Annotated in this window: 39 protein-coding genes and 3 tRNA genes; 23 read left to right on the forward strand and 19 right to left on the reverse strand. The window is 75.7% G+C overall.

Going from position 1 to position 46091, the window contains the following annotated elements; genetic code table 11:
* Positions 1-289: 289 nt before the first annotated feature.
* Both ACI79D_RS21480 and ACI79D_RS21485 read left to right on the forward strand, forming a co-directional pair.
* Positions 290-463, forward strand: a complete 174-nt coding sequence (locus ACI79D_RS21480; RefSeq protein ID WP_456920535.1) for a hypothetical protein — start codon at positions 290-292, stop codon at positions 461-463.
* Positions 460-1200, forward strand: a complete 741-nt coding sequence (locus tag ACI79D_RS21485; protein ID WP_456920536.1) for a hypothetical protein — start codon at positions 460-462, stop codon at positions 1198-1200. Before ACI79D_RS21480 ends, ACI79D_RS21485 begins: the two co-directional genes overlap by 4 nt.
* Here the strand turns inward: ACI79D_RS21485 and ACI79D_RS21490 are convergent.
* The 5 genes from ACI79D_RS21490 to ACI79D_RS21510 form a co-directional block, all read right to left on the reverse strand.
* The gene (locus ACI79D_RS21490) at positions 1185-1625 is read right to left on the reverse strand and encodes a VOC family protein (protein WP_456920537.1); all 441 of its coding nucleotides are present in this window, start codon (positions 1623-1625) and stop codon (positions 1185-1187) included. The genes ACI79D_RS21485 and ACI79D_RS21490 overlap by 16 nt on opposite strands.
* Positions 1622-2446 (reverse strand): helix-turn-helix transcriptional regulator, encoded by an 825-nt coding sequence (locus ACI79D_RS21495; RefSeq protein WP_456920538.1) that lies wholly within the window; start codon positions 2444-2446, stop codon positions 1622-1624. Before ACI79D_RS21495 ends, ACI79D_RS21490 begins: the two co-directional genes overlap by 4 nt.
* A gap of 93 nt (positions 2447-2539) precedes the next feature.
* The gene (locus ACI79D_RS21500; RefSeq protein WP_456920539.1) at positions 2540-3190 is read right to left on the reverse strand and encodes a hypothetical protein; all 651 of its coding nucleotides are present in this window, start codon (positions 3188-3190) and stop codon (positions 2540-2542) included.
* Between the two features lie 51 nt (positions 3191-3241).
* On the reverse strand, positions 3242-3808 hold the full coding sequence (locus ACI79D_RS21505) for a hypothetical protein (RefSeq protein WP_456920540.1): 567 nt from the start codon (positions 3806-3808) through the stop codon (positions 3242-3244).
* A gap of 245 nt (positions 3809-4053) precedes the next feature.
* Positions 4054-4126, reverse strand: a tRNA-Lys gene (locus ACI79D_RS21510).
* 194 nt (positions 4127-4320) lie between these two features.
* Between ACI79D_RS21510 and ACI79D_RS21515 the strand changes: the two genes are divergently transcribed.
* The 4 genes from ACI79D_RS21515 (at position 4321) to ACI79D_RS21530 (ending at position 7495) form a co-directional block, all read left to right on the forward strand.
* Positions 4321-5505 (forward strand): L,D-transpeptidase, encoded by a 1185-nt coding sequence (locus tag ACI79D_RS21515; RefSeq protein WP_456920541.1) that lies wholly within the window; start codon positions 4321-4323, stop codon positions 5503-5505.
* 81 nt (positions 5506-5586) lie between these two features.
* On the forward strand, positions 5587-6060 hold the full coding sequence (locus ACI79D_RS21520) for a hypothetical protein (protein WP_456920542.1): 474 nt from the start codon (positions 5587-5589) through the stop codon (positions 6058-6060).
* A 74-nt stretch (positions 6061-6134) separates the two neighbouring features.
* Positions 6135-7217 carry a WD40/YVTN/BNR-like repeat-containing protein gene (locus ACI79D_RS21525; RefSeq protein ID WP_456920543.1) on the forward strand — a complete coding sequence of 361 codons (1083 nt, stop codon included), beginning with the start codon at positions 6135-6137 and terminating at the stop codon, positions 7215-7217.
* Entirely contained in the window at positions 7217-7495 is a 279-nt protein-coding gene (locus ACI79D_RS21530; protein ID WP_456920544.1) for a MoaD/ThiS family protein, read from the forward strand. The genes ACI79D_RS21525 and ACI79D_RS21530 overlap by 1 nt, the downstream gene beginning before the upstream one ends.
* A 34-nt stretch (positions 7496-7529) precedes the next feature.
* Here ACI79D_RS21530 and ACI79D_RS21535 read toward each other — a convergent pair whose 3' ends face one another.
* Together ACI79D_RS21535 and ACI79D_RS21540 are read right to left on the reverse strand one after the other, a co-directional pair.
* Positions 7530-7775, reverse strand: coding sequence for a hypothetical protein (locus ACI79D_RS21535; protein WP_456920545.1), 246 nt, complete (start codon positions 7773-7775; stop codon positions 7530-7532).
* A gap of 100 nt (positions 7776-7875) precedes the next feature.
* Entirely contained in the window at positions 7876-10962 is a 3087-nt protein-coding gene (locus tag ACI79D_RS21540; protein WP_456920546.1) for an Ig-like domain-containing protein, read from the reverse strand.
* A 521-nt stretch (positions 10963-11483) separates the two neighbouring features.
* Between ACI79D_RS21540 and ACI79D_RS21545 the strand changes: the two genes are divergently transcribed.
* The gene (locus ACI79D_RS21545; RefSeq protein ID WP_456920547.1) at positions 11484-12842 is read left to right on the forward strand and encodes a sensor histidine kinase; all 1359 of its coding nucleotides are present in this window, start codon (positions 11484-11486) and stop codon (positions 12840-12842) included.
* A 59-nt stretch (positions 12843-12901) separates the two neighbouring features.
* On the opposite strand, the gene ACI79D_RS21550 is transcribed toward ACI79D_RS21545, so the two are convergent.
* Both ACI79D_RS21550 and orn read right to left on the reverse strand, forming a co-directional pair.
* Positions 12902-12977 (reverse strand) — tRNA-His (locus ACI79D_RS21550).
* 63 nt (positions 12978-13040) lie between these two features.
* Complete coding sequence (orn, locus tag ACI79D_RS21555) at positions 13041-13730, reverse strand: oligoribonuclease (protein ID WP_456920548.1); 690 nt, start codon at positions 13728-13730, stop codon at positions 13041-13043.
* A gap of 150 nt (positions 13731-13880) precedes the next feature.
* Here orn and ACI79D_RS21560 point away from each other — a divergent pair, with 150 nt between their 5' ends.
* Positions 13881-15110, forward strand: a complete 1230-nt coding sequence (locus ACI79D_RS21560; RefSeq protein ID WP_456920549.1) for a hypothetical protein — start codon at positions 13881-13883, stop codon at positions 15108-15110.
* 140 nt (positions 15111-15250) lie between these two features.
* Entirely contained in the window at positions 15251-17086 is a 1836-nt protein-coding gene (locus ACI79D_RS21565) for a hypothetical protein (protein WP_456920551.1), read from the forward strand.
* Between the two features lie 80 nt (positions 17087-17166).
* Here the strand turns inward: ACI79D_RS21565 and ACI79D_RS21570 are convergent, their stop codons facing one another.
* Entirely contained in the window at positions 17167-17760 is a 594-nt protein-coding gene (locus tag ACI79D_RS21570; protein ID WP_456920552.1) for an SACE_7040 family transcriptional regulator, read from the reverse strand.
* Between the two features lie 135 nt (positions 17761-17895).
* Here ACI79D_RS21570 and ACI79D_RS21575 point away from each other — a divergent pair, with 135 nt between their 5' ends.
* The 5 genes from ACI79D_RS21575 (at position 17896) to ACI79D_RS21595 (ending at position 25491) form a co-directional block, all read left to right on the forward strand.
* Positions 17896-19509 carry a carboxyl transferase domain-containing protein gene (locus tag ACI79D_RS21575; protein WP_456920553.1) on the forward strand — a complete coding sequence of 538 codons (1614 nt, stop codon included), beginning with the start codon at positions 17896-17898 and terminating at the stop codon, positions 19507-19509.
* A 49-nt stretch (positions 19510-19558) separates the two neighbouring features.
* Positions 19559-21553: an ATP-binding protein gene (locus tag ACI79D_RS21580; RefSeq protein WP_456920554.1), complete on the forward strand. Its 1995-nt coding sequence runs from the start codon at positions 19559-19561 to the stop codon at positions 21551-21553.
* Positions 21550-22713 carry an acyl-CoA dehydrogenase family protein gene (locus ACI79D_RS21585; RefSeq protein ID WP_456920555.1) on the forward strand — a complete coding sequence of 388 codons (1164 nt, stop codon included), beginning with the start codon at positions 21550-21552 and terminating at the stop codon, positions 22711-22713. Before ACI79D_RS21580 ends, ACI79D_RS21585 begins: the two co-directional genes overlap by 4 nt.
* A 227-nt stretch (positions 22714-22940) precedes the next feature.
* Positions 22941-24872: a hypothetical protein gene (locus ACI79D_RS21590; RefSeq protein ID WP_456920556.1), complete on the forward strand. Its 1932-nt coding sequence runs from the start codon at positions 22941-22943 to the stop codon at positions 24870-24872.
* Positions 24873-24876: 4 nt separating this feature from the next.
* Positions 24877-25491 carry a GNAT family N-acetyltransferase gene (locus tag ACI79D_RS21595; protein ID WP_456920557.1) on the forward strand — a complete coding sequence of 205 codons (615 nt, stop codon included), beginning with the start codon at positions 24877-24879 and terminating at the stop codon, positions 25489-25491.
* 41 nt (positions 25492-25532) lie between these two features.
* Here the strand turns inward: ACI79D_RS21595 and ACI79D_RS21600 are convergent, their stop codons facing one another.
* Both ACI79D_RS21600 and ACI79D_RS21605 read right to left on the reverse strand, forming a co-directional pair.
* Entirely contained in the window at positions 25533-26558 is a 1026-nt protein-coding gene (locus tag ACI79D_RS21600) for an NADPH:quinone reductase (protein WP_456920558.1), read from the reverse strand.
* 40 nt (positions 26559-26598) lie between these two features.
* Entirely contained in the window at positions 26599-27246 is a 648-nt protein-coding gene (locus ACI79D_RS21605) for a haloacid dehalogenase-like hydrolase (RefSeq protein WP_456920559.1), read from the reverse strand.
* A 109-nt stretch (positions 27247-27355) separates the two neighbouring features.
* Between ACI79D_RS21605 and ACI79D_RS21610 the strand changes: the two genes are divergently transcribed.
* Positions 27356-28252 (forward strand): ATP-grasp fold amidoligase family protein, encoded by an 897-nt coding sequence (locus tag ACI79D_RS21610; protein WP_456920560.1) that lies wholly within the window; start codon positions 27356-27358, stop codon positions 28250-28252.
* Between the two features lie 80 nt (positions 28253-28332).
* Positions 28333-30183 (forward strand): putative bifunctional diguanylate cyclase/phosphodiesterase, encoded by a 1851-nt coding sequence (locus tag ACI79D_RS21615; protein ID WP_456920561.1) that lies wholly within the window; start codon positions 28333-28335, stop codon positions 30181-30183.
* 73 nt (positions 30184-30256) lie between these two features.
* On the opposite strand, the gene ACI79D_RS21620 is transcribed toward ACI79D_RS21615, so the two are convergent.
* Together ACI79D_RS21620 and ACI79D_RS21625 are read right to left on the reverse strand one after the other, a co-directional pair.
* The gene (locus ACI79D_RS21620) at positions 30257-32860 is read right to left on the reverse strand and encodes a bifunctional FO biosynthesis protein CofGH (protein WP_456920562.1); all 2604 of its coding nucleotides are present in this window, start codon (positions 32858-32860) and stop codon (positions 30257-30259) included.
* A gap of 118 nt (positions 32861-32978) precedes the next feature.
* Complete coding sequence (locus tag ACI79D_RS21625) at positions 32979-33491, reverse strand: flavin reductase family protein (RefSeq protein ID WP_456920563.1); 513 nt, start codon at positions 33489-33491, stop codon at positions 32979-32981.
* Between the two features lie 106 nt (positions 33492-33597).
* Here ACI79D_RS21625 and ACI79D_RS21630 point away from each other — a divergent pair, with 106 nt between their 5' ends.
* Positions 33598-35022 carry a dihydrolipoyl dehydrogenase family protein gene (locus tag ACI79D_RS21630; RefSeq protein WP_456920564.1) on the forward strand — a complete coding sequence of 475 codons (1425 nt, stop codon included), beginning with the start codon at positions 33598-33600 and terminating at the stop codon, positions 35020-35022.
* A 124-nt stretch (positions 35023-35146) separates the two neighbouring features.
* Here ACI79D_RS21630 and ACI79D_RS21635 read toward each other — a convergent pair whose 3' ends face one another.
* Together ACI79D_RS21635 and ACI79D_RS21640 are read right to left on the reverse strand one after the other, a co-directional pair.
* Positions 35147-35674 carry an NUDIX domain-containing protein gene (locus ACI79D_RS21635; RefSeq protein WP_456920565.1) on the reverse strand — a complete coding sequence of 176 codons (528 nt, stop codon included), beginning with the start codon at positions 35672-35674 and terminating at the stop codon, positions 35147-35149.
* Between the two features lie 61 nt (positions 35675-35735).
* On the reverse strand, positions 35736-36521 hold the full coding sequence (locus ACI79D_RS21640; RefSeq protein WP_456920566.1) for a transglutaminase-like domain-containing protein: 786 nt from the start codon (positions 36519-36521) through the stop codon (positions 35736-35738).
* A gap of 99 nt (positions 36522-36620) precedes the next feature.
* On the opposite strand from ACI79D_RS21640, the gene ACI79D_RS21645 reads away from it, so the two are divergent.
* Positions 36621-37415, forward strand: coding sequence for an SGNH/GDSL hydrolase family protein (locus tag ACI79D_RS21645; RefSeq protein ID WP_456920567.1), 795 nt, complete (start codon positions 36621-36623; stop codon positions 37413-37415).
* A 10-nt stretch (positions 37416-37425) separates the two neighbouring features.
* Here ACI79D_RS21645 and ACI79D_RS21650 read toward each other — a convergent pair whose 3' ends face one another.
* Positions 37426-39381 (reverse strand): putative bifunctional diguanylate cyclase/phosphodiesterase, encoded by a 1956-nt coding sequence (locus ACI79D_RS21650; protein WP_456920568.1) that lies wholly within the window; start codon positions 39379-39381, stop codon positions 37426-37428.
* Between the two features lie 197 nt (positions 39382-39578).
* On the opposite strand from ACI79D_RS21650, the gene ACI79D_RS21655 reads away from it, so the two are divergent.
* Positions 39579-40625, forward strand: a complete 1047-nt coding sequence (locus ACI79D_RS21655; protein WP_456920569.1) for an LLM class flavin-dependent oxidoreductase — start codon at positions 39579-39581, stop codon at positions 40623-40625.
* Positions 40626-40675: 50 nt separating this feature from the next.
* Here ACI79D_RS21655 and ACI79D_RS21660 read toward each other — a convergent pair whose 3' ends face one another.
* The gene (locus ACI79D_RS21660) at positions 40676-41380 is read right to left on the reverse strand and encodes a L,D-transpeptidase family protein (RefSeq protein WP_456920570.1); all 705 of its coding nucleotides are present in this window, start codon (positions 41378-41380) and stop codon (positions 40676-40678) included.
* A gap of 439 nt (positions 41381-41819) precedes the next feature.
* Here ACI79D_RS21660 and ACI79D_RS21665 point away from each other — a divergent pair, with 439 nt between their 5' ends.
* Both ACI79D_RS21665 and ACI79D_RS21670 read left to right on the forward strand, forming a co-directional pair.
* On the forward strand, positions 41820-42401 hold the full coding sequence (locus ACI79D_RS21665) for a hypothetical protein (protein WP_456920571.1): 582 nt from the start codon (positions 41820-41822) through the stop codon (positions 42399-42401).
* Positions 42402-42716: 315 nt separating this feature from the next.
* Positions 42717-44210 carry a N,N-dimethylformamidase beta subunit family domain-containing protein gene (locus tag ACI79D_RS21670; RefSeq protein ID WP_456920572.1) on the forward strand — a complete coding sequence of 498 codons (1494 nt, stop codon included), beginning with the start codon at positions 42717-42719 and terminating at the stop codon, positions 44208-44210.
* An 18-nt stretch (positions 44211-44228) separates the two neighbouring features.
* On the opposite strand, the gene ACI79D_RS21675 is transcribed toward ACI79D_RS21670, so the two are convergent.
* Positions 44229-44301: transfer RNA gene (locus ACI79D_RS21675), tRNA-Arg, on the reverse strand.
* A 132-nt stretch (positions 44302-44433) separates the two neighbouring features.
* Here ACI79D_RS21675 and ACI79D_RS21680 point away from each other — a divergent pair.
* Complete coding sequence (locus ACI79D_RS21680) at positions 44434-45240, forward strand: class I SAM-dependent methyltransferase (protein WP_456920573.1); 807 nt, start codon at positions 44434-44436, stop codon at positions 45238-45240.
* Positions 45241-45424: 184 nt separating this feature from the next.
* Positions 45425-45946 (forward strand): single-stranded DNA-binding protein, encoded by a 522-nt coding sequence (locus ACI79D_RS21685; protein ID WP_456920574.1) that lies wholly within the window; start codon positions 45425-45427, stop codon positions 45944-45946.
* The last annotated feature ends 145 nt before the right edge of the window (positions 45947-46091 follow it).

Consider the following 46091-nt stretch of genomic DNA (forward strand, 5'->3'; position numbering starts at 1 on the left):
CGGGCGGGGTCTGCTGGGTCTTCTGGGGGGCTGGGGGGGAGCGCCCGGGGGGCGCGCGCCCCCCCCCCCCCCCCCCCCCCCCCCCCCCCCCCCCCCCCCCCCCCCCGGCCCGCTCCCCGACTGAGGACCGGACCGGCGCCGCGGCGCGCGGGAGGGGGCGCCGCACCTCCGTGGGCGGCCACGCCCGAGGGGCCCCTCCGGAGCGCCGGGCGGTGCTTCACTGGGCGGAGCCGACGCGTCGGCCGTGAGCACCGGGTCGAGGCGGAGCCGCACGGACGAGGAGCCGCAGATGGACACGTCGACCGCACCCCGCTCCGACCGCGTCGCCGCACGGCCCGTGCGGCGGTGCGTGGCCGGGGACATCGGCAGGGAGCGCCGCGAGATCGAGGTCGAGCCGCTGACCGAGCCCACGCCGGCCGAGCCGGTGACCGAGCCCGTGCCGGCCGCCCCCGCTCCGGCGTGACCGCCCCGGCCGAGCCCCCCGGCGACCCGCCCCCGCTGGTCGCCGGGGAGCTGCGGGGCTACCGCCGGTTCCGGCTGGCCGAGGACGGCCTCCGTCCTCCGGTGCACGTGGCCGACGGGCCGTGGAGCGGGCAGGTGCACTCCGCCCGGTGCGCCGTGGACGAGGCGCACGCGCCGCCCGCGTGGGGCTGCGGCTGCGGCCTCTACGGCTGGTACCACCCGAGCCACACCGGCCTGGGCGTCGGCTGGGGGGACGTGACGGCGGTGATCGCCGCCCGCGGCCGCATCGTCCTCGGCGACACCGGCTTCCGGGCCGCCGCGGCGCGCGTCGAGGCGGTCACGCTCCCGCGCCGCACCCGGCTGCGCCCGTCCCGTCGGCGCCGGTGCGAGCGGGTCCTGGCCGAGCGGTACCCCCGGGCCGCGGTCTACCGGTCCCGGCGGAGCATGCTGCGCCGGCACCCGCCGGAGGACCTCTCCGCCCTGGGCATCACCGTCCGTCCCAGCCGGGCACCGCGCTACCGCTGGGCCGCCGTGGTCGTGTGGCTGGCCGGCGTCCTGGCGCTGTGCTCGGTGGCCGTGGTGCCCCGGAGGGCCCTGGCCGCGATGGGCCCGGCCGAGTGGCTGGCGGCCCTGGCCGGGTTCGTCCTGTGGCAGACCACCCTGGTCTGGCTGGTGTTCCGGGGCTCACCACCGCCGGCGACCCGGGACGCCGGCCCGGCCGGTCAGGCGCCGCGGTAGGTGCCCAGCGTCCACAGGTTGCCGTCGGCGTCGCGGACGTCGAACTGGTGGGACCCGTAGTCGGTGTCGTGCAGCGCGTGCAGCACCTGCACGCCGGGAATGTCGCGCACCCGCGCCCAGACGGCGTCGACGGTGGCGGGGTCGGCGGCGACGACGTAGACGCCCTGCGGGCCGAGCGCGCCCCAGTCCCCGGGCTTGCCGCGGCTGCCGAACATGACGCCGCCGCCGTCGGGCCAGCGGGCCTCGGCGTGCTCGACGGTCCCGTCCTCGCTGCGGTAGCAGGCGGTGACGACGAAGCCGAGCCCCTCGGTGAGGAAGCGCATCCCGGCGTCGACGTCGGTGAAGCCGACGCTGGGCCAGACGGTCGGGGTGGGCTGGTCGACGCCGGCGGGTGAGGCGGGAGCGGGAGAGGTCTCGGTGGTCATGCGGGAGAGGCTGCCCCGCCCTCGGCCGCGGTGTCTTGGACGAATGGGAGCTCCTCACGCAGCCAGGTGCCCACACTGCAGCCGGCCAGCGCCCGCCACTCCCGGGCCAGGTGCGGCTGGTCGGCGAAGCCGCACCGCGCGGCGATCTCGGCCAGCGGCGGGCGGCCGGGAGCGAGCAGGAGCCGCCGGGCGGCCTCGAACCGGGCGATCCGGGCGACCTGCTTGGGGGTCAGGCCGGTCGCGACCCGGAACCGCTCGGTCAGGTGCCGTCGGCTCCACCCGACGTGCCCGGCGAGGTCCTCGACCCGGCAGCGGCCGGCGCTGCCGTGCACCAGCCGCCAGGCCTCCCGCACCTCCGGCGGCACCGGGTCGGGGCGCCCGCCGAGCCGGCCCAGCAGCGCGGCGTCGAGCCGGGTGAACCGCTCCGCCCACCCGGGGGCCCCGGCGAGCTGCTCCACCAGCCGGTCGGCGGCGGGGCCGAGGACGTCGGCCAGGTCGACCGCGCGCTCACCGAGTTCACCGGCGGGCAGGCCGAGCAGGGCCGAGGCGCCCAGCGGGGTGAGTGCGTACTGCACGCCGTCCTGCGGCCGGCCGGCGTCGATCAGCGCGGGCCGGGTGTGCAGGCCCCCGGCGACGGCGTGGGCGGCGACCGGGCCGCCGAGACCGGTGAGCCGCAGCGGCGCGGCCAATTCCACGACGAGCGTCAGATGGCGGGAGGGCAGGCCGCGGTGCACCCCGGTCGGGTTGGCCGGCACCCGGTAGCCGTGCGCCCCGGCGACGAACGGCCGCAGCGGCGACGGCACGCGGTGCACGACGAGCACGGCCTGCAGACCTCCTCCTCCCGGGGGCGCCATCCTGCCCGCCGTCGCTCCCGAGCGGGTGCTCCGCGGGAGCGCCGTCCCCGGCCGGGGCGGTCAGCCCGGGACCTCCTCCGCCCGGGGCGCCGACGGCGCCGGCCGCTCGGCGGCGGGGCCGGCGGTGGGCGCGCGCTCCAGCCCGAGGTCGTCCAGCGCCAGCTCGTAGCACTCGTGCAGCAGCCGGAGCCGGTCGACGATGCGGTCGGCGCTGCTCTCGCTCGAGTCGGGAGGCGGGTCGTCCACCAGGTCCCAGAAGAGGGACGCGCAGCACTCCCCGTCGCCGTAGAGCAACCGGGTCGCCGGCGTCGGCGCCACGCCCAGGGCGGCCATGAAACGTGCGGACGCCCTGCGGCGCAGCTGTGCGGTCAGGTCGCGGTGGCGGGCCAACCGCCGGAGGTGCAGCCGCCACGCCCCCCGGCCCGAGGACCGGACCGGGCGCTCGACGCGGAGGCCGATCGCCCGGCCGAGCAGCGGGACGAGCCGGTGGCGGTCGGCGTCCGGGAGCCGGTCGTTGGCGATGCGCAGGACCAGGGCCAGGTCCGCGTCGACGCAGCGCGGCTCGTCGGTGAACTCCTCGCCGGCCAGGAGCGCCGTGTACTCCATGAAGCAGGCGCCCTGCGACGGGTCCCGGTGCCTGCCGCGCTGCAGGACGGGCATCGCGAGCGGCGGCATCAGCAGCGGCGAGGTCGCGTGGTGCTGTCTCCGCATGGTCCGGGCCTCCCATCGGTGGGGGTTCGAGCGGTGGTCCGGGTGCGGCGCCTATCCCGGGACCCTGCTGCGCCGCTCGGCCAGCCGCCGCTGGACCGACCAGCCCAGCGCGCCGAGCAGGAGCCACGCCGCGGCGCTGACGACCGCCTCGGTCGGGGTGTCGGGCACGCGGAGGAATCCCAGCGTGTCCGGCCACAGCCGGGCCACCCCGCTGAGCGCGAGGCCGGCGCCGCCCAGCGCGCAGGCGGCGATGACGGCGGTCTCGTGGAAGCGCTGCGTGGCCAGGCCGGTGAGCACGGCGACCGCTCCCGTGAACAGGACGGCCAGGACCACGCTGCCGTCGTCGCCCTGCAGCAGCCCGAACAGCTTCGCCCCGATGACCCCGCCGGCGACCGCGCCCACGACGAACAACGCAGCCCGGAACACGACGGTCGCCAGCACCCAGGCCACCACGGCGGCACAGAGGGCGACGACGGCAGCGACGCCGGCCGAGCTCCCGAGCGCTTCCGCGAGCAGCCAGCCGAGCGCGAAGCCGGACGCCAGCACCGCCAGGTGGATCGACAGCCGCCCGGCGAAGCACAGCAGCAGGCCGACGAGGACCACGCCGACGCCGGTCACGCCGCACGCTCCGCGCAGCGCGACGCCGGCGGGCGGTGGGCCGCCGGCTGCGGCAGCAGGTCCGGCCGGCGCGCGGTGCTCCCCATGACGGGACCTCCAGCTCGGGGCGGTCTGGGAGGGATCGTCCGGTCCGCGGGCCGGTCGTGCGTCATCCCCGAGGGGTGAGTCGGGTGGCGGGCGCGGGCCGGCCGGGCCGCAGACGACGAAGCGGCCCCGTCCCGGAGGACGAGGCCGCTGTCGTGGAGTGCGCCATCAGGGACTCGAACCCCGAACCCGCTGATTAAGAGTCAGCTGCTCTGCCAATTGAGCTAATGGCGCGTGCCGTCCGGCTGGGCCGGCAACGAGAGAGAACGATACCAGCGCCCTCCCAGGCGCCGTCGGGGTGGTCGGGTGGGCCGGTCCTGCGGCCCCGTCGGCCGCCGTCCGGTCCTGTTCCGGTTCCAGGATGGACACTGGTGCGCCGATACAGGGAGACGGGGCAGGACGGCTCCCGACGAGGTGGAGGGGAACGCATGCGACGGACGGCCGCGCTGGTCACGGTGGGGGCACTGGCCCTGCTGACCGGCTGCCAGGGCAGCGACGACAGCGGGCAGGCCAGCGCCGCGACCACCGCGACCACCGCGACGGCCGCGCCGGCCACCGTCGAGGTGTCCCCGGCCGACGGCACGGCGGACGTCTCGCCGACCGCCCCGGTGGAGATCTCCGTCACGGACGGCGAGCTCACCGACGTCACCGTCGTCGACGGGGCCGGCGCGCCGGTGACCGGGTCGGTCGGGGACTCGCCGGACGACCCGGCGACCGACGTCTGGACGCCGGACGCCCCGCTGGCCTACGCCACCAACTACACGCTGACCGCGACGGCCGAGAACGCCGACGACCAGCCGGCGGAGGCCTCGGCCACGTTCACCACCGTGGACCCGGCGACGGTCACGACACCCTCCATCGGGCCGCTGGACGGGCAGACCGTCGGCGTCGGCATGCCGATCCGCGTCTACTTCGACGAGCCGGTGACCGACAAGGCCGCCGTCGAGAGCCACCTGGAGGTCACCAGCTCGACGCCCACCGACGGCGTCTGGAACTGGTTCAGCGACACCGAGGTGCACTTCCGGCCGTCCCAGTACTGGCCGGAGAACACCGACGTCACCCTGGAGGCCGACCTCTACGGCGTCGACTTCGGCGGAGGCGTGTGGGGCGAGAAGGACCGCACGGTCTCCTTCCGGATCGGCGAGCGGCACGTCTCGATCGCCGACGCGTCCACCCACACGATGGAGGTCTACGACGGCGACCAGCTGGTGCAGACCTGGCCGATCAGCGCCGGCAGCCCGGACAACCCGAGCTACAACGGGGCGCACGTGGTCACCGAGATGAACCGCGACCGGGTCATGGACTCCAGCACCTACGGGGTGCCGGTGGACAGTCCCGGCGGCTACCGCACCCCGGTCGAGTACGCCGTCCGGATCTCCGACAGCGGCGAGTTCGTGCACGCCGCACCCTGGTCGGTCGCCCAGCAGGGCCGGGAGAACGTGTCGCACGGCTGCATCAACGTGTCAACCGAGCGCGCCCGCTGGTTCTTCGAGTTCTCGCAGCCCGGCGACGTGGTCGAGATCCGCGGCTCCAGCGCGGGCACGCTGCGCTCGGACATCTACGACTGGACCATCCCGTGGGAGGAGTGGCAGGCCGGCAGCGCGCTGAAGTGAGGCGACGCCGGTCGACCCGGCGTTTCCCGGAGGCCCGGCGCGGGAAGTGATCAACCCGGTTCCCGAGCTGAGGAGAGTGCCGTGGACGCCTGGGTGATCGTGCTCATCGTCGTGGTGGCCGTCGTGCTGCTCGCACTGCTGGCCCTGACCATGGCCAAGCGCAACCGGATCAACTCCGCGCGCAAGCGGGAGCAGGCCCGCGACCACCTGCGCGAGGCGCAGCTGCGTGGCGCGCAGGCGGAGAAGGAGCGCGCCGCCGCCGAGGAACAGGCCGCCCGGGCCCGGCGCGAGCGCGCCGAGGTCGAGGAGCGGACCCGGCTGGCCGAGCAGGAGGCGCAGCAGCGCGCGGAGGCGGCGCAGGAGCACGCGTCGGCCGCCGACCAGCTGCGCGCCAAGGCCGAGAAGCTGGCGCCGGGCCTGGCCGACTCGCACGGCCGGCACACCGACGGGACGCCGGCCGACGGCCGGCACGCCCAGGGCGACGGCTACGGCGCCGGCGGCCAGGGCCAGCCCGCCGGTCCCGACCAGCCCGCCGGCGGCGCCACCCGCCGCTGAGTTCTCGCCCCTCGGACGGTCTGTACGTCCGAGGGGCGAACTCTGTGCCCCGCGGACCGACCCGGAGGGGCGCCATGACCGACCTGCTCGCCATCGGCACGCGCAAGGGCCTGTGGCTGGCCCGCAGCGACGACGACCGCCGGACCTGGACGCTGGGGAAGCCGCACCTGCTCGCCCAGGAGGTCGCGGCGGTGTCGATCGACACCCGCCGGGCGACGCCGCGGGTCCTGGCCGGGATCCAGTACGGGCACTGGGGTCCGACGGTCATGCGCTCCGACGACCTCGGCGCGAGCTGGCAGGAGACCGAGTCCGGCGCGATCCGCTTCCCCGAGGACACCGGCGCGGCCCTCGCCCGCGTCTGGCAGCTGCGCCCCGACAGCGCCGAGCGGGCGGACGTCGTGTGGGCCGGGTGCGAGCCGCACTCGCTGTGGCGCAGCACCGACGGCGGCGGCAGCTTCGAGCTGGTCCGCGGCCTGTGGGAGCACCCGCACCGGCCGACCTGGGAGCCCGGCGGCGGGGGAGGCGCGGTGCACACCGTGCTGCCCGACCCGGCGTCGGACCGCGTCACCATCGCCATGAGCACCGGCGGGGTCTACGTCAGCGAGGACGGCGGCGGGGAGTGGACGCCGCGCAACTCCGGCATCAGCGCCGTCTTCCTGCCCGAGCCCCCGCCCGAGTACGGCCAGTGCGTGCACAAGGTCGCCGTCGACGCGGCCGGCCCGGACCGCATGTACGCGCAGAACCACTTCGGCGTCTTCCGCACCGACGACGCGGGGAAGGCCTGGACGTCGATCGCGGGCGGCCTCCCGGCCGACTTCGGCTTCCCGATCGTCGCCTCGCCGTCCACCCCCGGGACGGCGTGGGTCGTGCCGCTGGTCGCCGACATGCAGCGGGTGCCGCCCGAGGGCCGGCTGCGCGTGCACCGGACCCGCGACGCCGGCGAGACCTGGACCGAGCTCGGCGCCGGCCTGCCCGACCGGTTCTGGGCCGCGGTGATGCGCGACGGGTTCTGCGCCGACGAGGCCGACCCGACCGGCCTGTACGTGGGCACGCGGGACGGCTGCGTCTACGCCAGCGCCGACGAGGGGGACACCTTCACCCTGGTGGCCGACCACCTGCCCGACGTGCTGGTGGTCCGCGCCGCGAGGATCGGCTGATGAGCGTCGAGGTGGTGCTGCCCGGCGTGCTGGCCGACCTCGCCGGCGGCGCCAAGCACCTGCAGGTCGACGGCGGCGGCACGCTCCGGGAGGTGCTGGACTCCCTCGCCGCCGACCACCCGCTGCTCGACCGCCGGATCCGCGACGAGGCCGGGGTGCTGCGCCGGTTCGTGAACGTCTACGTCGACGGCGACGACGTGCGCTTCACCGGCGGCCTGGGCGCGGCGGTGCCGGACGGCGCCGTCGTGCAGGTGCTGCCGTCGGTGGCCGGCGGCTGAGCAGCGGGGGAACGGCGGCGCGCCGAACGGGTCGTCAGAGCGCGGCGAGGGTGGCGCACTCCGCGCACAGCTGCGAGTTCTCGTAGCCCTCGGGCGGCCACACGGTCTGCTCGTCGACGGCGACGTAGGCGCCGCACAGTGCCTTGCGGCTGCGGCCGGTGACCCGGCCGATCGTGGCGTGCGCCGGCCCGATCTGCCGGGGCTGCAGGCCCTCGGGACTGCCCACCGAGCCGACCATCACGACGGCGTGAGCGGTCCCGTAGGAGTAGGCGAGAGTCATGCCCCCAGGGTCGCCAGGCGCGCCGGGGCCGACCAGTACCCCGGCGAGCGTGTTCGGCGCTCCTGTCACTGCCGCCCCACCCGGCACGGGGGCGGCGCGGTCACCGGCCCCGGACGGCCGACCGGGCGTCGCCGGGGCCGGCCGCGGTCGTGAAGGTCCACGAGGTGCCGGGGAACCGGTTGCCGGCGGCGTCCCGGACCGCGGTGCCGATCGTCACCGTGTAGCGGGTGCCCGGGGCGAGGTCGACGGTGGGCACGAGGGCCACCGAGTTCGTGCCCGGGTCGATCCGCAGCTCCGCCGGGACGGTGCGCCCCGCGGCCGACCGCAGCGTCACCGAGGAGCCGGTGAGTCCGGTGACCGGCTCGCTGAAGACCAGCGCGACGGTGGCGTCGGGAGCGATCCCGGTGGCACCGGGCGGGGTGCTGTGCCCGGTGATGCTCGGACGCGTCCGGTCCGGCGGCGGGGCCGCCTCGGTGGTGAAGCGCCACGTCGTGGCCGCCAGCCGGTCCCCGGCGGTGTCGCGCACCCCGCTGCCGACGCCGACCGTGTACGTGGTGTCCGCGACGAGCCGCGCGGCCGGGGCGAGCGTCGCCACGCGGGTGCGGGGGTCGTACCGGACCGCTGCGCTCACCCTGCCGAGGCCCTCGGCGCGCAGGGTGACGGTGTCGGCGTCGACCCCGGTGACCGGCTCGCTGAACGTGATGCGGACGTCGTCCTCGCGGGCGACCGCGGTCGCGCCCGGCGCCGGGGTCCGGTCGCTAATGGCGGGCGCGGCCACGGCGACCGCCGGCGCCGGCGCGGCGGTGCTGAACGACCAGGACACCGGCGCGAGCGGGTTGCCCGCGGCGTCCCGGACCGCACCGTCGAGCGCGGCCGTGTAGCGGGTGCCGGGGGCGAGGTCCGCGGCCGGGTCGAGGACGGCGGCGCGGGTGGCGGCGTCGTACCGGACGGCGGCGGGGACGGCGTCGCCCGCCCCGTCCGGGCGCAGCACCATCGTCGCGGGGCCGACCCCGTCGACCGGTTCGCTGAAGGTGGCGGTGACGGTCGCGTCCCGCGGCACGCCCGCGGTGCCGTCGGTCGGGGTGGCGCCGGCGACGGTGGGAGCGGCGGTGTCCGGGGCGGGCCCGGTGGTGAAGGTCCACGAGGACCGGGCCAGGGCGTGGCCGGCGGCGTCCCGGATGCCCTGGGTCACGGTCGCCACGTGCGCGGTCCCGGGGGCCAGCGGCGCCGCCGGGGTCAGCGTCGCCACCCGCGTGGTCTGGTCGTAGGTGACCGTCGCGGGCACGGCGCCGTCCGGGCCGGTCAGGGTCAGCGTCGCGCTGTCGACGCCGGTGACCGGCTCGCTGAACGTGGCCGTCACCGGCGCGTCCAGCGGCACGGCCGAGGCGCCCGACCCGGGGGAGGTGGCGGTCGCCGCCGGGGCCGTGGTGTCCGGCGCCGGGGCGGTGCTGAAGGTCCAGGCGGTGGCGGCCGGCGGGAGCCCGGCGGCGTCGGTGATCCCGGCGTCGACCGCGGCGGTGTAGGTGGTCCCCCACGCGAGCGGGGCGTCCGGGGTGAGCGACGCGGTGCGCGTGGCGGGGTCGTACCCGACGTCCGCGGGGACGGCGCCGTCCGGGCCGGTGAGGGTGAGGCCGCCGGCGTCCGCCCCGGTGACGTCCTCGCTGAACACGGCGGTGACCGGTGCGTCGAGGGCGACGCCGGTGCTGCCGGCCGCCGGGGTCTCCGCGGTGACCTGCGGTGGCGTGGTGTCGGCGGGCTCCTGCGCCGCGGGTGCGGTGGTGAAGGTCCACGACGTCGCGGCCAGCGGGTCGCCGGCGTCGTCGGTGACGCCCTCGACCGACGCGGTGTGCGCCGTGTCCGCGGCGAGCGGGCTCCGCGGCTCGAGGGTCGCCGTGGACGTGTCCGGGTCGTAGGTGACGTCGGCCGGCACCGGGGTGTCGTCGGGCCCGGTGAGGGTGAGGGTCGTCGCGTCGACGCCGCGCACCGGTCCGCTGAAGGTGACGGTGACCGGGGTGCCCACCGCGACGCCGGTGGCACCGTCGGCCGGGGTGGCGGCCGTGACCGTCGGCGCGGCACCGTCGGTGTCGGTGTCGGTGTCGGTGTCGGTGTCGGTGTCGATGCTGTCGTCGGCCGGGTCGGTCGTGGGGTCCGTGGGGATGGACTCGTCGGCCGGCAGCGGGGTGTCGCCGGCGGCGGGGGAGCCCTCGCAGCCCTCGGCCGGGCCGGGGGTCTCGGCCGGACCGGTGATCCGCATGGTCTCGACCGGCCGCGGCTCGTCGGACACCGTCCCGGCGGGCGCTCCGCCGGCCGGCTCCTCCCCGGCCGGTGGCTCCTCGGTGGACGACGCGTCCGTCCCGCCCGCCGGCGGCTCCTCGAGCACCGTCTCGCCGAGCACCGTCTCCCCGGGCACGACCTCGGCGGCCGGCGGCTCGGCGTACACGATGTGCTCGACGCCGTGGCCGTTGCCGAGCAGCACCGCCGCGCGCTGGTCCCGCGTGAGCTCGGCGTCGTTGCGGGAGCCGGTGAACGGCGTCCGGTAGCGGATCCGGAAGCCGCCGTCCGCGTCGGTGGCGACCACCTCGTCGGCGACGATCCGGTAGCCGCCCGTGCCGTCGGCGAACTCGTCGACCGTCAGCTCGGCGACGGGGATCGGCGCGCCGTCGGCGTACCGGGCGACGCCGGCCACGACCACGTCGCCGGTGTCGGGCTCCAGGGCGGGCGGGCCGGTCCACCGGAGGTCGTCGACGGTGACCTCGTCGGTGTCCTCGGGGGTGGTGACGACGACCCGGTCGCCGGGGCGGATGTCGGGGGTCTGCACGTCCCAGCAGTCCCCGGGCTGCGCGGCGACCCCCGCCGGTCCGGCGTTGACCGCCAGGCCGGGACCGCCCTCCAGGGCCCGTGCGGGCCCGCTCGCCCGCCCGAGGACGACGGCCTCGCCGGTGGCCGGGTCCCGGCGCAGCACCTCGACGACCAGCGGCGTCCCCTCGGGGTAGCCGTGGACCGCCACGGAGTCCGCGTCGGAGGAGACGGTGACGTGCTCGCCGTCGTCCACGCCCGGGCCGGTCAGGGACGCCCGGGCCGGTGCCGCGCCGAGCAGGTCCTGGCCGACGAGGGCGAGGGCGGTGCCGGCCACCACGGTCGCGACCGCGCCGCGCCGGGTGCGGCGGGCGAGGGACGGGATGGGCATCGCGGCTCCCCGGGTCCAGCGCGGTCCTGGGCTCCCTGCCTACGACGCCTGCCCTCCGTCGACCGGACGGCGGCGCCGCGACCGCTGGACTCCGACCCTGCGGGGGCGCGGGCGGTCGCGGATCCCGAGTCCGGGGGGTGCCGACGGTCCTGCCCGGTCCCCGAAACGGGGGGTGCCTACTGTCGCCGCTCCAGCACCCACATGACCAACCCGACCACCATGATCAGGCCCGCGATGACGGCCACGATCAGGACGTCCGTCTGGGTCATCAGCCGTTCTCTCCTCTCGACGCGCGGTGGCCGCCACGGTTTGACCACCGGAGGCCGATGAACGGGGACACGCGGCACACTCGATCGATCCGAGACCGACCGGTGCTGGGGCGGCGACGCTTTGCCAAGTTCTTGCCGAACTCACAGGGACCTGCCAACAACGGGCACGGGGACGCGTGACACCCCGCCGGGCGCGCTGCATCCTGACGGCTGACGAGCGCTGCGCCCCCGGACGGCTGCGGAATGGAGTCGATGCCCGTGCGCACTCGGATCATCGGCGTGGCCGTGCTGGCCTCCGCCCTCGCGACCTTCCTCTTCGGCGTCCCGCTGGCCGTGGCGGTGCTGCAGTACGTCGTCCAGCACGAGCGCGGTCACCTGGTCCGGGTGGCCAACGAGGTGGCCATCGAGGTCTCCGACGACGTGGGCGCGGGCTCGGCGATCGACCGCGAGGACATCACCGACGTCGGTGACGACGGCGAGGACCTGCGGGTCGCCGTGTACGACGAGGACGAGCACCAGTTGGCCGGGGTGGCGCCCGACCACGACCTCGGCGTCCTGGAGAGGGCGCTCGACGGCGACATCAAGGCCGGGGTCGACGGCGACGTCCTGGTCGCGGCCGCCCCGGTCACGCACGCCGACAACGTGATCGGGGCAGTGCTCGTCTCCGAGGACCGCTCCGACGTGCTCGACGAGGTCGCGCTGATCTGGACCGGGATGGCCGGCCTCGCCGGGGCGGCGGTGACCGTCGCCTGGCTGGTCGGCCGTCGGCAGGCTCGGCGGCTGGCCCGCCCGCTGGAGGACCTGGAGGAGACCGCCCGTCGGCTGGGGGACGGCGACTTCAGCGTCCGGAGCCGGCGGGGCGGCATCCCCGAACTGGACTCCGTCGGGGCGGCGCTGGACACGACCGCCGCCCGCCTCGACGACCTGCTCGCGCGGGAGCGGGCGTTCTCCGCCGACGCCTCACACCAGCTGCGCACGCCCCTGGCCGGCCTGCGACTCCGGCTGGAGGCCGCGCTGGAGCAGCCCTCCCAGGACCCGCGGCCGGCGATCGTGGCCAGCCTGGCCGACGCCGACCGCCTCGAGGCGACCATCGAGGAGCTGCTCCTGCTCGCCCGGGCCGGCCAGGCCACCGCGACCGGGCCGGTCGACCTCGGTGCCCTGGTCGGGGACCTCTCCCCGGAGTGGGGCGCGCGGCTGGCGCTGCAGGGCCGGGACCTGGTGGTCCGGGTCGACCCCGACGTCCCGCCGGCGCGCGCGTCGGCCGCCGCGGTGCGGCAGGTCCTCGCCGTGCTCGTCGACAACGCCACGGTGCACGGGGCCGGGCCGGTCGGCGTGGCGGTGCGCCAGGCCAGCGGTGCCGTGGCGGTGGACGTCAGTGACGAGGGGGCGGGCGTGTGCCACCCTCCCGGACTGCTGTTCGCCCAGCGGGCCGACCGGCGCGACGGTCACGGCATCGGCCTGGCGCTGGCCCGGCGTCTGGCCGAGGCGGAAGAGGGACGGCTGCACCTCACCCAGTCGTCGCCGCCGGTCTTCACCCTCCTGCTGCGGGCGGCTGACCCGGTCGTGCGGGAGGAGGCGGACGCCGGCGCGGCGAGCGCGGCCGGCCGCTGACGCAGCACCGCCCCCGAAACGACGAGAGGGCTGGTCAGTCACCTGACCAGCCCTCCCAGTGGGGTGAGTGACGGGGCTCGAACCCGCGACACCCAGGATCACAACCTGGTGCTCTACCAGCTGAGCTACACCCACCACGTCTCCCGGCCGGCTGCTCAGAGCGGGTCGACCGGGGAACCGGCGCAACGATACCGGGTCTCAGGCGCCCGTCGCCGCAGGGGGTGCCTCGCCGGTCGCCTCGCCCGGCTGACCGGCGTCCTCGACCGCGAAGACCGCCGCGAACGACGCGGTCACCTGCTCGGAGGCCGCCTGCGCCTCGGTCGTGGAGGGGCCGGGGCCGTCCACGAACAGCGTCCGGCGGTAGTAGGCCAGCTCGCGGACCGACTCGATGATGTCGGCCAGCGCGCGGTGGGCCAGCCCCTTCTGCGGCTGGGCGAAGTACACCCGCGGGAACCAGCGGCGGGCGAGCTCCTTGATCGAGGAGACGTCGATCATCCGGTAGTGCAGGTGGTCGTCGAGCTCGGGCATGTCCCGGGCGAGGAAGCCGCGGTCGGTGCCGATGGAGTTGCCGCACAGCGGTGCGGTGCGCCGCTCGGGGACGAATCGCTTCACGTAGGCGAGCAGCTGCTGCTCGGCCTCGGCGACGGTCAGGGTCGCGGCGCGCACGGCCTCGGTGAGGCCGGACTTCGCGTGCATCTCGGTCACCACGTCGGCCATGCCGGCCAGGTCGTCGTCCGACGCCGAGATCACCAGGTCCAGGCCCGGGTCGAGGACGTTGAGCTCCGAGTCGGTGACCAGCACCGCGACCTCGATGAGCTTGTCCCGGGTGAGGTCCAGTCCGGTCATCTCGCAGTCGATCCAGACCAGATGTCCCGCGCTGTCAGCCACGACCGACGACCCTACGTCCCGCTCGCCACCACTGCCCCGCGTGTCGGCTCCATAGCGCATCCGCCACACCGGTGCCACTCGGGGCCCGGGGGAACGGCCGCCGGGCCACTACGCTCGGCGGCGATCCGCCCCGAGACCAGGAGTTCCGCCGTGCCCGCTGCCGCTGCACCTGCCGCGACCGACCGAGCGGTCCCGCCGGCTCCGGGGTCCCTCGCCGCCGTCCTGCGCCACCCGCTCCTCGCGCTGCGCTGGTTCTGGGCGGCGTACGCGACGCCCGGCCGGCCGGGGCGCCCGACCCGGCAGCAGGAGCTGCGCTGGATCTACGCCGCGTGGCTGGGCGCGTTCCTGCTGAAGATGCTCGGCTCCTCGTGGGACGTCTCCTGGCACTTCAAGTGGCTGCGCGACGACCTGGCCCCGCCGCACCTGCTCAACTCGGCCGGTACCGCGGTGGTGATCGGGCTCGTGGTCTTCCACAGCTACACCGGCTACGGCGTCGACCGGCGGGCGCTGCGCCTGATGCAGGTCGGCATCGCGACCTTCCTCGTGGCGATCCCGATCGACATCCTCAACCACCGCATCAACGGCCTGGACATCACCAGCTGGAGCCCCAGCCACGCGCTGCTCTACATCGGGACGGCGATCATGCTCGCCGGCGCGATCCGCGGCTGGTGGCTCTACGCCGCGCCCGGCCGCGTCCGGGACCTGGTGTCGCTCGGCCTGTGGCTGTTCTTCGTCGAGAACGTCGTCTTCCCGAACCAGCACCAGGAGTACGGCGTCCTGTCGCTGCAGGCCTACGACGCGGGCCGGACGACGGCCGAGCCGCAGCTGCTGGACTTCGCCGCCTCCCAGGGGCAGACGCCGACGATGTTCATGCTGCCGGTCCCGTCCTGGGTGCACCCGGCCTGGATGCTGTGCGCCGGCCTGCTCGCGCTCGTCGTGGCCCGCAAGCTGGTCGGGCTGCGCTGGACCGCGACCGCGGTCGCGGCCACGTACCTCGCCTACCGCGGCGTCATGTGGCTGGGGCTGGTGGCGCTGGACTTCCCGCCGTCGGTCCTCCCCCTGGTGCTGCTCGTCGGGGCGGTCGCGATCGACCTCGCGGTCACCCTGCGGCTGCCCGGCTGGCTGGCCGGGCCGCTGGTCGCCGCCGCCTTCTACCTCGCCGGTGCCGGCCAGGACGCGATCGGCTTCCTCCCGCCCTGGGACTGGAGCCCGGCGGCGGTGGTGCTGACCGGCGTCGTGTTCACCGCCCTCTGGACGGTCGTCGACGCCGTCGGCCGCAGCCGGTGGCTGGAGGCCTGGGCGCGCCCGGTGGAGCCCGGCCGCGAGTACGCGCCGGACGCCGTCCTGAGCGCGGTCGGAGGCGGCACGCCGACCCGCTGAGGGCTCCGGCCCCCGCGTCACATGACGTAACGTTCGGATGACAGCTCTGCCGGGGCGGGTCGCCGTCGACCGCCGGGCCCCGGCTCCAGCGCTGGCGCGGCTTCCCGCCGCCCCGCCGCCAGACCCGCTCGGAGGACCACGTGCTGCCCCTCACCCCCATGCCGCTGCAGACGGCGGGGGAGCGTGCGCTCTTCGACGAGCTGAGCCGCTGGGACACCGGCGGCGCGGTCCGAGGTGCGGTCGTGGCCTCCATCCCCGTCGTCGACGGACCGATGGAGCGGCGGCTCGCCGACGCCGTCCTGTTCGTGCCGGAGGGCCTGGCGGTGGTCCGCGTGGCCGAGGTGGTCCGCCAGAGCGGCGTGGTGACCGCGACGCCCGAGGGCTCCTGGACGATCGGGCCGGAGGCCGGCCGGCCCGGCGACGTGCTGCGGCTGTCCGGAGGCGGGTCCACCCCGCTGGACGGGCTCATGCGCGCCGGCATGGACGCCGCCGTCCGGCTGCGCCGCGCCGGTCTGGAGCCCGGCCGGATCGCCCGGCTCACCGTGCTGGTCGGCGACCTCACCGGGCTGGTCCCCGCCGACGGCGACCTGGGCGAGGGCGACCAGGTGGCGCTGCTCGAGCCGCGCTCGCTGCTGCTGGGCATCGCCCGGGCGGCCCGCTACACCGGCGTGGACAACCCCCGGCTGTGGACCACCGCCGACGTCCGCGCCGCACTGGACGCGCTGGGCCTGGCCGGCCGCGGTCCCACGGTGCAGGAGCTCAACGGCGAGGGCTTCCCGTACTCGCCCTACGTGCTGCGCACTCCCGAACTGCTGGCGCCCGCCGCGATGAAGGCCGCCGCGCCGAAGCCCGCCCCGGCGCCGGCCCCGGCCGCCGCGCCGTCCGGCCGTCCGCTGGTGGACCCGGTGGCCGCGGCGGCAGTGGCCGCGGCGGCCATCCGCGCCGACGAGGAGGCGGCCGCCCGCGCCGCCGCGACCCGGGACGCCGCGGCCGCCTCCGCCCTCGTCGCGCCCGCTCCGCCGGCACCCGGTCCCCGCACCGAGTCCCCCCGGGTCGGCCCGCAGGACACCCTGGTCGGCCCCACCGTCGGCGTGACCGCGGAGGAGACCGGCGGCATCGGGGGGCTGTTCGCCCGCGCCGAGCCGGAGGAGCCGGTCCAGGTCGAGGAGCCGGCCAGAGTCGAGGAGCCGGTCCGGGCCGAGGCGCCGGCCAGAGTCGAGGAGCCGGTCCGGGCCGAGGCGCCGGCCGCCCCCGCGTCCCCGCCCGCCCCCGCACCGACGGCCGCCCGGGCGCCGCTGGCCGACGGCGTCCCGCTGGTCGGGCCCCGTCGGCGCCCGCGGTCGGCGCGGCGCACCGCCCTGCTGGTCGGGGCGGCGCTGCTGCTCGTCGTCGTCCTCGGGATCGGCGCGACGCTGCTGTTCGGCGGGGACGACGACCATGCCTCCGCCGGCGCCGGGACGTCGGAGGCGGGGGACTCCACCGCGCCCGTGCAGGCGCCCGCCGGCCCCGAGGTCGGCGACCGCGAGGTGGTCGACGGGCTGACCTTCGTCGCCCAGGAGGTGCGGGTCGACGACACCTGCGAGGGCAACGCCTACGGCGCCGTGGCCGACTTCTTCTCCGACACCGACTGCACCGGCCTGGCGCGGGCGCTGTACTCGACGGAGGTCCAAGGGCGTCCGGTCGTGGTGTCGGTGTCGGTGGTCGACATGGGCGAGGCCTCGCCCGCCCGGGCGCTGCGCGCGCTGGCCGACCGCAACGGCAGCGGCAACGTCAGCGACCTGTTGCGCGAGGGCGCCCGTTACGACGGCGGGCCGGACCAGTTGAAGGACGCGGAGTACGCCAGCGCGGTGTCGGGCAGCACGGTGACGATCGTGGAGACGGCGTGGGCCCGGGGCGGCAAGAAGGGCACCGCGCACGACCTCGACGTCGTGGCCTCGACCGGGCTGGTCCTGCCCATGCCCGACCCCGCCGCCTGAAGGAGGACCCCGCTGCCCCCGGTCCTTCGAGGGGTCCTCCTACTCGCGGCGGGCCCCTGCAGCGGGGCCGTTCCCGTGGCTCACGTCCTGGCGGCGGCCTCGGCCATCGCGGCGAGCAGGTCGGCCATCGCGGCCCGCGGCACCCGCCCGGCGCTGTACGGCGTGGAGTTGATCAACCCGAAGACCGCGTGCGCCCGGGCCCGGCTGGCCCCGACGTCCGCGCCGGGGTGCAGCCGGCCCAGGACGTCGACCCACACCTCCACGTAGCGGCGCTGCAGCCGCCGCACCTGCGCGGCCTCCTCCTCGGCCAGCGACCCGAGGTCGCGGTCGTGCACGGTGATGAGCGCCGGGTTGTCGAGGGCGAAGTCGACCTGGAAGGCGATGAGCGTGCGCAGCTGGGCGAGCGGGTCGTCGCCGGCGGCGGCCACCCGGGCGGTGCCGCCGGCCAGCAGCCGCTCGCTGATCCGCAGCAGCATCTCGGCGAGCATCGCGTCCTTGCTGGCGAAGTGCCGGTAGATCGCCGGGCCGGTGACGCCGACCGCCGCGCCGACGTCGTCGACCCCGACCGCCCGTGCGCCGCGCTCGGCGAACAGCTGCGCGGCCGCGCGCAGGATCTGCTCCCGGCGGGACGGCCGGGCCGCGTCGGCGTGCAGGGCGGTGTCGACCTCGGCCACATGCCCTCCTCGCCGGCGCTCGTCGGGCACGTGACCGACGGCGCTCCGATCCGCAGGTGACCTCACCGGCTCGGTCACCGCGCAGATGCTAACGCGCGTTGACCCACCGAGTGAACGGTCGTTAACATCGCCGCCGTGGACGCACCTGTGCTCTCCCGCACACCGACGGCCGACGGGGCGGCCGCAGCCCGGAACGCCGCCGCCCACGCCGACCTCGCCGCCGACCTGGCCGCGCAGCTGCGCCGGGTCGCCGAAGGCGGCGGGGAGCGAGCTCGCCAGCGGCACGTGGAGCGCGGCAAGCTGCTGCCGCGCGAGCGGGTCGACGCGCTGCTCGACCCGGGCAGCCCGTTCCTCGAGCTCTCCCCGCTGGCCGCGCACGGCCTCTACGGCGGCGATGCCCCGGCCGCCGGGATCATCACCGGCATCGGCCGGGTCTCCGGCCGCGAGTGCGTCGTCGTCGCCAACGACGCCACCGTCAAGGGCGGCACCTACTACCCGATGACGGTGAAGAAGCACCTGCGCGCGCAGGAGGTGGCGCTGCAGAACCGGCTGCCGTGCGTCTACCTGGTCGACTCCGGCGGGGCGTTCCTGCCGATGCAGGACGAGGTGTTCCCCGACCGCGAGCACTTCGGCCGGATCTTCTACAACCAGGCGACGATGTCCAAGGCCGGCATCCCGCAGATCGCCGCCGTCCTGGGGTCGTGCACCGCGGGCGGCGCGTACGTGCCGGCGATGAGCGACGAGGCGGTCATCGTCCGCGAGCAGGGCACGATCTTCCTCGGCGGCCCGCCGCTGGTGAAGGCCGCGACCGGCGAGGTGGTCACCGCCGAGGAGCTCGGCGGCGGCGACCTGCACAGCCGGGTCAGCGGGGTCACCGACCACCTGGCCGAGGACGACCCGCACGCGCTGCAGCTCGTCCGGCAGATCGTGGCCACCCTCGGGCCGCGAGCCCCGCGACCGTGGGACGTCGAGCCGGTCGAGGAGCCGCTGTACCCGCCGGAGTCGGTCTACGAGGTGGTGCCGCCGGACCCGCGCACCCCCTACGACGTCCGGGAGGTGATCGCCCGGCTGGTCGACGGCAGCCGGTTCGCCGAGTTCAAGCCGCTCTACGGGCAGACGCTGGTCACCGGGTTCGCCCGGCTGCACGGCCACCCGGTCGGGATCGTCGCCAACAACGGCGTGCTGTTCAGCGAGTCGGCGCTCAAGGGCGCGCACTTCATCGAGCTGTGCGACCGGCGCAGCATCCCGCTGCTGTTCCTGCAGAACATCTCCGGGTTCATGGTCGGCCGCGACTACGAGGCCGGCGGCATCGCCAAGCACGGCGCGAAGATGGTCACCGCCGTCGCCTGCGCCCGGGTGCCCAAGCTGACCGTCGTCATCGGCGGCTCCTTCGGGGCCGGCAACTACTCGATGTGCGGCCGGGCGTACTCGCCGCGGTTCCTGTTCACCTGGCCCAACGCCCGGATCTCGGTGATGGGCGGGGAGCAGGCCGCGTCGGTGCTGGCCCAGGTGCGCCGCGACGGCCTGGAGGCCCGCGGCGAGGAGTGGCCGGCCGCGGACGAGGAGGCGTTCAAGAAGCCGATCCGGGACCAGTACGAGACCCAGGGGCACCCCTACTACGCCACCGCCCGGCTGTGGGACGACGGCGTGATCGACCCCGCCTCCACCCGGACCGTGCTGGGCCTGGCCCTGTCCGCCTGCGCCAACGCGCCGCTCGAGGACGTCGGCTACGGCGTCTTCCGGATGTGAGCGGGGCAGGCGTGGCCGTCTCCGCCCCTCGACGGATCGGGGAGTGACCGTGTTCGACACCGTCCTGGTCGCCAACCGCGGCGAGATCGCGGTCCGGGTGATCCGCACGCTGCGCTCGATGGGTATCCGCTCGGTCGCCGTCTACAGCGCGGCGGACGCCGGTGCGCTGCACACCCAGGTCGCCGACGTCGCCGTCCCGATCGGGCCCGCGCCCGCCGTCGAGAGCTACCTGTCCATCGAGCGGGTGCTCGACGCCGCCGTCCGCACCCGGGCGCAGGCGGTGCACCCCGGCTACGGCTTCCTGTCGGAGAACGTGGAGTTCGCCCGGGCCTGCGAGAAGGCCGGGATCGTCTTCATCGGCCCGCCGGTCGCCGCGATCGAGGCGATGGGCGACAAGATCCGTGCCAAGCAGACCGTCGCAGCCGCCGGCGTGCCCGTCGTCCCGGGGCGCACCGAGCCGGGCATGGACGACGACACGGTGGCCGCCGCGGCGGTCGAGGCAGGCTTCCCGGTGCTGCTCAAGCCGAGCGCCGGCGGGGGCGGCAAGGGCATGCGGGTGGTGCGGTCGGAGGCGGAGCTGCCCGGCGCGATCGCCGCCGCCCGGCGCGAGGCCCGCGGCTCGTTCGGCGACGACACCCTGCTGGTGGAGCGATACATCGGCGCGGCCCGGCACATCGAGGTGCAGGTGCTCGGCGACGCCCACGGCACCGTCGTCCACCTCGGCGAGCGCGAGTGCAGCCTGCAGCGCCGGCACCAGAAGGTGATCGAGGAGGCGCCCTCGCCGCTGCTGTCCCCGGCGCAGCGGTCGGCGATGGGCGCCGCCGCGGTCGAGGCGGCGCGCGCGGTCGGCTACACCGGCGCGGGCACGGTGGAGTTCATCGTCGACGCAGAGAAGCCGGCGGAGTTCTTCTTCCTCGAGATGAACACCCGGCTGCAGGTGGAGCACCCGGTCACCGAGTGCGTGACCGGCCTGGACCTGGTCGAGCTGCAGGTGCGGGTGGCCGCGGGGGAGCGGCTGCCGTTCGGCCAGGACGACGTCCGGCTCGACGGGCACGCCATCGAGGCGCGCCTCTACGCCGAGGACCCCGCCCGCGGCTTCCTCCCGCAGGCCGGCACCGTGCTCGGCCTGCGGGAGCCCAGCGGCACGGGCATCCGGCTGGACAGCTCGCTGGCGGTGGGGTCGGTGGTCGGCACCGACTACGACCCGATGCTGGCCAAGGTGATCGCCTCCGGCCCCGACCGGGCGACCGCGCGGGCCCGGCTGGTCGGCGCGCTCGGGCACACCGCCGTCCTCGGCGTGCCGACCAACACCGCGTTCCTCCGCGCGCTGCTGGCCGACCCCGACGTCGTCGCCGGCCGGCTCGACACCGGCCTGATCGAGCGGCGCGGCGAGGCGCTCACCGCGGCCGACCCGGTGCCCCCGGCCGCGTACGCCGCCGCGGCGCTGGCGCTGCTGGTGGAGGCCGAGCCGGCCGGGCCGGTGGTGGACCGCTGGGACGTCCCCGACGGCTGGCGGCTGGGCGAGCCCGCCTGGACGGTGCGCCGCCTGCAGGCCGCCGGCGGCGAGCCGGTGACCGTGCGGGTCCGCGGGCGGGCGGCGGCCGCCGAGGTGCAGGTGGGGGACGCAGACCCGGTGCCTGCGACCGCCCGGCGGGACGGGGGCGAGCTCGCCGTGACCCTGGACGGCGTCACCTCGCGGTACGCCGTCGTCCACGCCGGCGGCGACGTCTGGCTGGCCGCGAACGGCCGGGTGGCGGCCTTCCGCGAGCACGAGCGGCTGCACTCCGCGGCCGAGGGCGCCGGCGGGGACGGCGTCGTCACCGCGCCCATGCCCGGGACGGTGACGGTGGTGCAGGCGGCGGTCGGCGACCAGGTCGAGGCGGGGACCCCGCTGCTGGTCGTCGAGGCGATGAAGATGGAGCACGTGCTGACCGCCCCCGTCGCGGGGACGGTCGCCGAGCTCCCGGTGACGGCCGGCCGACAGGTCCGGCTCGACGAGCGGGTGGCCGTGGTGACCCCACGAGCCGCCGACGAGGGGGAGTGACCGACGTGCTGGACTACCGGCTCGACGAGGAGACCGACGCCCTGCGCACGCTGGTGCGCGAGTTCGCCCAGGAGGTCGTCGCACCGCAGATCGGGAAGTTCTACGAGCGGGACGAGTTCCCGACGGCGATCGTCCGCCAGATGGGCGAGCTGGGGCTGTTCGGGCTGCCCTTCCCCGAGGAGTACGGCGGGTCGGGCGGCACCTACTTCGACCTGTGCGTGGCGCTGGAGGAGCTGGCGCGGGTCGACTCGTCGGTGGCGATCACCCTCGAGGCCGGCGTCTCGCTCGGCGCCATGCCGATCTACCGGTTCGGCACCGAGGAGCAGAAGCAGCGGTGGCTGCCGCGGCTGTGCGCCGGGGAGGCGCTGGGCGCGTTCGGCCTGACCGAGCCCGGCGGCGGCTCGGACGCCGGCGCCACCCGCACCACCGCGCGGCTCGAGGACGGGCACTGGGTGGTCAACGGCTCGAAGGCGTTCATCACCAACTCCGGCACCGGCATGACCGACCTGGTCACCGTCACCGCGGTCACCGGCACCCGCCCGGACGGCGGCAAGGAGATCTCCGCGATCGCCGTCCCCACCGACACCCCGGGCTTCACCGTGGGCCAGCGGTACTCGAAGGTGGGCTGGAACGCCTCGGACACCCGGGAGCTGTCCTTCAGCGACTGCCGCGTGCCCGAGGAGAACCTCGTCGGCGAGCGGGGCCGCGGCTACGCGCAGTTCCTCTCGATCCTCGACGAGGGCCGGATCGCCATCTCCGCGCTGGCGGTCGGCCTGGCCCAGGGGTGCGTCGACGAGTCGGTGAAGTACGCCGGGCAGCGGGAGGCGTTCGGCCAGCCGATCGGCCGCAACCAGGCGATCCAGTTCATGATCGCCGACATGGAGGTGCGGGCCTCCACCGCGCGGCTGGCCTACTACCGGGCGGCGGAGAAGATGCTGCGCGGCGAGCCGTTCAAGCGCGAGGCCGCCATCGCCAAGCTCTACAGCTCGGAGATCGCGATGGACAACGCCCGCTACGCGACCCAGGTGCACGGCGGCTACGGGTTCATGAACGAGTTCCCGGTCGGCCGCTTCTACCGCGACGCGAAGATCCTCGAGATCGGCGAGGGGACCAGCGAGGTGCAGCGGATGCTCATCGCCCGCGATCTCGGCGTCGGCTGAGCGGAGTGGGAGGGCGCGGATGACGCGCCCGTGGCACTCCGCTCCGGCAGGACCCGGACGGTCCGGTACCGGCACGGGAGCGACCCTGTTACGGGCGGGGTGCGCGGGACGAAGGCGCTGGTGGGGACGGCGTGTCGGCAGGCCCGGTGCTGTGACCGGACGGGTCCGTGGGGAGGCTCTCGGCGGCTCCTGACGACGGTCGTCAGGAGACCGCCAGGAGTCCTGCGATGTCGGCGTCCCGTCGTCCCGCCCGCGCCCCCCGTCCGTCCCGTGCCGCGGTCGCGCGGGGCTCCGCCCTGGGGCTCGGCCTGCTCGTCGCCGGTGCGGCCACCGCTCCCGCCGCCCTGGCCGAGGTGGACGACGCCGCGACCGGGGGCGCCGACCCCCGCACCCAGCCCGAGGAGCAGCGCCCGGCGGCCGCACCGCTGAACGAGACCCCGGCGGCCGCCGCCGTGGCGGACCCGCTCGACGGGGACTTCGGCATCGGCAAGGCCTCCGTGCCCGTCGGGATCGCCGTGGACGGCATCGCGCCGCGTGACCTGGACCTGTCCGGCGGGCAGTTCACACTGACCAGCACCGCGGACAAGACGTCGTCGTTCCGCTGCACCACCGACGTCGCGGGCGCGTGCCGCGTCGAGTTCGGCACCGGGCGCAGCGAGGACCCGTCCGTGGTCCGCGTCCCGGCCGGCTCGTACGCCCTGCGCCAGACCACGCCGGTGCCCGGGCTGGCTCCGGCCGCGGGCCGGTCCTGGACGGTCTCCGTCTGCGACCCCGAGGAGGAGTCGTTCGCAGGCCTCCTCTGCAGCATGGCGTCGGCGGTGCCGCACGACCTCGCGGTCGTGAACACGTCCCGGTTCCACACCCGCATCGAGACCACCGTCGTCGACCGGGTCACCGGCCGGCCGGTGTCCGGGGTGGGCTACGAGCTGACGGGGCCGGACTACCGGCACGCCCCGGACGCCGGGACGGCCGACGACTGCCAGGCCGCGGAGGAGCCCGAGGAGGAGCCGACGCCGGAGCCGGAGCACCCCTTCCCGGTGCGCCTGGGCAGCCCTGCCGGCGAGCCCCTCCCCGGCGCCGGAACCGAGGCGTCGGGTACCGCACCGGCGGACGGCGAGGCGGCCGTGGACGGCGGGGCGGCCGTGGACGGCGCGGCGCCCGCCGACACCGAGGCCGCCGACTCCGAGGCCGCCGACTCCGAGGCCACCGACTCCGGGGCCGCCGACTCCGAGGCCACCGAGCCCGGCTCCCCGAGCGCGGACTCGGCGGGTGAGGACACCGGCACCGCGACCGCCGACACCGGCACGCCCGACGTGGCGGGCACCGACTCCGGCGACGCGGCCACCGATTCCGGCGACGCGGGCACCGACTCCGGCGAGGTCGCCGCCGCCGGCGCCGTCGCGGATGCCGAGTCCGGCCAGGTCGCCGCCGCCGACGTCGCCCAGGACGCGGGGGCCGCCGTCGCGGCAGCGGCTGCGGCCGCACCGGACGAGGACGCCGTCCCCACCACGGAGGAGCACGGGGTCGTGGTCCACACCGGCTGCTTCCTGCCCGGCGCGTGGCGGATGACGGCGGTGCACACCCCCACCGGCTACGCCCCGGGCGACACCTTCACCACCGCGCTCTCCGCCCCGGTCGTCGACGAGGGGTACGGCGAGCTCGACCAGACCTTCGAGCAGACCCACCGCCTCCGCCCCGTCGGGTCGACCGGCGACGCGGACGACAGCCCGGAGACGTCGCCGACCCCGAGCCGGCCGACCGAGCCGACTCCGCGGCCCGAGCCGGCTGGGGACCCGGCCCCCGCCTCGACGGACGACGAGCAGGCCGCAGGCGGCGGCTCCACCGGCGGCACCACCGGCCGCACCAGCGGGAGCAGCACCGCCGGCACCTCGCGCGGTGTGCCCGCCCCGCTCCCGTCCCCGGCCGCCGTCGCCACGGAGCCCCCGGCCGCGACGCCGTCGGCCACGACGCCCCAGCGGTCCACCACGCCTACCTCGCCACATCCGGTCGCTGAGGACGCGGGCGGCTCCGAGCAGCTCGAGCCGGCCAGTGAGAGCACGGCCTTCGAGGCCGGCCTCATCGGGTTCGGCGTCCTGTTCGTCGCCGCGGTCGTCGTCGGCCTCGGCCTGGTGCGCCGCCGCGCCCGCCGGCAGGACTGACCCGGTGCTCTCCGGGTGGTGGGCCCGGCTGCCCGGACCGCGGCAGCCGGGCTCGCCTGCGCAACACACGCTGGTCGGCGTCCTCTCGGCGGAGTTCCCGGCACACGCCGTGGTGGACCTGCCCGACGCGCGCCGCCCCGCCGGGTGGCAGGTCGCCGTCCGGGCCGACGTGGACGGCACCCGGGTGCACTCCGTCGAGGTCGCCCTGCCCGGAGCGCCCCTGCTCTGGTACGTCGAGCTCCCCGAGCCCGGCGAGGGCGCGACCACGCTGGTGGCCTTCTCCGACGCGCGGCACGCCGAGGGCACCCTGCTCAGCGGTGAGCAGGCCCGGGCGGCCGGGGTCGCCGGGCGGGACCAGGTCGCGGCGTTGCGCTGGTGGACCGGCACCGGCCTGGTGCACCAGGTCTACGTCGCGCCGCAGCACCGCCGCCGCGGCGTGGCAGGCAAGCTCGTCCAGGCGGCGTACGGCATCCAGGCCGCCCGAGGGCTGCCCGGGCTGCACGGGGACGGCCGCCGAACCGACGACGGCGAGCGCTGGCGGGCCGGCCTGCCGGACTTCATCGCCTGGCGGCTGGCCCCGCGCAGCGAGCGCCTGCCGTCGATGACGCCGGGGGAGTAGCGGTGTGCCACGGCGCGGAAAGCGCGCCCGTGGCACTCCGCTCAGGCGGTGACGTCGACGAGCACCTTGCCGACGGCGCCGTCCTCGACCGCGCGCTGCGCCTGGGCGGTCTCGGCCAGCGGGTGCACGTGCAGCGGCAGGCCGGCGTCCTCACCCACCCGGACGGCGCCGTCGAGGACCGCGGCGTTCACGTCCTCGACGGCGATCGCCTTGGCCCGCTCCGGCTCGGTGTAGACGAGCACGAACTGCCAGCGCGCGTTCGGGCCCATCTGTGTGCGGACCGGCAGGGTCACCTCGTCGCCGCCGTTGTTGGCGTAGACCGCGACCGATCCGTGCAGCCCGACCACCTGCGCGTCGACGCCGGCGTTCTGCGCCGGCGCCACCTCGACGACGGCGTCCACGCCCTTGGCCGTGATCTTGCGGACCTCGGCGACGACGTCCTGCTGCCGGTAGTCGATGACGTGGCTGGCACCCGCGGCCGCAGCCAGCTGCGCCTTGCGCGGGCTGCTCACCGTGGCGATCACGGTGGCGTCGGCCCAGCGGGCGAGCTGGATGGCGGCGTTGCCCACCGCGCCGGCGCCGCCCTGCACGAGCACGGTGGAGCCGGTCAGCGAGCCGGGGCCCAGCCGATCGGGGAGCGACTCGGCGACGGTCAGGCAGCGGTGCGCGGTGAGGAACGGGATGCCCAGCGCGGCGCCCAGCTCGAAGGACGGGCCGGCGCCCAGCAGCACGACCTGCCGGGCCGGGACGACGGTGTACTCGGCGGCGGTCCCGAACGGCCGCTGCCAGGCCGCCTCCCAGATCCACACCCGCTCGCCGACCAGCACCGGGTCGACGCCCTCCCCGACGGCGTCGACGGTGCCCGAGCCGTCCTGGTGGGGGATCTGACCGTCCGGGCCGATCGCGGCACCCGCGGTGGCACCGCTGCGGGACTTCCAGTCGGTGGGGTTGACCCCGGAGAAGGCGACGTGCACGCGCACCTCGCCGGGACCGGGCTCGGGAGTGGGCCGCTCGACGAGCCGGAGCACGTCGGCATCGCCGTTCTGCGTGTAGGTGATGGCTCGCACGGCAGCGCCCTACCCGTTCCTGCGCCGATCAGTGCCGGAGTCAGCGCCAGGTGACCGTCTCCGGCGGCCGCCCGAGCACCCGTCGGACCTCCCGCTCCGCCCGGCCGCCGGCGTTGACCAGCACCGGGCGGGCGGTGCCGGCGAACAGCGGCAGGTCCGAGGCGCTGTCGCTGTAGACGGCCACCCACGGCGGCGGGTGGCCGCGCTCGGCGAGCATGGTCACCTTCGCCTCGCCCATGGCCCGGCGCACCCGCAGCGGCCGGAAGGACCCGGTCGAGCCGACGACGTCGACGTCCGCCAGCCCGAGGGCGGCGAGGAAGCCGCGGGCCATCGTCTCCTCGCAACCGGTTGCGACGACGACGCGGTGGCCCTGCCGCTGGTGCCGGCGCACGCAGGCGACGGCCTCGGCGACGGCGGCCTCGGGCTTGCGGGCGAGGACGCGGCGGTAGGCGCCGGCGATCGCCGCCACGCCACCGTCCGGCTGCCGGCCGACGGCCACGCAGGTCAGGAGCCGGGCGGCCAGCGGGCGGGTCCAGGGCAGGGCGGAGCCGACCAGCAGCACGGGGGCGAGCAGCAGCAGCGGCAGCGCGTGCAGCGGCGACTGCCGCAGCCGGCCGGAGAGGAACAGGGTCGAGGCGTCCCCGCCGAGCAGCACCTTGTCCAGGTCGACCACGACCGTCGGGCTCATGCCGGGGGAGTACCGGAGTGCCGGGGCGCAGGAAACCTGCGCGGGCGCACTCCGCTGGGGACGGCGGGTTCGCGTTGCCGGGGCGCGCGCGGGCTGGTGAGGTCGGGCGGTGCCCGCGCTGCCGACCCGACCGGCCCCGTCACCGCTCCGCCGGATCCGGCAGTACCGCGAGGTCACCGGACGGTTCCCGCCCCTGCTGCGGCCGCGCACCTTCAACGAGAAGCTGAACTGGCGCATCTGCTTCGACCGCCGCGCCCTGCTCGCGCACACCTGCGACAAGCTGGCGATGAAGGAGCACGCCCGGCGACGCGCACCCGCCGGCCTGCGCATCCCGCGGACGCTGTGGGCCGGCACCGACCTCGCCGAGCTCGCCGAGGTGGCGCTGCCGGCGCACTGGGTGGTCAAGCCCAACCACTCCTGCCGCCGGGTGCACGTCGGCTCGGGGGCGGCCGACCCCGCCGAGCTGGCCCGGCGCACGGAGGGCTGGGTCGAGGAGCGGTACTGGGAGCTCAGCGAGGAGTGGGCCTACCGCCGGGCGCGGCCGGGGCTGCTGGCCGAGGAGTACGTCGGCGTCCCCGGCCAGGTGCCCGTCGACCTCAAGGTCCTGGTCTTCGACGGCGTGCCGCGGGTGGTGGAGGAGCACACCAGCCGCGGGCCCGAGCACCGGATCCGGTTCCGGACGCCGGACTGGGCGCCGCTGCCGTGGACCGCCGGCTACCGGCGCGGCCCGGACACCCCGCCGCCGGACCGGCTCGCGGAGATGCTCACCGCCGCGTCGGCCCTGGCCGCCGGCTACGACATGCTCCGCGTGGACTTCTACGAGCACGCCGGCGAGCTGTGGTTCGGCGAGCTCACGCCGTACCCCGGCGCCGGCTGGACGCGGCTGGAGCCCGAGTTCGACGAGCTGCTGGGCTCCTGGTGGACGCTGCCCTGGCGCCGCCGTCGGGCGCCCGTCCTGCCCCTGCGCCTGCCCGCGGACCGGCCGGAGCAGCGCGCCGCCGCCTGACCGCCCTCCCTCGTCGGGGTGAGGCCCCGACTCCATCCCTGCAGCGCGGGCGGTGTCCGGGCGATGGAAGAGACGTGCACGTGAGACTCCCCGGCCGCTTGGCGGCCCTGCTGCCCGAGGGACGGCGGCTGCCCGACGCGGTCTGGCAGCGGCGGCACCAGGTGCTCGTGTGGGTCGCGGCGGCACAGGTCCCCGCGCTGGCCGTGCTGGCGCTGCTCACCGCCGCGCCGATCACGGCGGCCTTCGTGGTGGGAGCCGTGGCGTACCCGCTCAGCTTCCTGCTGCTGCCGGGTGCCGGCCGCGGGCTGCGGTCGTCGGCGACCACCACGAGTCTGCTCGTCGCGTCGGTCGCCCTGGTCCACCTGCTGAGCGGCCTGACCGAGGCGCACTTCCACTTCTTCGTCGTCATCGGGCTGGTGGCGCTGTACCAGAGCTGGCTGCCCTTCGGCCTGGCCCTGCTGGTGGTCCTGGTGCACCACGGTGTCGCCGGCACGCTGTTCCCGCACGACGTCTTCGACCACGCCGGGGCCTACGCGCACCCGTGGAGCTGGGCGGCGGTGCACGGGGGCTTCGTGCTGGCCGCCAGCCTGGCCCACCTCGCGGCGTGGCGGCTCAACGAGCAGCAGGGGCTGCGTGACCCGCTCACCGGCCTCGCCAACCGCACGTGGCTGGTCGAGCACGCCGAGCGCCTGCTCGCCCGCGACGGCGGCCCGGTCGGCGTGCTCCTGCTCGACGTCGACGACTTCCGCGACGTCAACGACGCCCGTGGGCACGCCGCCGGCGACCGGCTGCTGGTCGCCCTCGGCCGGCGGCTGGCCGGGTGCGTGCGCGCCGGCGACCGGGTCGGCCGGCTCGGGGGCGACGAGTTCGCCGTCGTGGTGGACGGCGGCCCCGAGGTCGTGCACGCCGTGGGCGAGCGGGTGCTGCGGGCGCTGGCCGACCCGGTCGCCGTCGACGGCCGGCCGCTGGCGGTGCACGTGAGCATCGGGGCGGCCGGCACTGCCACCGCCGGGGAGCGGAGCGCCGTGACCCTGCTGCGCAACGCCGACCTGGCCATGTACATGGCCAAGGCCCTGGGCAAGAACCGGCTGGTGCACTACGCCGACGGCATGGCCCAGGCGGCGCGGGACAAGGCCGAGCTGCTCGAGGACCTCGCCGGCGCCACCACGGCCGGCCAGCTCGAGGTGCACTACCAGCCGACCATCGACCTGGCCTCGGACGCGGTCACCGGCTTCGAGGCGCTGCTGCGCTGGCGCCACCCGAGCCGCGGGCTGGTGCCGCCGGGGGAGTTCGTGCCGCTCGCCGAGGAGGGCGGGCAGATCGTCGAGATCGGCCGCTGGGTCCTGGCCGTGGCCACCCGCCAGGCGGCCGCCTGGTCGGCGCTCGCCGGCCGGCCGCTGGGCGTCGCGGTCAACCTCTCACCGCGGCAGCTGGCCGACGACGACGTGGTGGCCGCGGTCCGGGAGGCCCTCGACGGCAGCGGCCTGCCGGCCCGCCAGCTGACGCTGGAGGTCACCGAGGGGGTGCTCGTCCGCGACGTCGACGAGGTCGTGCGCCAGCTGCGGGCGCTGCGCGCGCTCGGTGTCCGCATCGCCATCGACGACTTCGGCACCGGCTACTCCAGCCTGTCCTACCTGCGCCGGCTACCCGCAGACATCGTGAAGATCGACCGCAGCTTCGTGCAGGAGCTCGGCACCGGCGGCACGACGACGACGCTGGTCGCGTCGATCATCGAGCTGGCCCGCAGCCTGCACCTGGACGTCGTCGCCGAGGGCGTGGAGACCGCCCAGCAGCACGCCGTCCTGCGCTCGCTGGACTGCTCGCACGCGCAGGGCTACCTGTTCGGCCGGCCGGCTCCCGCGGGCGCGCAGCAGCCACCCGCGCGGCCGGCCCTCCCCGCCGCGCGCGGCCCGGTGACCGCCCTCCGCTGACCTCGGCGGTCCCGTCCCGGCCCCGTCCAAAGGCTCGCCGCGAGCGTGCGAGTGGTGAGGACGGGGTCCTTTCTCAGATCGGGGTGATCGAGAGGGTCAGCGCGCGGCGGCCCTCGTCCGAGCGCGCGGTGGCCATCCGCTCGGCCGACGGCGTGCCGTACTCGGTGGTGCGCTGGCGGGCGGGGCGGCCGATGGCGGCGGCGATCGCCTCGAGTTCGGCGATGGTCTTCAGCGAGCCGTTCTCGCTGCCGGCCATCCGGCTGATCGTCTCCTCCATCAGGGTGCCGCCGAGGTCGTTCGCGCCGCCCTGCAGCACCGCCCTCGTGCCGGCCTCGCCGAGCTTGACCCAGGAGGTCTGGACGTTGGCGATCCGGCCGTGCAGCAGCAGCCGGGCGACGGCGTGCACCGCCCGGTTCTCCCGCACCGTGGGCCCGGGGCGGGCGACGCCGGCCAGGTAGATCGGCGAACTGTGGTGCACGAACGGCAGCAGCACGAACTCGGTGAACCCGCCGGTCTCGTCCTGCACCGCCGCCAGCGTGCGCAGGTGCGCCACCCAGTGGGCGGGGGTGTCGACGTGGCCGTACATCATCGTGGAGGTCGTCGGGATGCCCACCCGGTGGGCGGTGGTGATGATCTCGATCCACGTCGCGGCGGGCAGCTTGCCCTTGGTCAGCACCCAGCGGACGTCGTCGTCGAGGATCTCCGCCGCGGTGCCGGGGACGCTGTCCAGCCCGGCCTCCTTCGCGGCCACCAGGAACTCCTCGAACGAGAGCCCGGTGCGGGCGGCGCCGTTGACGATCTCCATGGGGGAGAACGCGTGCAGGTGGATGCCGGGCTGCCGGCGCTTCACCTCGCGGGCCAGGTCGAGGTAGGCCGTGCCGGGCAGGTCGGGGTGGATGCCGCCCTGCATGCAGATCTCGGTCGCCCCGGCCGCCCACGCCTCGTCGACCCGGTCGCCGACCTGCGCCATCGACAGGGTGTAGGCGTCGGCGTCGGTGCGCCGCTGGGCGAAGGCGCAGAACCGGCAGCCGGTGTAGCAGACGTTGGTGAAGTTGATGTTCCGGTTCACCACATAGGTGACGTCGTCGCCGACGGTGTCGGCGCGGACGGCGTCGGCCAGCGCGCACAGGTGCTCCAGGTCGCTGCCGTCGGCGCCGAGCAGGGTCAGGTACTCGTCGTCGGAGAGTCCGGCCGGGTCGGACTCCGCGTGCAGCAGCGCCGCGAGCACCTCCCGGTCGCCGACCGCCAGCGCCGTCGAGTGCCCGTCCCGAGCTGACGTCGTCCGCTCGCGCAGCTCGGACCAGTCGCCGTAGACGGCGTCGAAGTCCGACCGGCGGTCGGCGGTGCGCCCGACGGTGTCGACCTCGACGTGCAGCTCGGTCCGGCCGGACGACGTCCACGCCTCGTCGGGCTCCTGCCACGGCAGCCCCGCCGGGATCCGGCCGGCCACCGCGAGCCCGTCGGGCCCGGCCAGCGCGGCGACGTGCGGGCGCACCCGCGGGTCCAGCCACGGCTCGGGTTCCAGCACGTACCGCGGCTGGGCGGCCAGCCGCTCCCGCAGGGTGAACCCCGCCTCGGCCGACAGCGCGGCCAGCTTGTCGATGTTGGGCCAGGGCCGCTCGGGGTTGACGTGGTCAGGGGTCAGCGGCGAGACCCCGCCCCAGTCGTCGACGCCGGCGCGCAGCAGCAGACCCAGCTCGGTGGAGTCGGAGAGGTTCGGCGGGGCCTGCACCCGCGCCTTGGGGCCGAGCAGCAGCCGGGTGACCGCGACGGCGGCGACGTACTCCTGCAGCTCCAGGTCGTCGGCGCCGGCCATCGCCGTCCGCGGCTTGGCCCGGAAGTTCTGGACGATGACCTCCTGCACGTGCCCGTGCCGGGAGTGCGCGGCCCGGATCGCGCCGATCGCCTCCACCCGCTCGGCCGGGGTCTCCCCGATGCCCAGGAGCACGCCGGTGGTGAAGGGCACCGCCGACCGCCCGGCGTCCTCCAGCACCCGCAGCCGCACCGCCGGCTGCTTGTCCGGCGAGCCGAAGTGCGGGCCGCCCGGCTCCGCCCACAGCCGCGTGGCGGTGGTCTCGAGCATCATCCCCATCGACGCCGAGACCGGCTTGAGGCGCTGGATCTCCTCCCACGACAGCACGCCGGGGTTGAGGTGCGGGAGCAGCCCTGTCTCCTCCAGCACGCGGATCGCCATCGCCCGCAGGTAGGCCAGGGTCGAGTCGAAGCCGTGCGCCTCCAGCCACTCGCGCGCGACCGGCCAGCGGTCCTCGGGCCGGTCGCCGAGGGTGAACAGCGCCTCCTTGCAGCCCAGCGCGGCGCCGGCGCGGGCGACGTCGAGGACCTCGTCGGGGGAGAGGAACGGCGCCCTGCCCTCCCGGCGCAGCGCGCCCGGCGTGGTGACGAACGTGCAGTAGTGGCAGCGGTCGCGGCACAGGTGGGTCAGGGGGATGAACACCTTGCGGCTGTAGGTCACCACCCCCGGCCGGCCGGCCGAGGCCAGCCCCGCGTCGCGGACCCGGGAGGCCGCGGTGAGCAGCCGGTCCAGGGGCTCGCCGGGGCCCAGCCCGCGCGCGGACAGCAGGACCTCGGCCTCGGTGGCGTCCAGCGTCACGCCGCGGTCGGCGCGGGCCAGCGCGCGGCGGAGGGCGGAGTCGGTGGGCGTGAGCTGCTCGGTCATCCCGGCCGACGCTAGTGGAAGGACCCCCTGCCCCCCACCACTCGCAGGCTCGCGGTGGGCCCCTGCAGGGGGCCTGCCCGGGACGCGACCTCCGCGGGACCGTGCACGGGCCCGGGGATCACGCCCGGCCGGCCGGCCCGCCGGTGCCTTCCACGTACCGGCCGCGCAGCCGCACCAGCGGGACGGCGGCGGCGTCCATCACCGGCACGTCCTCCACCTCGAGGAGGGCGAGCACGTGGTCGCCGGCCTCGACCACCCGGTGCAGCCGGCAGTCCAGCGCCGCGACCGCCGCGTCCAGGACGATCGCGCCGCTGCCGGCCGCCCGGCGCCACGGCACCGACTCGAGCAGGTGCCGCGCGCCGGGCCGCCCGGCCGAGGAGAACCGGCTGGCGAGGATCGCCTGCGGGGCGGCGAGCACGGTGAGCGCGCACCGGCCGACCGCCTCGAGCACCTCCGCGGGGTAGCCGTCGGCGGCCAGACCCACGGCCACCAGCGGCGGGGCGGCCGACACGCTCATCACCGAGGAGACCGTCGTCCCGACGTCGTCCATGTCGTCCCGCACGGTCAGCAGGCACACCCCGGCGGCGTACAGGCGGAGGGCCTCGGCGTAGGTGGCGGGGTCGACCGGCATGGCGGCCAGTCGACCACACCGACAGGATCGGGCAGGTGAGCGGACAGGGGCGGGAGCCGGCAGCGAGGAACGAGCGAGGGGCGGAGCGCCCCGCGGGAGCGACCGGGTGACGGCGGTGGAGGAGCGCAGCTACGACGTCGTCGTCCTCGGGGGCGGGTCGACGGGGGAGAACGTCGCCGACGTCGTCGTCCGCGGCGGGCTGAGCGCCGCGCTCGTCGAGGCCGACCTGGTCGGCGGCGAGTGCTCGTACTGGGCGTGCATGCCCAGCAAGGCGCTGCTGCGCGGCAGCGAGGTGCTCGCGGCCGCGCGCGCCGTGGACGGTGCCCGGCAGGCGGTCACCGGGGAGCAGGACGTCGCCGCGACCCTGGCCCGCCGGGACTCCTTCGCCGGGCACTGGGACGACGCCGGCCAGGCCCGCTGGGTGGCCGACGGCGGCATCGACCTGGTTCGCGGCGCCGGCCGGCTCGAGGGCGAGCGCACCGTCGTCGTCACCGGGCCCGACGGGACCAGGACCCGGCTGACCGCCCGGTCCGCCGTCGCCGTCTGCACCGGGTCGGAGGCCGCCGTCCCCCCGGTGGACGGGCTGGCCGAGGTCGGGCCCTGGACGCCGCGGGAGGCGACCAGCGCCAAGGAGGTCCCCGGCCGCCTGCTCGTGGTCGGAGGCGGGTACGTCGGCTGCGAGATGGCCACCGCCTGGCAGGCGCTCGGCGCGCAGGTCACCCTGCTGCAGCGCGCCGACCGGCTGCTCGACGACATGGAGCCCGAGGCCGGGGAGGCGGTCGCCGCCGCGCTGCGCGACCGGGGCGTCGACGTCCGGCTGGGCACGGACGTGATCGCGGCGCGCCGGGAGGCGGGCGAGGTGGTGCTGCGCTGCACCGACGGCGAGGTCCGCGGCGACGAGGTGCTCGTCGCGGTGGGCCGGCGGGCGCGCACCGGGGACGTCGGCCTGGACACCGTCGGGCTGACGCCGGGGGAGTACCTCGACGTCGACGACTCCCTGCAGGTGCGCGGCCGGCCGTGGCTCTACGGCGTCGGCGACGTCAACGGCCGCCGGCAGCTGACGCACATGGGGAAGTACCAGGCCCGGCAGGCCGGCGCGGCGATCGTCGCCCGCGCCCGCGGGGAGCAGGTGTCGCTGGCCGACTGGTCGCCGGTCACCGCGACCGCCGACCGGGTGGCCACCCCGTCGGTGGTGTTCACCGATCCGCAGGTGGCGTCCGTGGGGCTCACCCGGGCGCAGGCCGAGCGGGACGGCGTGCCCCACCGGGTGGTGCGCTACGACCTCGGCGACGTCGCGGGAGCGCGGCTGTCCGCCGACGGCTACCGGGGGACGGCGATCGCGCTGGTCGACCCGGGGCGGGAGGTGCTGCTCGGCGTCACGTTCGTCGGCGCCGGTGTGGCCGACCTGCTGCACGCGGCGACCGTCGCGGTGGTCGGGGAGGTGCCGGTCGCCCGTCTGTGGCACGCCGTCCCGGCCTTCCCGACGACCAGCGAGGTCTGGCTGCGGCTGCTGGAGACCTACCGCGGCTGACGAAGGACCCCGTCCTCCTCACCGGGGAAGGACCCCGTCCTCCTCACCGCTCGCAGGCTCGCGGCGAGCCTCTGGACGGGGCCAGCCCGGGACGGGGCCCCGGCGGGACCCTGCACGGGCGGACTCAGCCGCGGTCGAGCAGCAGCAGGCCGTAGGCGGCCAGGCTCGGCCCGTCGGTGAACCGGCCCGACCGCACCATCTCGCGCAGCTCGGGCTCGGGCACGAACGCCTGCCGCATGTCGGCCTCGGTGGCCTCCCGCGCGGTCGGCCCGGCGGTGAGGTCGGTGGCCAGCCAGACGTCGAACTCCTGGGTGGACAGCCCCGGGGCGAGGTCGAGGTGACCCAGGTGGCGCAGCGACCCCGCGCGCAGGCCGGTCTCCTCGGCCAGCTCGGCGCGGGCGAGCTCCTCGGCGTCGCCCGTGCTGCCGGGGCTCCAGGTGCCCTGCGGGAACTCCCAGGCCCGCCGTCCCACCGGGTAGCGGAACTGCTCGACCAGCCAGAACCCGCCGTCGGCGTAGGGCAGCACGAGCGCGAAGTGCGACTTCTCCACCACCCCGTAGAGGCCCGGCGAGCCGTCGGCGAGCTCGAACGTGTCCTCCCGCACCCGCATCCACGGGTTGCGGTAGACCTCCCGGCTGCTCGTCGTCCGCACGCGGCCATCCTGCAGGGGCCCGCCGCGAGCCCGCGAGCGGTGGGGGGAAGGTGGTCCTTCTTCAGGGGAGCGGGTGCGGTGCCGTGCTGGTCTGCGGGAGCTCGCCCTCGACGGTCGCGGTGACCGTCATCGACTCGAACCGGGCCACCCCGCCCAGGGTCGTCAGGAACGCGGTGTCGGCGGCGTCCCGGCCCGAGCAGATGCGCACCAGCGAGCGCAGCGGCGCCAGCCGGGTGGCGTCGACGACGTGCCAGGTGCCGTCGACGTCGGCCTCGACGACGGCGTGGAAGTCCATCGGGTCCAGCCCGGGGGCGTAGACGGCGACCAGCCGGGCCGGCACCTCCAGCGCGCGCAGCAGGGTGACGGTCAGGTGCGCGTAGTCGCGGCACACCCCCCGCCCGGCGAGCAGGGTGTCGACGGCGGTGTCGACCGGGCGGCTGGCGCCGGCGGTGTAGGTGAGCCGGTCGTGGACCCAGCCGGCGACGGTCTCGACGAGCTCCGCACGCGGCATCGTGCGGTCGAACTCGCCCGCCGCGAAACCCTCCAGCTGGTCCGAGGGGCAGTAGCGGCTGGGCCGCAGCGCCTCGGCCCACGCCGCGGGGGTGACCGGCCGGGGCGGTCCGTCGCCGTCGACCGTGGCGGTGTAGGCCACCGTCGTCGTGCCCTCGGCGAGCTCCACCCGGTGCACGCGGGCCTCGCCCACGGCGAACTCCTCGACCGGCAGCGGCCGGCCGTCGCAGAGCACGGTCAGCTGCTCCTCGCGCGGGGCCGCGACGGCCACCTGCAGCAGGGCCGGAGCCGGCGCCGGGGAGGAGATGGTCATCGTCGCCGCGACGTCGGTCCGCATGCCCTCCATGGTCGCGTCGTCGCAGGTCGGATGGGCTGTGGGGTCGGTCACCACACCCGGGACCGGCTCCCGCGCCGAACCCGTGCTGGAGTGGGGACCGTGCAGCTCGAGCCCTCCCGGACCACCTGGCGCCGCTACGTCGCCCTCGGCGACTCCTTCAGCGAGGGGCTGGCCGACCCCGACCCGCAGCGGCCGGGGGAGTACCGCGGCTGGGCCGACCGGCTGGCCGAGCACCTGGCGGCCACGGCCGACGGCGACCTGGAGTACGCCAACCTCGCCGTCCGCGGCCGGCTGCTGGACCAGGTCGTCGAGGAGCAGGTGCCGGTGGCGCTGGCCGCGCGGCCGGACCTGGTGAGCCTGGTCGCCGGGGGCAACGACCTGCTGCGCCCCGGCGCCGACCCCGACCGGCTGGCCGCCACCCTCGAGGACGCCGTCGCGCGGTTCCGGGCCGCCGGCGCCGACGTGCTCCTGGCGACCGGTGTCGACCCGCGGCAGACGCCGATCATCCGCCGCACCCGCGGGCGGGTCGCCGTCTTCAACGCCTCGCTGTGGTCGATCGCGGCCCGGCACGGCGCCGTCGTCCTCGACCAGTGGGGCGCCGACTGGCTGCAGGACTGGCGGATGTGGGACACCGACCGCATCCACCTCACCGACGAGGGCCACCGCCGGACGGCGCTGGCCGCCGCGACCGCGCTCGGGCTGCCGGTCGGCGACGACTGGCGCACCCCGCTGCCGCCGCAGCCGCGGCGGGCGCTGCGGGCGGCGATGGCCGAGGAGGCCGCCTGGGTGCGCGGCTTCGTCGCCCCGTGGATCGCCCGCCGGCTGCGCGGCCGGTCCTCCGGGGACGGCCGCGCCGCCAAGCGGCCGGTCCCGCTGGCCCTGCCGCGCGCCTGACCGCCGCCCGCTACTCCGGGTCGGCGGGCCGGCCCTCGGGGTCCTCCCCGGCGGACTCGTGGCCGGTGAGGTCGTGCGCGGCGAGCCCCTCGGCGGTCAGCTCCTCGACGCTCATCAGCTGCGTCACCGGCGGCTCGACGGCGGGCTCGGCCGGCTGCTCGGCGGCCAGCACGTCCTCCACGGTGACCGTGCCGGGCGGGAGCGTCCCGGCGAGCTCGTCGTCCTCGGACGCCGGGCCGGAGCCGGGCAGCGGCGCGGGCCGGCCGAAGGCGTAGCCCTGGGCCATCCCGCAGCCGTGCTCGCGCAGCCACTGCGCCTGCTCGAGGTCCTCGATGCCCTCCGCGATGACCTGCAGGCCCATGCCCAGGCCGAGCTGGAGCAGGCCCTGCACCAGCGCCGCGGTCGAGGGCTCGGTGACCACGTCGGCGACGAAGGAGCGGTCGATCTTCACCGTGTGGATGGGCAGCCGGTGCAGCGCGGTGATGGCGGAGTAGCCGGTGCCGAAGTCGTCGAGGGCGAGGGTGACGCCGGCGTCGGTCACCTCCGACACCGCCTGGAGGGTGGCCTCGGCGGCGAACAACGCCGTCGACTCGGTGATCTCCAGCTCCAGGCGCTCGGGGGGCAGCCCCGACTCGGCCAGCGCCTCGGCGACCAGGTCGGCGAAGCCGGGTTCGGCCAGGTGCCGGGCGGAGACGTTGACGTGGACCCGCAACCCGACGGGCCAGCCGGCGGCGTCGATGCACGCCTGCCGGAGCACCCAGGCGCCGAGCCGGGAGGTCAGCCGGTTGTTCTCGGCGGCGTCGAGGAACGCGCCCGGCGGCAGCAGCCCACGGGTGGGGTGCTGCCAGCGGATCAGCGCCTCGTAGCCGAGCAGCGTCTCGTCGGTCAGCGACACGATCGGCTGGTAGAACAGCCGCAGCTCGTCGGCCTCCAGGGCGTGCCGCAGGTCGGCCTCCAGCTGCAGCGCGTCGACCTCGCTGTCGCTGAGCCCCCCGTCGTGCACCTCGATGCGGGCCCGGCTGCCGTCGGCCTTGGCGCGGGTGAGGGCGTTGTGCGCCTGCCGCAGCAGGTCGTCGGGGGCGACGTCGGAGCCGAGGGTGAGCCCGACGCTGGCCGACAGCACGATCTCGCGCTCGCCGATGAGGAACGGGTCGTCGAGCACCGACAGCAGCCGGTCGGCGAGCGCGCGCAGGCCGTCGAGGTCCTCGACGTCCTCGGCGAGGATGAGGAACTCGTCGGCGCCCAGCCGGACGGCGGTGTCCTCGATCCGCGTGCTCCAGCGCAACCGGTCGGCCACCTGGGTGAGCAGCTGGTCGCCGGCCTCGTGGCCGAGGACGTCGTTGACCGCCTGGAACCGGTCGAGGTCCAGGTGCACGAGCCCCACCTGCAGCCCCCGCCGCCGGGAGAGGGCCAGCGCGTGGTTGAGCCGGTCGCCCAGGGCCCGCCGGTTGGGCAGCCCGGTGAGCGGGTCGGTGAACGCCCGCCGGACCAGGTCCTCCTCGGCGCGGCGGCGGTCGGTCACGTCGACCAGCGAGAGGACGACGAAGTGCGGCGCCCCCGTGCTGGTGTGGATGACCTGGTGCGACTGCTGCGCCCACAGCTCCTCGCCGTCGGCCCGGCGCAGCCGCCGCTCGCCGTCCAGCCGCAGCCACGGGTCCAGCGCCGTCTCGGTGTCCGGCGGGAGGTCGGGGACCGGCGCCTCGTCGGGGTGCGCCAGGAGGTCGACGTGCCGGCCGACCATGTCCTCGGGCGTGCGCCCGGTGAGCTCGCACAGTGCCTCGTTGACCACGAGGAGGTGTCCGTCGAGGTCGACGAGCGCCTTGGGGATCGGCGCCTCGAGGAACAGGGCGCGGAAGAGCTGGCCGCGGTCGGCGAGCAGGGTGTCGATGGCGCGGAGCCTCGAGCCGGCGGCGGGTCCGCGGGTCCCCGCCCGGGGCCGCGGTACGTCGGGGGCGCTCAGAGTCACCTGGACAGGGTGCGGGACAGGAGCCGCGAAGTGACGGAACCCGTCAGCGGAGAGTCGTGGTCGATCGGACACACAGCGTGATGAGCCGTGTGCGGTGGGGCAGGAGGGGTGGGTGGGACTCGCGGGCGGGGCGACCGTCCCTGTGAGGTCCCCCACCGGCCGGGAACAGACCCACTCCCCGCGGTGCTCCGAGGGGCGTGGACGCAGTGGAGAAGCGGATCGGGTTCCTGTCCTTCGGGCACTGGCAGCCGATCCCCGGGTCGCAGGTGCGCACCGGCCGGGACGCGCTGGTGCAGAGCGTCGAGCTGGCCGTGGCCGCCGAGGAGCTCGGGGTGGACGGCGCCTTCGTGCGGGTGCACCACTACGCCCGGCAGCTGGCCTCGCCGTTCCCGCTGCTGGCCGCGATCGCCGCGCGGACCAGCCGGATCGAGATCGGCACCGGCGTCATCGACATGCGCTACGAGAACCCGCTGTACATGGCCGAGGAGGCGGCGGCCACCGACCTGCTCAGCGACGGCAGGCTGCAGCTGGGCGTCAGCCGCGGGTCACCCGAGACGGCGCTGCGCGGCTCGGAGGCGTTCGGCTACGTGCCGCCCGAGGGCTCGTCCGACGCCGAGCTCGCCCGGGACAAGACCGCGCTGTTCCTGGCGGCGATCGCCGGGCAGCCGGTCGTGGACGCCGACCCGCGGATGACCGGCGGCGCGGCCGGCCGGCTGGCGATCCAGCCGCAGTCGCCGGGGCTGCCCGAGCGGATCTGGTGGGGGTCGGGCACCCGCGCCACCGCCGAGTGGACCGCCCGGCAGGGGTTGAACCTGATGAGCTCCACGCTGCTCAGCGAGGACACCGGCGTGCCCTTCGACGAGCTGCAGGCCGACCAGATCGCGCGCTACCGGGCGGCCTGGGCCGACGCCGGCTGGGAGCGGACGCCGCGGGTGTCGGTCAGCCGCAGCGTGATGCCGATCGTGACCGACCTGGACCGGCAGTACTTCGGCCAGCGCTCGGGCGAGGACCAGGTCGGCCTGCTCGAGGGCGTGCGGGCCCGCTTCGGCAAGAGCTACGTCGGCGAGCCCGACCAGCTGGCCGAGGAGCTGGCGAAGGACGCCGCGGTGCGCGAGGCCGACACGCTGCTGCTCACGGTGCCGAACATGCTCGGCGTCGACTACAACGCCCGGCTGCTCGAGACGATCGTGCGCCACGTGGCCACGGCGATCGGCTGGGTGCCGCCGGCCGAGCGGAGCCGCTGACCCGACGCCGGGCGGTGGCGCCGGGAGTCCCGGGTCACCGCCTCGGCGGGTCAGACGTAACGCTTCGGGATGGGCGCGTAGGCCCGCGACCCGACGCCGATCGAGATGGTCGGGTTCTGTGCGGCCCGCAGCCAGCGCAGCAGCCACACCATCTGGCTCGAGGACACGGCCACGCACCCGGCGGTGGCCCGCGAGTTCTTCACGTGCAGGAAGAACGCCGAGCCCTTCCCGCGGACCGCGCCGGTGCCGTAGGGCGACGGCGCGTTGTAGCCGATGAAGGCGGCGTAGTCGTAGGCGCCCGGGTAGTTGCTCAGCCGCTCGATCGAGCCGTAACTGGCCGGGCAGGTGCCCGGGGCGCAGCGCCGGTGCTGGTTGATCACCGAGCCGGTCGAGCCGGTCCACACGTCGTTGCGGTCGACCCGGTGGTAGCCGGGGACGCCCGGGTCGGGCTTGATGCCGAAGGGCTGGTTGAGCCGGAACTGGCCGACCGGGGTGCGGGCCACGCTCTCGCTGGCCGCGCCCATGCCCGCGGAGCCGATCCGGGCGCTCGGAAAGAGCGCGACCCGCTTGTACCGGCCGTCGGGCTGGCGGGACCACGCCTCCACCGTCGCGTACGTGCTGGTCGCCGACGGCGCGGAGACGGTCACCACCTGGCCGGACGTCGTCGCCGCCGCGGCCGGGGTCGGCGCGGCGCCGACGAGGCCGCCCAGGAACAGGGCCGCGATCAGCCCGAGGACGGGTACGTGCTGTCTCACTGCTGCCTCCACCGGCGGCTCGACGGGAGGCGCGGAGCCGCGCGTGCACCCGGGTCGGCGCAACGTACCCGTTCCGGAACTCGCCGACGTGACCGCCGAGGCGGGCGTGCAGCACGGGGCGGAGGTGGCGGGAGAGGTGCGCCGCGTCACCGCGCGTCAGGCGCCTGGTGCGCACCGGGATGACCCGCTGTGCCCGACGGGGATCGACCGGGACGCCGCCGTCCGCGGTCGCCGTCCGGGCCGTCGAGGCCGGTGGACCGTCCTAACATCCCGGACGCAGGTCATCGACATCCTCCGGCCCGACTTCCGGTGCGCCTCATCTGTCGCTCTGTTCTGCACATCGAGGTCGCCCCGCGGCAACGTCCGGCGACCGTCTCGTCGTCGATGGCCTGGAACGGTCAGAACGGCGCTCCGTGGTCATCAAGGGGAGCGCAGATCGATGAACGCCGCACTGCGGAGCACCCCGCTGGCTGCCCTCGTGATCGCCTGCTCGTCCGTGGCGACCGCGGCTCCGGCGGCTGCTGCTCCGGAGGGGCCGACCACGCTGCACGTGGAGGGCACCCAGAGCCTGGTCGGCGAGAACTTCTACCGCAGCGAGGGAGGGCTGCTGGGGGACTTCTGGATCCTCACGTTCGACCCGCTGTACGAGTCCGACTCCCTGGTGATCGGAACCGGCACCGAGCGGTTCGTGGGCTGCGTCGACGTGGACCTCGACGCGACCTGTGGGGCGGACGAGCCGACCGGTGAACTGCGGTTCGACTACGTCCAGTGGGCGACGTTCGACCCGGCCACGGGGACGTTGATCGAAGGTGCCTGCACCCACCCGGTCACCGGTGGGAGGGACGCCTTCCAGGGCGCCCGAGGGCTCCTCGAGATGCGCGACGTCGTGGTGGACGGCGAGGTCCAGACCACGTACGAGGGGACGGTCGTGCTGGACGCGGTGCCGGGGGAGGCACCTGCACCGGAGGCTGCTCAGGCGTTGGCCGCCGGCGTCTCACCGACCGGCGGGGGTTCCTGTTAGCCGGCTCCGGTCCCGCCGCCGCCGGGTGGTGCGCTGGGCGCGCCCGGCAGGGATCGAACCTGCGACCAAGTGCTGAGTGACCACCTCAGGGGTGAGGCCGGCAGCTCAGCTCGACCCAGCGGTCCCCGTCCGGGCTTCCCACGCCTGGCTCTGCCGAGTCGGAACCGCGGTCACGATCCGCCACTCCCGAGCAGAACTGCAGACAGCCGTGCGGCGGACGCCGTACGTTGCCAACCCTGAACGCGCTCCGGTGGGTGGGGGATCACGCACATGGCAACGTCGGCACGCCCAATGAGGGTGGGCCGACTTGCGCTGGTGCTGCTGCTCCTGACCGTGGTGGCCCCGCTGGCCTGGGGCGCGTGCTCAACCCCCGCTGCTCGCCCGAATCCGATCGTGGCGGAGAACCAGCAGCCCGGGACCCAGTCGTGGCGGATCACCCGCCCCAGTGATGACGTCCATCAGCAGGTGAAGGGTTACGCGTCCGCTGTCAGCGTCGACCTGGGCGAGTCGATCACGTTCTTCGTGACCGTGAACCCAGTGCAGGAGTACTCCATCGACGTGTACCGGTTCGGCTACTACCACGGTCAGGGCGGCCGCCTGATGCGGCATGCTGACGCGCGTGCGGGAGTGACTCAGCCGAGCTGTCCCGTGGACCCGATGACGGGCATGGTCTCCTGCACCTGGTCCCCGAGCTACACCCTCGATGTCCCGACCACGTGGACGAGTGGCGTCTATCTCGCCAAGCTCACGAATGCCGAGGGTTTCGAGAACTACATCACCTTCGTGGTACGCGACGACGACCGTCGGTCCGCACTCCTCTACCAGCAGAGCGTGACGACTTATCAGGCCTACAACAACTACCCGTACGACGCCCCACCAGGGAGTTCCCTGCCGGCCACCGGCAAGAGCCTCTACGACTACAACAGTTCCGCTAGCCGGACCGGGCTGGGTACGCAGCAGGCGGTGAAGGTCTCCTACGACCGGCCGTACTCCGCTGACATCGGGCGGCGTGATGGGTCAGGGCAGTTCACCCAGTGGGAGAGCTACTACGTGCGCTGGCTGGAGCAGAAGGGCTTCGACGTCACCTACACGACGAACGTGGACGTCGACCGCGACGGCGGCCAACTGCTGAAGCATCGCGGATTCCTGTCGGTGGGCCATGACGAGTACTGGTCAGCGCGGATGTACGACGCGGCGGAGAATGCCCGCGATCACGGCGTGGGTCTGGGCTTTTTCGGCGCCGACGCCGTCGTGTGGCAGATCCGCTTCGAGCCGTCGAGCACCGGGAGCCCGCGTCGCGTACAGGTGTGCTACAAGGACGCCGGCTTGGATCCGATCGCGGGCTCGACGGTGACGGTGCGCTGGCGCGACCCGCCGCTGAACCGCCCGGAACAGCAACTGCTCGGCACGATGACCTCCGGCATGCAGCTGGATACCGGATCGCCGGCCATGTTCATCGCCACCAATACCTCCAACTGGGTCTACGCCGGTACGGACCTGAAGGACAATGAGCCGGTCGCCGCCATCGTCGGTTACGAGACCGACGGCTACGACAGCAGCTATCCGGCACCCGCGGCGAGGACGGGCACGTACACCAGGCTCTCGAACTCGCCGTACATCGACAGCGACCACCTGCAGGCCCTCCAGCAGTCGTCCGTGTACCAGGCGCCCAGTGGAGCGTGGGTGTTCAACGCCGGCACCATCCAGTGGTCCTGGGGCTTGTACAACGGCGACGGACTCAACTATGCAGACTCGCGCATCCAGCGGATGACCGCCAACGTCCTTCACCGGATGACGGAGGGCGCCTGACCTCAGGTGTGCAGCGTGCGCGCCCGGCAGGGATCGAACCTGCGACCAAGTGCTTAGAAGGCACCTGCTCTATCCGCTGAGCTACGGGCGCTCGGGGGCGATCATCGCACCCCCGGCGCCCCTCCGGTCCGCCGACGGGCCAGGGGCCACCCGCCTCTGGTGCCGACCGTCGGTCGGGACGACGATCTGCTGCGCAACCGCCGCCCTGCGTCGGGAGGCCGCCGTGGACCAGCCGGTCGTCGCGCCGGGCTCGTGGGCCGGCGCCACCCAGTACGAGGCCTACGTGGGCCGGTGGAGCAGGCCGGTCGCGCGGCGGTTCCTGACCTGGCTCGCCGTGCCGGGCCGGCTGCGGTGGCTCGACGTGGGGTGCGGCACCGGCGCGCTGACCGAGGCCGTGCTCGCCGCCTGCGCGCCGGAGAGCGTGCTCGGCGTCGACCCCTCCGCGGCCTTCCTCGGCCACGCCACCGCGCACGTCCGAGACCCCCGGGCGTCGTTCCGGGAAGGCGACGCGCGGGCGCTGCCGGTGGCCGACCGGTCGGTCGACGCGGTGGTCTCGGGTCTGGTTCTCAACTTCGTGCCCGAGCCCGCCGCCGCGCTCGCCGAGATGGCCCGCGCGGCCCGGCCCGGGGGAGTGGTGGGCGCGTACGTGTGGGACTACGCCGAGGGCATGCAGCTGATCCGGCTGTTCTGGGACGCCGCCGCGGCGGTCGACCCGGCCGCCCGGGCGCTGGACGAGGCGGTCCGGTTCCCCGGCTGCGCCCCCGAACCCCTGCGCACGCTCTTCGTGGCGGCCGGCCTGGCCGACGTGGCGGTCGAGGGGATCGTCGTCCCGACGGTGTTCTGCGACCTCGACGACTACTGGACGCCGTTCCTGGGCGGCACCGGCCCGGCGCCGGCGTACGTGGCGAAGCTGGCCGATGCCGACCGGGCCGCGCTGCGGGCGGAGGTCGAACGACGGCTGCCCGTCGGGGCCGACGGGGTGGTGCGGCTCTCCGCGCGCGCTTGGGCGGTGCGCGGGCGGAGGGGGTGAGGCGGTCACCCGGGGAGTGCAGCACGCGGTCGTCGCGGTGCCCGCAGCGTCGTCCACAGGCGGTCAGGCCGTCCACAGATGCCCCGGTCCGCTGTCCTCCGGGGTGCCCGCAGCCGAGGGTCGACGGCACACCGGCACCGCGCCGGCCGCGCCGTCCCGGCGCCGCGCAGACCCGAGGAGCACCGTGAACGAGACCCACGTCACCGTCGTCGGCAACGTCGTCGACTCACCCCGTCGCTTCAGCCCCGACGGCGGCAAACCCGTCACCAACTTCCGCATGGCGTCCACCCAGCGCCGGTTCGACAGCCGCACCCAGGAGTTCGTCGACGGCACGACCTTCTGGGTCGACGTCGAGTGCTGGAACGAGCTGTCCGGCAACGTCTCCGGCAGCGTCAGCAAGGGCGACCCCGTCATCGTCTACGGCACGCTGAGCACGCACAGCTGGGAGAGCGAGAACGGCCGGCGCAGCGTGCCACGCATCCGGGCCACCGCCGTGGGGCCGAACCTCAACCGTGGGACGGCCCTGTTCAAGCGCAGCCGGTCGGCGCGCACCGCGGAGGAGGGGCCGGTCCCGTCGGCGCCCGCCGACGGCGCGTTCGGCGGCGAGGCCGGCGAGCTGGTGTCCGGACGGGACTACGTCGACGGTCCCGAGGCGTTGTACGGGACGAACCCCACCGATCCCGCCGCGGAGCCCGCGCACGTCTAGCCGTCGAGGCTGGGAGGATCGGACGGGAGCACGCACGGGGGCGGGGGGGGGCGCCGGCCGGCCGCCCCCCCCCCCCCCAACCACCCACCCCCACCACCCCCCCCGCCACCATAAAAAAAAAAAAAATAAAAACAGCCCCACCCTC

The sequence above is a fragment of the Geodermatophilus sp. SYSU D00708 genome (assembly GCF_054050115.1).

Coding starts and splice junctions, on each gene's coding strand:
- ACI79D_RS21500 (WP_456920539.1), bottom strand. CDS start 3,190: ATGCGGAGACAGCACCACGCGACCTCGCCGCTGCTGATGCCGCCGCTC.
- ACI79D_RS21480 (WP_456920535.1), top strand. CDS start 290: ATGGACACGTCGACCGCACCCCGCTCCGACCGCGTCGCCGCACGGCCC.
- ACI79D_RS21490 (WP_456920537.1), bottom strand. CDS start 1,625: ATGACCACCGAGACCTCTCCCGCTCCCGCCTCACCCGCCGGCGTCGAC.
- ACI79D_RS21605 (WP_456920559.1), bottom strand. CDS start 27,246: ATGAGCCCGACGGTCGTGGTCGACCTGGACAAGGTGCTGCTCGGCGGG.
- ACI79D_RS21530 (WP_456920544.1), top strand. CDS start 7,217: ATGAGCGTCGAGGTGGTGCTGCCCGGCGTGCTGGCCGACCTCGCCGGC.
- ACI79D_RS21545 (WP_456920547.1), top strand. CDS start 11,484: ATGCCCGTGCGCACTCGGATCATCGGCGTGGCCGTGCTGGCCTCCGCC.
- ACI79D_RS21625 (WP_456920563.1), bottom strand. CDS start 33,491: ATGCCGGTCGACCCCGCCACCTACGCCGAGGCCCTCCGCCTGTACGCC.
- ACI79D_RS21525 (WP_456920543.1), top strand. CDS start 6,135: ATGACCGACCTGCTCGCCATCGGCACGCGCAAGGGCCTGTGGCTGGCC.
- ACI79D_RS21535 (WP_456920545.1), bottom strand. CDS start 7,775: ATGACTCTCGCCTACTCCTACGGGACCGCTCACGCCGTCGTGATGGTC.
- ACI79D_RS21620 (WP_456920562.1), bottom strand. CDS start 32,860: ATGACCGAGCAGCTCACGCCCACCGACTCCGCCCTCCGCCGCGCGCTG.
- ACI79D_RS21590 (WP_456920556.1), top strand. CDS start 22,941: ATGTCGGCGTCCCGTCGTCCCGCCCGCGCCCCCCGTCCGTCCCGTGCC.
- ACI79D_RS21540 (WP_456920546.1), bottom strand. CDS start 10,962: ATGCCCATCCCGTCCCTCGCCCGCCGCACCCGGCGCGGCGCGGTCGCG.
- ACI79D_RS21665 (WP_456920571.1), top strand. CDS start 41,820: ATGAACGCCGCACTGCGGAGCACCCCGCTGGCTGCCCTCGTGATCGCC.
- ACI79D_RS21515 (WP_456920541.1), top strand. CDS start 4,321: ATGCGACGGACGGCCGCGCTGGTCACGGTGGGGGCACTGGCCCTGCTG.
- ACI79D_RS21640 (WP_456920566.1), bottom strand. CDS start 36,521: ATGCGGACCGACGTCGCGGCGACGATGACCATCTCCTCCCCGGCGCCG.